55 protein-coding genes (1 of these 55 running past the window's edge) are annotated in these 57671 nt (G+C 48.9%); 13 read left to right on the top strand and 42 right to left on the bottom strand.

The window, feature by feature from the left end:
• The 3 genes from WC980_09940 to WC980_09930 all read right to left on the bottom strand — a co-directional run.
• Positions 1–607, bottom strand: the beginning of a protein-coding gene (locus WC980_09940) for a hypothetical protein (protein MFA5795367.1). The gene continues 809 nt to the left of window position 1, outside the view; the window shows 607 of its 1416 coding nt (coding positions 1–607); its start codon is at positions 605–607; the stop codon falls past the left edge of the window.
• Positions 604–3240: a fibronectin type III domain-containing protein gene (locus WC980_09935; protein ID MFA5795366.1), complete on the bottom strand. Its 2637-nt coding sequence runs from the start codon at positions 3238–3240 to the stop codon at positions 604–606. Before WC980_09935 ends, WC980_09940 begins: the two co-directional genes overlap by 4 nt.
• 411 nt (positions 3241–3651) lie before the next feature.
• Entirely contained in the window at positions 3652–4257 is a 606-nt protein-coding gene (locus WC980_09930; protein MFA5795365.1) for a phospholipase D-like domain-containing protein, read from the bottom strand.
• 161 nt (positions 4258–4418) lie between these two features.
• On the opposite strand from WC980_09930, the gene WC980_09925 reads away from it, so the two are divergent.
• Together WC980_09925 and WC980_09920 are read left to right on the top strand one after the other, a co-directional pair.
• Positions 4419–5408 (top strand): HD domain-containing phosphohydrolase, encoded by a 990-nt coding sequence (locus tag WC980_09925; protein ID MFA5795364.1) that lies wholly within the window; start codon positions 4419–4421, stop codon positions 5406–5408.
• A 149-nt stretch (positions 5409–5557) separates the two neighbouring features.
• Positions 5558–8455, top strand: a complete 2898-nt coding sequence (locus WC980_09920; protein ID MFA5795363.1) for a GspE/PulE family protein — start codon at positions 5558–5560, stop codon at positions 8453–8455.
• Positions 8456–8512: 57 nt separating this feature from the next.
• On the opposite strand, the gene WC980_09915 is transcribed toward WC980_09920, so the two are convergent.
• Positions 8513–9037 carry a hypothetical protein gene (locus WC980_09915; protein MFA5795362.1) on the bottom strand — a complete coding sequence of 175 codons (525 nt, stop codon included), beginning with the start codon at positions 9035–9037 and terminating at the stop codon, positions 8513–8515.
• A 27-nt stretch (positions 9038–9064) separates the two neighbouring features.
• On the bottom strand, positions 9065–9985 hold the full coding sequence (gene argF / locus WC980_09910) for an ornithine carbamoyltransferase (GenBank protein MFA5795361.1): 921 nt from the start codon (positions 9983–9985) through the stop codon (positions 9065–9067).
• A 168-nt stretch (positions 9986–10153) separates the two neighbouring features.
• Between argF and serS the strand changes: the two genes are divergently transcribed.
• Complete coding sequence (gene serS, locus WC980_09905; protein ID MFA5795360.1) at positions 10154–11404, top strand: serine--tRNA ligase; 1251 nt, start codon at positions 10154–10156, stop codon at positions 11402–11404.
• A 2-nt stretch (positions 11405–11406) separates the two neighbouring features.
• Positions 11407–11745, top strand: coding sequence for a DMT family protein (locus WC980_09900; protein ID MFA5795359.1), 339 nt, complete (start codon positions 11407–11409; stop codon positions 11743–11745).
• 36 nt (positions 11746–11781) lie between these two features.
• On the opposite strand, the gene WC980_09895 is transcribed toward WC980_09900, so the two are convergent.
• Genes WC980_09895 through WC980_09870 form a run of 6 tightly spaced genes read right to left on the bottom strand, consistent with a single transcriptional unit; the run spans position 11782 to position 16789 of the window.
• Positions 11782–12768: a WD40 repeat domain-containing protein gene (locus WC980_09895; GenBank protein MFA5795358.1), complete on the bottom strand. Its 987-nt coding sequence runs from the start codon at positions 12766–12768 to the stop codon at positions 11782–11784.
• Between the two features lie 11 nt (positions 12769–12779).
• Entirely contained in the window at positions 12780–13958 is a 1179-nt protein-coding gene (locus tag WC980_09890; protein ID MFA5795357.1) for an FprA family A-type flavoprotein, read from the bottom strand.
• Position 13959: 1 nt separating this feature from the next.
• Positions 13960–14649, bottom strand: coding sequence for a flavin reductase (locus tag WC980_09885; protein MFA5795356.1), 690 nt, complete (start codon positions 14647–14649; stop codon positions 13960–13962).
• Between the two features lie 8 nt (positions 14650–14657).
• Positions 14658–15299: a tetratricopeptide repeat protein gene (locus WC980_09880; protein ID MFA5795355.1), complete on the bottom strand. Its 642-nt coding sequence runs from the start codon at positions 15297–15299 to the stop codon at positions 14658–14660.
• Entirely contained in the window at positions 15296–15898 is a 603-nt protein-coding gene (gene ruvA, locus WC980_09875) for a Holliday junction branch migration protein RuvA (protein MFA5795354.1), read from the bottom strand. Before ruvA ends, WC980_09880 begins: the two co-directional genes overlap by 4 nt.
• Positions 15899–15922: 24 nt before the next feature.
• A complete protein-coding gene (locus WC980_09870) occupies positions 15923–16789 on the bottom strand; it encodes a sensor domain-containing diguanylate cyclase (GenBank protein MFA5795353.1) in 867 nt (288 codons plus the stop codon).
• A 139-nt stretch (positions 16790–16928) separates the two neighbouring features.
• Here WC980_09870 and WC980_09865 point away from each other — a divergent pair, with 139 nt between their 5' ends.
• Positions 16929–18434 (top strand): glutamine synthetase family protein, encoded by a 1506-nt coding sequence (locus WC980_09865; GenBank protein MFA5795352.1) that lies wholly within the window; start codon positions 16929–16931, stop codon positions 18432–18434.
• 67 nt (positions 18435–18501) lie between these two features.
• Positions 18502–20433: a Glu-tRNA(Gln) amidotransferase subunit GatE gene (gene gatE, locus WC980_09860; protein MFA5795351.1), complete on the top strand. Its 1932-nt coding sequence runs from the start codon at positions 18502–18504 to the stop codon at positions 20431–20433.
• Between the two features lie 1121 nt (positions 20434–21554).
• Here the strand turns inward: gatE and WC980_09855 are convergent.
• Positions 21555–22757 carry a hypothetical protein gene (locus WC980_09855; GenBank protein ID MFA5795350.1) on the bottom strand — a complete coding sequence of 401 codons (1203 nt, stop codon included), beginning with the start codon at positions 22755–22757 and terminating at the stop codon, positions 21555–21557.
• Positions 22758–22953: 196 nt separating this feature from the next.
• Entirely contained in the window at positions 22954–24339 is a 1386-nt protein-coding gene (gatD, locus tag WC980_09850) for a Glu-tRNA(Gln) amidotransferase subunit GatD (GenBank protein MFA5795349.1), read from the bottom strand.
• A 129-nt stretch (positions 24340–24468) separates the two neighbouring features.
• Here gatD and WC980_09845 point away from each other — a divergent pair, with 129 nt between their 5' ends.
• Genes WC980_09845 through WC980_09825 form a run of 5 tightly spaced genes read left to right on the top strand, consistent with a single transcriptional unit; the run spans position 24469 to position 29590 of the window.
• Positions 24469–24966 (top strand): MGMT family protein, encoded by a 498-nt coding sequence (locus WC980_09845; protein MFA5795348.1) that lies wholly within the window; start codon positions 24469–24471, stop codon positions 24964–24966.
• A complete protein-coding gene (locus WC980_09840) occupies positions 24963–25229 on the top strand; it encodes a Trm112 family protein (GenBank protein MFA5795347.1) in 267 nt (88 codons plus the stop codon). Before WC980_09845 ends, WC980_09840 begins: the two co-directional genes overlap by 4 nt.
• Positions 25229–26968: a membrane protein insertase YidC gene (gene yidC, locus WC980_09835; GenBank protein MFA5795346.1), complete on the top strand. Its 1740-nt coding sequence runs from the start codon at positions 25229–25231 to the stop codon at positions 26966–26968. The genes WC980_09840 and yidC overlap by 1 nt, the downstream gene beginning before the upstream one ends.
• Positions 26968–28329 carry a tRNA uridine-5-carboxymethylaminomethyl(34) synthesis GTPase MnmE gene (mnmE, locus tag WC980_09830; GenBank protein MFA5795345.1) on the top strand — a complete coding sequence of 454 codons (1362 nt, stop codon included), beginning with the start codon at positions 26968–26970 and terminating at the stop codon, positions 28327–28329. Before yidC ends, mnmE begins: the two co-directional genes overlap by 1 nt.
• 1 nt (position 28330) lies before the next feature.
• Positions 28331–29590, top strand: a complete 1260-nt coding sequence (locus WC980_09825) for a folylpolyglutamate synthase/dihydrofolate synthase family protein (protein ID MFA5795344.1) — start codon at positions 28331–28333, stop codon at positions 29588–29590.
• Here WC980_09825 and WC980_09820 read toward each other — a convergent pair.
• From WC980_09820 to WC980_09790, 7 genes are all read right to left on the bottom strand, one after another.
• Entirely contained in the window at positions 29583–30194 is a 612-nt protein-coding gene (locus tag WC980_09820) for a hypothetical protein (protein ID MFA5795343.1), read from the bottom strand. The two genes, WC980_09825 and WC980_09820, sit on opposite strands and share 8 nt — an antisense overlap.
• 61 nt (positions 30195–30255) lie before the next feature.
• A complete protein-coding gene (queA, locus tag WC980_09815; protein MFA5795342.1) occupies positions 30256–31338 on the bottom strand; it encodes a tRNA preQ1(34) S-adenosylmethionine ribosyltransferase-isomerase QueA in 1083 nt (360 codons plus the stop codon).
• 3 nt (positions 31339–31341) lie between these two features.
• The gene (locus WC980_09810; GenBank protein ID MFA5795341.1) at positions 31342–32958 is read right to left on the bottom strand and encodes a HEAT repeat domain-containing protein; all 1617 of its coding nucleotides are present in this window, start codon (positions 32956–32958) and stop codon (positions 31342–31344) included.
• 69 nt (positions 32959–33027) lie between these two features.
• On the bottom strand, positions 33028–33324 hold the full coding sequence (locus tag WC980_09805; GenBank protein ID MFA5795340.1) for a hypothetical protein: 297 nt from the start codon (positions 33322–33324) through the stop codon (positions 33028–33030).
• Positions 33325–33367: 43 nt separating this feature from the next.
• Complete coding sequence (locus tag WC980_09800; GenBank protein MFA5795339.1) at positions 33368–35287, bottom strand: HEAT repeat domain-containing protein; 1920 nt, start codon at positions 35285–35287, stop codon at positions 33368–33370.
• 85 nt (positions 35288–35372) lie between these two features.
• Positions 35373–35957, bottom strand: coding sequence for a hypothetical protein (locus tag WC980_09795; GenBank protein ID MFA5795338.1), 585 nt, complete (start codon positions 35955–35957; stop codon positions 35373–35375).
• A complete protein-coding gene (locus WC980_09790) occupies positions 35957–37702 on the bottom strand; it encodes a proline--tRNA ligase (GenBank protein ID MFA5795337.1) in 1746 nt (581 codons plus the stop codon). Before WC980_09790 ends, WC980_09795 begins: the two co-directional genes overlap by 1 nt.
• A gap of 148 nt (positions 37703–37850) precedes the next feature.
• Between WC980_09790 and WC980_09785 the strand changes: the two genes are divergently transcribed.
• On the top strand, positions 37851–38048 hold the full coding sequence (locus WC980_09785) for a DUF6485 family protein (GenBank protein ID MFA5795336.1): 198 nt from the start codon (positions 37851–37853) through the stop codon (positions 38046–38048).
• A gap of 1020 nt (positions 38049–39068) precedes the next feature.
• Here the strand turns inward: WC980_09785 and WC980_09780 are convergent.
• Positions 39069–39893, bottom strand: a complete 825-nt coding sequence (locus tag WC980_09780) for an AbiV family abortive infection protein (protein ID MFA5795335.1) — start codon at positions 39891–39893, stop codon at positions 39069–39071.
• A 239-nt stretch (positions 39894–40132) separates the two neighbouring features.
• On the bottom strand, positions 40133–41119 hold the full coding sequence (arcC, locus tag WC980_09775; protein MFA5795334.1) for a carbamate kinase: 987 nt from the start codon (positions 41117–41119) through the stop codon (positions 40133–40135).
• 253 nt (positions 41120–41372) lie between these two features.
• Between arcC and purD the strand changes: the two genes are divergently transcribed.
• Positions 41373–42638, top strand: coding sequence for a phosphoribosylamine--glycine ligase (gene purD, locus WC980_09770; protein MFA5795333.1), 1266 nt, complete (start codon positions 41373–41375; stop codon positions 42636–42638).
• A 47-nt stretch (positions 42639–42685) separates the two neighbouring features.
• On the opposite strand, the gene WC980_09765 is transcribed toward purD, so the two are convergent.
• The 20 genes from WC980_09765 to rpsJ form a co-directional block, all read right to left on the bottom strand.
• Positions 42686–44038: a PQQ-binding-like beta-propeller repeat protein gene (locus WC980_09765; protein ID MFA5795332.1), complete on the bottom strand. Its 1353-nt coding sequence runs from the start codon at positions 44036–44038 to the stop codon at positions 42686–42688.
• A gap of 3 nt (positions 44039–44041) precedes the next feature.
• A complete protein-coding gene (locus WC980_09760) occupies positions 44042–44284 on the bottom strand; it encodes a hypothetical protein (GenBank protein ID MFA5795331.1) in 243 nt (80 codons plus the stop codon).
• Between the two features lie 253 nt (positions 44285–44537).
• The gene (locus WC980_09755; protein ID MFA5795330.1) at positions 44538–45845 is read right to left on the bottom strand and encodes a hypothetical protein; all 1308 of its coding nucleotides are present in this window, start codon (positions 45843–45845) and stop codon (positions 44538–44540) included.
• Positions 45846–45996: 151 nt separating this feature from the next.
• Positions 45997–46176 (bottom strand): hypothetical protein, encoded by a 180-nt coding sequence (locus WC980_09750; GenBank protein ID MFA5795329.1) that lies wholly within the window; start codon positions 46174–46176, stop codon positions 45997–45999.
• Positions 46177–46247: 71 nt separating this feature from the next.
• Complete coding sequence (locus WC980_09745) at positions 46248–46670, bottom strand: hypothetical protein (protein MFA5795328.1); 423 nt, start codon at positions 46668–46670, stop codon at positions 46248–46250.
• A gap of 6 nt (positions 46671–46676) precedes the next feature.
• Complete coding sequence (locus WC980_09740; protein MFA5795327.1) at positions 46677–48443, bottom strand: ABC transporter ATP-binding protein; 1767 nt, start codon at positions 48441–48443, stop codon at positions 46677–46679.
• A 1-nt stretch (position 48444) separates the two neighbouring features.
• The gene (locus WC980_09735) at positions 48445–50238 is read right to left on the bottom strand and encodes an ABC transporter ATP-binding protein (GenBank protein MFA5795326.1); all 1794 of its coding nucleotides are present in this window, start codon (positions 50236–50238) and stop codon (positions 48445–48447) included.
• Positions 50239–50342: 104 nt separating this feature from the next.
• Positions 50343–51263, bottom strand: a complete 921-nt coding sequence (locus WC980_09730) for a dihydroorotate dehydrogenase (protein ID MFA5795325.1) — start codon at positions 51261–51263, stop codon at positions 50343–50345.
• A complete protein-coding gene (gene lspA, locus WC980_09725; protein MFA5795324.1) occupies positions 51256–51834 on the bottom strand; it encodes a signal peptidase II in 579 nt (192 codons plus the stop codon). The genes WC980_09730 and lspA overlap by 8 nt, the downstream gene beginning before the upstream one ends.
• Positions 51818–52300: a TraR/DksA family transcriptional regulator gene (locus WC980_09720; GenBank protein ID MFA5795323.1), complete on the bottom strand. Its 483-nt coding sequence runs from the start codon at positions 52298–52300 to the stop codon at positions 51818–51820. The genes lspA and WC980_09720 overlap by 17 nt, the downstream gene beginning before the upstream one ends.
• A complete protein-coding gene (gene rpmC / locus WC980_09715) occupies positions 52287–52517 on the bottom strand; it encodes a 50S ribosomal protein L29 (GenBank protein MFA5795322.1) in 231 nt (76 codons plus the stop codon). Before rpmC ends, WC980_09720 begins: the two co-directional genes overlap by 14 nt.
• 3 nt (positions 52518–52520) lie before the next feature.
• A complete protein-coding gene (gene rplP, locus WC980_09710; GenBank protein ID MFA5795321.1) occupies positions 52521–52928 on the bottom strand; it encodes a 50S ribosomal protein L16 in 408 nt (135 codons plus the stop codon).
• The gene (gene rpsC / locus WC980_09705; GenBank protein MFA5795320.1) at positions 52876–53583 is read right to left on the bottom strand and encodes a 30S ribosomal protein S3; all 708 of its coding nucleotides are present in this window, start codon (positions 53581–53583) and stop codon (positions 52876–52878) included. The genes rplP and rpsC overlap by 53 nt, the downstream gene beginning before the upstream one ends.
• Before the next feature lie 3 nt (positions 53584–53586).
• Positions 53587–53958: a 50S ribosomal protein L22 gene (rplV, locus tag WC980_09700; protein MFA5795319.1), complete on the bottom strand. Its 372-nt coding sequence runs from the start codon at positions 53956–53958 to the stop codon at positions 53587–53589.
• A 3-nt stretch (positions 53959–53961) separates the two neighbouring features.
• Entirely contained in the window at positions 53962–54255 is a 294-nt protein-coding gene (rpsS, locus tag WC980_09695; GenBank protein ID MFA5795318.1) for a 30S ribosomal protein S19, read from the bottom strand.
• 9 nt (positions 54256–54264) lie between these two features.
• Positions 54265–55089 carry a 50S ribosomal protein L2 gene (gene rplB, locus WC980_09690; GenBank protein MFA5795317.1) on the bottom strand — a complete coding sequence of 275 codons (825 nt, stop codon included), beginning with the start codon at positions 55087–55089 and terminating at the stop codon, positions 54265–54267.
• 10 nt (positions 55090–55099) lie between these two features.
• Complete coding sequence (gene rplW / locus WC980_09685; protein MFA5795316.1) at positions 55100–55402, bottom strand: 50S ribosomal protein L23; 303 nt, start codon at positions 55400–55402, stop codon at positions 55100–55102.
• 2 nt (positions 55403–55404) lie between these two features.
• A complete protein-coding gene (gene rplD / locus WC980_09680) occupies positions 55405–56034 on the bottom strand; it encodes a 50S ribosomal protein L4 (GenBank protein MFA5795315.1) in 630 nt (209 codons plus the stop codon).
• A 9-nt stretch (positions 56035–56043) separates the two neighbouring features.
• Positions 56044–56751 carry a 50S ribosomal protein L3 gene (gene rplC, locus WC980_09675; protein MFA5795314.1) on the bottom strand — a complete coding sequence of 236 codons (708 nt, stop codon included), beginning with the start codon at positions 56749–56751 and terminating at the stop codon, positions 56044–56046.
• A gap of 6 nt (positions 56752–56757) precedes the next feature.
• Entirely contained in the window at positions 56758–57072 is a 315-nt protein-coding gene (gene rpsJ / locus WC980_09670; GenBank protein ID MFA5795313.1) for a 30S ribosomal protein S10, read from the bottom strand.
• Positions 57073–57671 lie beyond the last annotated feature (599 nt).

The raw sequence follows: 57671 nt of genomic DNA, 5'->3' as shown, positions 1-57671 counted from the left end.
TGCCAAGAATAATTGAAGTCGGCTCGCTGTAAAGGAAGTGGGCAAGTCCGGGATAGTCGTAACGAGATCGGACAAATGACCACGGACTATGATGAAGATCAATATCCATATCATTATACAAATATGAGAAGGATATTTCTTTTGTTTCCGGGTTTCCGTAGATAACAGATTGGATTATTAATTTGCCTTCTCTTTTGAAAAGACTACGGGGATAAACCTCCAGCATGGGACATTCAGCGAGTTCCTGCATATATTTTTTGAGTATTTCTTCTGATTTTTCCTTGGGGGTGTCATTAGGAATATTCGGTTTCGTTATCTTTTTTAACGGGACAAGAACTGGGCTCCCATTCCATGATAGACAGGGCTCATCTTTGGTTATTATTACCTTAGCAATGGCGCAGAATTCTGATTCTTCTATGCAGTCGTCTATGTCCTGCCAGAGACATCTGAGCAAAAGGAAATCGTCCTCGCCCTTGTTGGCAAATGTAGTGAAGTTACGCTGGGATTTATTTTCAAGTTTAGCATAACTTTCCTGGCATCCGATTATAGTAATAATCAAAAAGGCAATGACAACAACCGAGATTATGTTAAAGTTTTTATTTTTCATTTACTTCCCCCTTTTATTATATCTTCTGCGATGTCATTTGCTAGAGGCGGGCCTAGCACAGGTATTTTGGTATTAGGCCAAGTGCCTTTCCCTTCGCCTCGCCTTGGCGGCCGTGTTGTATCATCTCTCGTGACTGTCCCTTTACCGTTTTGGTCATATTCAACATCATAATCAATTATAAATTCCTTCCACCACAGATATCTAATTTCACCAGTAGAAGTATTTCGTGCAATCTCCCACTTAATAATATCAATATAGTATTTTATTTTCGTTAGCCGGGTATTGTCTTTTTGTAAGGGGTATTCCCTGGTGTGTGGGTTATCAGAGAGTACTGCCATTTGTGTTTTACCCGTCGGAGTAAATGCTTCACTTGAGAGATACTCAGGAACACAGGAAGTGAGATGATCCAGTAAAGGTAATTTATCTTGTGGAATACTAAATATGTCTGGTGTAGTGCCGTAATAGGCTATAATTGTCCATGATATCACATTTTCAAGGAGACCAAGTTCCCAACTACTCGTGGTCTCATCATGGTTGGTATTAATAGTCGCGCTTCCTCCCACATCGAGCTTAACAGAAGTTGCAACTGAATTATTAGTAGGGGTAGCTGGTATGGGTTGTCCAATTAAATCAACACTCACTTCGGGTATGACTTGTGTACGGACTACCTGAGCGGAGTGAGTGGTTAAAACAGCCGTACCATCGGTTGGCGTAAAGACAAAGATTATATCTATGTTATCCGTGTTTGTTATGGCGTGCACTTGAATAGCGGGCGGTGGTGGTGTACCCGAAGTAGTTTGACCTGTTAATGTGCCAGTAACCTTTACTTTGCTGGAGTCAGTTGGGCTGACTGTCCAAGAATAAGTCCCGCTTACGCCGGTTGGTGAAATAGTTGCTACATAGGTCATTGTAAAACATTCTGGATGATAAGGAGAGGGAGTGCTAAGAGAGGGCATATCCGCTCTTATACCACCGCCCCACCGTTTTATTTCTACCCCAACTTGTTGGGACGCTTGAATCAAAGGAACTAATGCCAGTCCGGCATTAGTTTCGATGTGTGTTCCTGTTTGAGCTATGATGTGATTGCCCAGTGCGCTAAGTTGATTGGCATACGCCGTCAGATTGCCTCTTGCGGCTGAGTCTTGAGCCGCTGAAAGTTGCGAGATGATAGAATTGTAAGTCCCCGAAATTCCCTCATTAGTTATCAATCCTTGCTGATAGTATTGAGTGACCAAATCTGTCAAATATTCTGCGCTGATTGCATGAGTTTCGATTCCAACTGGTTCGGAAGGGAAACTATAATTGCTTTGCCGATAGGCTTTTACGCGGTATCCATACCATGTTTGTGGCTCGAGATTTGCATCGGAGAAAGCAACTATGTTCGGGCCAACTGTCGCAATCTGGATAAAACCTGAGCCGTTCCATCGCTCTATTATAAATCCTTCTTCAGTTTGAGAGTTATCCATCCAAGATAGATTTATTTGAGAGATAGAAACAGCCGTGGCCGTTAAATCAGAGGGGGATAATAGAAAAGTAGTAGCATTTACTTCATTAGAATATCCACTACGACCATTCTCGTTATAAGTCTTCGCGCGGTAATAATAGGTTGTATCAGGCGAAAGGTTAAAATTTGGGATACGAATCATTGATGGCGCAGAGGGACTGACAACGGGATTAACAAATATCACTTCTGCATAAGTTCCATATAAACCGATTTTGCGTTCTATGATAAATCCTTGTTCATCATCTGAATTATCTTGCCAATCTAGGTGAATCTCCGATGTAGATTTCGGCGTTGCGACTAAATTAGATGGGGCATTGGGTGTGGCTTGGGGCCGGGTCATGGTTACGCTTGACCTTAAATAATCAGTCAGATGCGACGCATGCCAGTTATATGCGGTGTTAGTGTCCCAAATTAGGTCGAATACGGCGTTGGATGTAGAAATCACTTGGAACCCCAGCCTTAACGGAACCGACCCATACATGCCGCCGGCATAGGTCGAGGTGTATAAGCGGATAGCGCCGAGATTGGTAATATTGCTTATTCCCTTAGCAATCAGAGACTGGTAATCGGCTCCGTTTGGGTCAAGCGATGCGCCGTAGCCCGGCTCTATGGATCCGACCGGTCCGCCGCCGTTGTAGGGTGGTTGGGTCCAGGCATCAGCCCATGCCGAACCCGTATTACTGATAGCAGTATTCTCTATATAATCATAATAATAATTATTGCCGCCTCCGCCGTATGCGGGATTTGTGGTGGCGGTTGTCCACCAGGTCCAGAATCCCCAGGTGGCTGGATTTTCCTCGATGCTGACAGCTCTGAGTTTAGTTGTATCGTATAAACCCAGGATATTGCCATAGACATAATCCGGCGCGGTGGCGTCGAGTTCGAAGTAGACCACGTCGCCTAGGTTTTGCACCACTACGCTGGCAGAGCCGTTTGGGCCGGTGACTTCATAAGTCCAGCCGGATAATATAGCGCTTAATGCGGTCAGGGATTTGTCGGCCGAAGAGCCGGTTTTGACCTTGGGCGGAGGTATGTAGTGATTGCCTTTTGGTTTTTCGGAAGCGCTGTAACTAACTCCTATAATTCCAATCAACAATATGGCTACTAAAATACCTTTCAGCTTGCTCATACATCCTCCTTTTATTAGGATAACTGATTCTTGATTTGACTACTGCATTTTTCATAAGGTCTAATAGACGGGACTATACATTATAAGAAAACATTGTCAATAAAATATCGGGAATAATGTCAATTTATTTGGCTACACATAAGATAAGTAACAGGAGAGAGTTAAGCCTCCTGTATAAACTATGGACTATAGGGTCGGGAGCGCTGGGAAATTAAGTGGCCCTGAAGTGGATGGCATGATGGGAAGCACGCCGATCCGAAGTTGCAGCAGCATTTAAGAAATGGGAGCTTCAGGGCCGGTGATAAGTGTAAAAAGCCAGAACGGGTTAGTCAAGAAAAATCCCGCCTGAAAAAGTCGCCCGCCTGCCTCGGGCAGGGGTAGGCCCGCCCAAATCAGCGGTTGGCATTAAAGTTAGTGCGCGGCACCCGGCAGGACGTGTTTACTGTCCGCTTTATATTCCTTGGCACGATGGAAATGGTCGGTGTAGTTGGCGATATATTTTTGGGTTATATCTGGGTCGTTTTTTATTATCATCAGTTCTTCGGTACCGGTGGTGAATTGTAAATTTCCCGTTATCACGGTCAGTTCGTCTATAATCATTATTTTTTTATGGGCGAGGGTGTATTCGGAATCAACCAGCGCCGGAATATTACTGCCGCGGAACAGTTTGGCGCCGGAATAGCGCCCGGGATCCTGGATTTTGCTGCTGAAGATAATCTCAACGGCTACGCCCCTGTTGGCGGCATCTATCAGGGCGTCGGTAACCGGCTCGGAAGCCAGCGAACGCACCTGGACCTTTATTGATTTCCCGGCCGATTTTATCTCTTTTATTACGGCTTCGATGGCGCCGCCCTTAGGCGAAAAATAAACGCTGATATGGGGCGTTAATGAAGAGTTTTCCAGCGCGATGGTGAGCTGTTGGTGCTGCCTGATGTCGTGCCAATACAAAACGACAAAGCATGCGACCAGAAGAAAGATCCCGATATATCCTAAAAAGAACAATTTACGTGGAGACATTATAAATATAGTATCGGACAGATAGCGGGTTTGCTTTACCGTTATTTCTTATTAGGGACGTTTTCTTTTATCACCCGCTTATGCCAATAAAACCAGGGTTTTATACGCTTTATGTTGACTTTTTACCCAGTCTATACATATTATGATGCTGCTATATTTTTATGGCACAGAAACAGAAAATACTCGTCATAGACAATGTACCGGATGCCAGGAGCTTGCTGGTTGCCTTCCTGGGCAAGCTTGATTATGAGGTGCATCAGGCGGAAATCGGTATTGAGGGAGTCGAGATGCTGGCCCGGGAGCGTTTTGACCTGGTGTTCTGCGATTTAGTGATGCCGGCGATGGACGGGCTGAGCACGCTGGCCTTGATAAAGAAAAGGAATCCCCATCAGCCGATCGTGATGATGGGCGCTTCCGCCACGCACGATAAAATCATCGGGGCGCTGGACAAGGGCGCCGTTGATGTGCTGGCCAAGCCGTTCAACCTTACCCAGATCCGGCAGGTGGTGACCAAGGTGCTTAATCCCAGGCTCAGGGCCAGGCCGGAATACAATTCGGACACCTCGCATATGTTGCGGGAAAGTTACGTGGGCATATTGCGGATAATCATCCAGCTGACCGAGGCCAGGAATAAATATCTGAAAAACCATTGTTCGCGCGTGGCTGAGTATTCCAGCCTGATAGCCAAGGCGATGTTTATGCCCGATGACGTGGTCGAGGTGATAAACTGCGCCGGACTGATGCACGATATCGGCAAAATCAGCCTGAGCGACGCGATACTGATGAAAGACGACAAACTGACGCCCCAGGAATGGGCCGACGTCAAGATGCACCCGGTGCTGGGCAGCATGATGATGGAGCAGCTCAAGCTGTTCCGGGCCGAGGAGCCGCTGATACGGCATCACCACGAATGGTTTGACGGCCATGGTTATCCGAGCGGGCTGGCCGGAGACAAAATCCCCATCGGCGCCCGGATTATCGCCGTGGCCGACGCCTACGACGCCATAGCATCGACCCGGCCTTACCGCGAGGCCCTCACTCCGCATATAGCCCTGAACACCATCAGGCAGAATTCAGGCAGCCAGTTCGACCCCAAAGTCGTCGATGCATTTTTTGAAGTGGTGAAACAACAAGAACCGGCGCCCGGTTAGAATACCTTTTAGATTATTTAGACTGCTACTCTTATTTATCCGTTTTTGTTGTTAAAAGATACTTGCCTTTATAAACCGTTTTTGATACGCTTTATCCGAAAATACAGGCGACAAAAATGCCCGCAAGCTTTTAATTAAAGGAGGTTGTTATGGGTTTATTCGCGAGAAAAGAGGCAGACAGCCCGACTCCAAAACAGACCGCAAAATCAACAGCCACCACTCCACCGGCCGCCTCGACCGCCGCGACCACTTCGGCCCAGCAGATGAAGGACGTATCCCAGACCATACGCATGGCCGATAACCTGAACGACCTTTTAATCCAGACTTCAGCCCGGGTCAAGGAAGCCATCAACGCCGACCGGATAACGATTTACGTGACCGATTCCATCCGCAATATCATCAGTTCCCGGATAATGGACGGCGCCGAGGTCAAGGAGATTTTCGTCCCCATCAGCAATGAAAGCATCGCCGGCTATGTGGCCAAGAATACCAAGGTGGTCAATATCAAGGACGCCTATGACCTGAACGAACTTCAGCAGAAATACGCGGACCTGTTTTTCGACCGCTCCTGGGACCAGAAAACCGGCTACCACACCAAGCAGGTCATCGCCCTGCCGGTAATGTTCAAGGGCAAAATCCAGGGCGTTATCCAGTCCATCAACAAGAAAGGGCCGGACGCCAAGGAGGGGTTCTCGGACAAGGACGCCCAGATGCTCCAGGACGTAGCCGAGGCGCTGGCGCCGGACCTGTACAAGATAAAGTCCTTCGAAGACAGCATGCACGAAATCAACTACCACAAGAAACTCAAGAAGGTCACCGATAAAATCCATTCGGCGGTCCATATTGAGGAAGTTCTGCCGGCCATCACCCAGGAGTTGCAGGCGCTTTTCGAGGTGGACGGCATTTCCATATACATACTCGATAAAACGACCAACGAGTTGACGTCCAAATGGCGGCTCCAGGATAATATGGAGGAAATCAAGATTCCCATGGACAACAACAGCATCGCCGGTTTCGCCGCCAAGAACAACAAGATGGTTTCGGTCATCAACGCCTATAACGAGGCCGAGCTGGTAAAGATAAGCACGGAGTTAAGGTTCGACAAGCGCTGGGACGAGAAATACAAGAAAAAAACCAAAGGCATCATCGCCATGCCGTTGATATTCGGCGGAGCGGTTAACGGCGTGCTGGAATTGATCAGCCGGAAAGACGGGCTGCCTTTTTCGGACAAGGACATAGAAATCGCCCGTGAAATAGCCACGACGCTGGGCATCGCCATGAGCCGTCAGGTGAAAGTGGTCGGTAAGCGCAGCAAGTACGATTCGCTGGTCTCGGCCAACCTTATTTCCCCGGAGAAACTCGAGGCCGTCCTGAAAAAAGCCCGGGAGACCAACGATTCGCCCGAATCCGTTTTAACCCACGACTACGGCATATCCAGCCAGTCCATCGGCCGGTGCTATGAACAGTATTTCCGGACGGAGTTCATCGGCTTTAACAAGGAGATGCCCATCCCGGTGGATTTAATCCAGAACCTGACCCTGGAAACGCTCAAGAACGAAATCTGGGTGCCGGTGGAGAAGAAGGACGATGACGTCCTGATTGCCATGGAAGACCCCAAGGATATCGTCAAGCGCGACAACATCCAGATTCGGTTCAAATCGGCCCATTTAAAGTTCTGCGTCAGCACCAAAGACGACATCATAAACATCATCGACCTTTTCTACGGCGTTGCCAGCAGTTCAGTCGTCGGCACCGAGGATGTCAGCGATATCCTGGGCGAGCTGAAACAGGAGGTCGACAAGGAAGCCAAAGAAGCCGAAGGCAAGGAAGAGCTAAAGGAAGACGATTCGGCCATCGTCCGGCTGGTCAACCAGATAATAGAGCAGGCATTCGCCCGCAAGGCGTCGGATATCCACATCGAACCCTACACCGATACCGACACGATTATCAGGTTCCGGGTGGACGGTTCGCTCCAGGAAATAATGAAGGTGCCGCGCCATTACAAGAACGCCCTGTCGTCGCGCATAAAAATTATGTGCAACCTGGACATCTCCGAACGACGGATGCCCCAGGACGGCAAGATAAAATTCAAGAACTACGGCAAGCTGGACATCGAACTGCGTGTCGCCGTTCTGCCCACGGTGGGCGGCAACGAAGACATCGTCATGAGGATTTTAGCCGCCGGCAAGCCGCTGCCCCTGGATAAGATGGGCCTGAGCGAGAATAATTACAAGAACTTCAGGGCCATAATGGACAAACCGTACGGCCTGTGCCTGGTGGTCGGCCCAACCGGTTCGGGAAAGACAACCACCCTGCATTCGGCGCTGGGCTCGGTCAACACGCCGGATATGAAGATATGGACGGCCGAAGACCCGGTGGAAATAACCCAGTACCAGCTCCGGCAGGTGCAGACACTTCCCAAAATCGGGCTGACCTTCGAGCGAGCCATGAAGGCCTTCCTCAGGTGCGACCCGGACATTATCATGGTCGGTGAAATGCGCGACTTGGAAACCACTGCCACCGGCGTCGAGGCATCGCTCACCGGGCATCTGGTCTTAAGCACGCTCCATACCAACAACGCCCCGGAAACGGTTACCCGCCTGCTGGATATGGGCATCGACCCGTTCTCCTTCGCCGACGCGCTCCTGGGCATCCTGGCCCAGCGCCTGGTGTTGACCCTTTGCCCGGACTGCAAAGAAGAATACCATCCGACCAAAAAGGAATTCGACGTCTTAAGAGACGAATACGGGAATACCGCTTTATTCGACAGCAAGTTCAAATATACCAATGACCTGATGTTCTTCCGGGCCAAAGAAGGCGGCTGTAAAAAGTGCACCAACCGCGGCTATCGCGGCCGGATGGGCATCCACGAACTGCTGGTCCAGACCGACGCGACCAAGGCGATGATTCATAAAAAACCCAAGGCATCGGACCTTATGGAACTGGCTACCAAGGAAGGCATGGTCACTTTGAAACAGGACGGCATAGAAAAAGTCATCAAGGGCTTTACCACCCTGCACGAAGTCATGGCCGTGTGCATCAAGTAAGTGGTCCGGCCACGGGTAAGGGAAATGGGAAAAGGGTTAGAGCAAGGCCACTACGCTCTACGTAGCGCCGTCATCGTCATCATCTTCTATCTGATTGATGGATAGCGGGTATTCGATGGCGATATTCTTGATTTCAATCGGGCAGGGATAACCTTTGCGGTCTTCGTGCCGTCCGATTGCCGGCAGGCCGACGGCCTGGAGATGACGGTCAAGGTCGCGTATAGCCTGGTCGGCCCGCTTCTCCATAGATTTGTCCATACGGCTGGGGTAGATGCTTTTACGCCAACCGCACATCTTGGCTACCTGATACCGGTTTATGTAAATATGGTCCTTTGTCCCGCGGTAGTCGTTAGCCTCTTCGTTTATGCCCCGTAATAACCAGCAGATGTGCCGGGACAGGTTGTTAGTCTCTTTGCCGTTATAATGCAGGCACCCGCTGTCCGGGCTGGTCATAGCCAGGTACGGCACATCGGGGTCAAAGGAAATGTCGTGGCGGCAGGTCGGGTCTTTGACCGAAGGCTCCACCGCTTTAGACCGCGGCTTCCAGGTCTTGGGACGTTTATGATACTTGCGTTTTTTCATCTGCCCGTTCTTATCCGGTTTAATAAACTACTTCATCAACAGCCACATCACGGCCTTTTGGGTATGAAGCCTGTTTTCCGCCTCGTCCCAAACCACGGAATGCTTGCCTTCCAGGACGTCTTCGGTGATTTCCTCGCCGCGATGGGCCGGCAAGCAGTGCATTACCAGGACGTCTTTCCGGGCGTGGCTCAATAACGCGCGATTAATCTGATAGGGCTTGAATATCTGGACGCGTTTTTCGTGTTCGGACTCCTGCCCCATGCTGGCCCAGACATCGGTGTAAATGACATCGGCGTCTTTAGCGGCTTCGACCGGGTCGTTGGTGACAGTAACATTAACCTTGGTCTTCTTCGCTTCATCGATGGTCAGGCGGACTATTTCCCGGTGCGGTTCGTAGCCTTTGGGCGTGGCCACCGCCACGTGCGAACCGACCTTGACCGCGCCAAGCATCAGCGAATGGGCCACGTTGTTGCCGTCGCCGACGTAGGTTATTTTTAGGTTTTTAAGCGTCTTGCGTTTTTCGTATATGGTCAGTAAATCGGCCAGCGTCTGGCAGGGATGCTCGTAATCGCTCAGGGCGTTAATGACCGGCACCGAGCCGTAGCGGGCCAGGTCGACCACGTCCTGGTGCGCGAACACCCGGGCAATGATTCCGTCCACGTAGCGGGACAGGGTCCGGGCCGTGTCCGGGATGGTCTCGCCGCGCTTGAGCTGGATGTCGTTGGATGAAAGATACAAGGCGTGGCCGCCCAGCTGGAACATGCCCACCTCGAATGACACCCGGGTCCGGGTCGAGGGCTTCTGGAATATCATACCCAGGGCCATGCCTTTGAGCGGTTGGGGATGCTTCTTGGCCTTCTTTATCGACTGGCTCATCTTCATTATGCCCATAATCTCCGAACCGGAAAGATCGTTAATCGACAACAGGTGTTTGGTTTTTAACTTCATACAATCTTCCTTTCTGAATTATAAATCACTCAAATAAACGCCCTTTATTTATCCTGAAAATATACTTATGTAAAATAGTATGTCAAAATATTCAGGTTATAGTTTAGCCGCCAAACAATGGGCTAATATTTCAGGAGCTCCCGGCTAAAGCCGATAATAGTATATCATATGTTAGATATAGAATTCATCCGCAAGAATCCAGATATCGTCAAGGCCGCGGCCAAGAATAAGGACAGCAAGGTGGCCATTGACACTGTCCTGGAGCTTGACGCCAAACGCCGTGAGCGGATTACCCGGCTGGATACGCTCCGTTCCGAACGCAATAAGGCGTCGGAAGAGGTGGCCAAACTGAAGAAATCAGGCCAGCCAGCTGACAACATCATCAGCCAGATGAAGTCCGTGGGCAACGACATCAAACAGCTGGAAACCGAGCTGGCATCGCTGGAAACCGAGCTTGAGAGCCTGCTTGCCTGGATACCCAACGTCCCGGCCACGGACGTGCCGATCGGCTTCGGACCGGAGTCAAACCTTGAGGTGCGCCATTGGGGCAAGCGCAAGGAGTTCGCGTTCACCCCCAAGCCACACTGGGAAATCGGTGAAAAGCTGGGCATCCTGGCCCAGGATAGGGCCACCAAGATGAGCGGCTCCGGCTTCATACTGTTCATGGGCATGGGTGCACGGCTGGAGCGGGCCCTCATTAATTTTATGATAGATTTGCATACCGGCAAACACGGCTACCAGGAGGTATCGCCTCCGTTCCTGGTCAACCGCCAGTCGATGTACGCCACCGGCCAGTTGCCCAAACTGGAGCAGGATATGTATGCCACCAAGGACGATGACCTGTTTTTGATTCCCACGGCCGAGGTGCCGCTGACCAATATCTGGCGCAATAATATCATCGAGGCAGATAAACTGCCGTTGTATTACGTGGCATATACGCCCTGCTTCCGGCGCGAAGCCGGCTCTTACGGCAAGGAAACCCGCGGCATCACCCGGGTCCATCAGTTTGACAAGGTCGAGATGGTCAAATACGTCCATCCGGAAACATCGTTCGATGAACTGGAAAAACTGGTGGTTAATGCCGAGGAAGTCCTGCAACTGCTGGGTCTGGAATACCGTGTCATCAAGCTCAGCACCGGCGAGATGAGTTTCTCGGCCGCCAAGACGTATGACATCGAAGCCTGGGCTCCCGGAATGGGACAATACCTGGAGGTGTCATCCTGCGGCAACTTCACCGATTTCCAGGCGCGCCGGGCTAACATCAAGTTCCGGAATAAGGACGGAAAATTACAGTTTGTCCACACGCTCAACGGCTCCGGCGTGGCACTGCCCCGCACCGTCATCTGCCTGCTGGAAACCTATCAGAAACCTGACGGCACGTTTGAGATACCGGAAGTACTCAAACCGTATATGAAATAACTATGTTCTACCCGATAGTACTTTTGACCATTGCCAACATATTCATGACTTTTGCCTGGTACGGTCATCTCAAATACAAAAGCGCCCCATTGATACTGGTAATCATCATCAGTTGGCTGATAGCTTTTATCGAGTATTGCTTTCAGGTGCCGGCCAACCGAATCGGTTCGGCCACTATGTCAACCGCCCAGCTGAAAACGATACAGGAAGTGATTACGCTAATAGTATTCTGCGTGTTTTCAGTATTCTATCTTAACGAACCCCTGAAGTGGAATTATATCGTGGGCTTTATGTTGATGATTGCGGCGGTATTCTTTATCTTCAAGTTCAAAGCTTGCTGAATCCCATCGCCCCCAACCGCCCTGCCCATATCCTTATTAATATTTAACTTTCCAGATTTTGATAGTCTTGTCAAGACTACCCGAGGCCAGGTGCGTACCATCCGGGCTGAATGACAGGGCGTGAACCCAGTGATTATGAGCAACAATCTTTTCCAACTCCACGCCGGTAGCCGCGTCCCAGAGCCGGATGGTGTTATCCTGGGCGCCGGAGGCGATTATCTTGCCGTTGGGACTGTAAACAACCGAACGTATCCATTGGGTATGCCCTTTGAGCGTATTCAGTCGTATGCCGGTTGTTGCATCCCAGAGCCTGATGGTATTATCAAAACTGCCCGAGGCCAGGGTCTTGCCGTTCGGGCTGAAGGTCAGGGTAAACAGCAGGTGCGTGTGCCCTTCCAGGACACGGATAACTTTATATGTAGCTAAATCCCAGAGCACAATCTTATTATCATGCGCGCCAGAGGCGAGCATCTTGCCGTCCGGGCTGAATGCCACAACGAACACCTGGGCCCGGTGTTCATGGAGCGATTGGATTTCCTGGCCATTGGCCACGTTCCACAAGCTGGCCCGGGCGTTATCATTACCCGAAGCAAGCCTCTTGCCGTCCGGGCTGAAAACAACGTCCCAGATAGCGGATGGAGCGTCAATAGTCCTGACTTCCTCACCGGTTATCGGATCCCAGAGTTTTATTAAACCATCGTCTGAACCGGATGCAACCAAACTACCATCCGGGCTATAAGCCACTGACCAAACTAACCCGCTGTGCCCTTCAAGGCTATGTATTTCATAACCACTAGTCATATCCCATATTTTTACGGTTTTATCTTGGCCGGCTGAAGCCAGAGTCTGACCTTCCGGACTGTAAGCCACCGTGAAAACACCCTCGGTATGTCCGGTTAATACCCGCTCCAGCTCCAGCATGGATTTCTTTTCTACCGACTTGGTTTCGGTCAATGCCACGGGTATGGCTATAACCAGAGCCAATCCGATTATCAACAGTACCGGATAAAGTTTATTTCTCATAATACACCTCTCTATTTTATAGTCTGATGTTTCACTGCGATATCATCGATTAACCTGTCAAGAGCCTTGTAATCTTCTGCTTTAGGATAGCCTTTGGCAAATACCGGCGGAATAACCTCGACTTTAAGGTTAGGCAGCATCGAGGTAATCACCTCGGGCACCTTGCCGGCCCAACCGTAAGAACCGATGATAGAGGCAAACCGGGCCTTGGGCCGCAGGGCGTTGGCCAGATAAGTGGCGTAAACAGCCGCCGGGTGCGGACCGACCAGCACGGTCGGAGTTCCAATAATGATGGTCGCCGCGTCCACCAGAGCCATGGCCAGCTGGCCGATATCGGTCTTGGGCAGATTGAATGGTTTTACGGCGATATCTTTCTTCATCAACCCGCTGATAAAATAATCTATCATCCGCTTGGTGCTGCCGTGCATAGAAACATAAGCGATAACCACTTCGTTCTTGACCTTGTCCGATGTCCAATCGGCATAGGCGTTGATGATGAATTCCGGCTTGTTGTACACCGGACCGTGGCTGGGAGCTATCAGCTTTACGCCCAGCGCTTTGGCCTTCTCGATATGCTTTTGTATCAGGCTCCGGAACGGCATCATTATCTCGGCATAATAGCGCTTGGCCGCCTCGTATACCCGCGGTTCGTCGGTGACATAAAGGTCGCTGGTAGCCAGATGCGAGCCGAAGAAATCGCACGAAAATAGAGTCTGATCTTCCTTGAGAAATGTCACCATAGTTTCCGGCCAATGCACCCAGGGCGTGTAGATGAATTCCAGCGTCCGGTTGCCTAGCGATATCGTCTCGCGGTCCTTGACCTCGATAAACCTATTATCCGGTATCAGGAGCAAATCCTTAAGCATCTCCTTGCACTTTGGCGTGCAGACGCACTTGGCCATCGGGTAAGCAGCCAGGACATCCGGTATGGAGCCGGAATGGTCCTGCTCGGCGTGATGGGCGATGACGTAATCGATGCTGGTTACGCCCAGCTCTTTGAGGTTATCCATCAGCACTTCGCGCTTGGCCGGGTCAACTGAATCTATCAGCGCGGTCTTATTCGAGCCCTTTATCAGGTAACTGTTATAGCTGGTACCGTCCGGCAAAGGAATAAGCTCGTCAAATAGACGGCGGTCCCAGTCAATGGCGCCGACCGTAAAAACATCCTTCTTCAGCTCTCTTATTTTCATATTAATCTATCCTTTCGAATTTATCCTTACCCACGCCGCAGAGCGGACAGACCCAGTCGTCAGGAATATCCTCGAAGGCGGTGCCAGGTTTTATGCCTGATTCCGGGTCGCCCTTTTCGGGTTCATAGATATAACCGCATACGGAGCATTTATACTTCTTCATTTTACTGTCTCCTTCCGGTTTATCCTCTTTAATATAAGTAGGCGCACTGGCCGGAGCCGTTCCGCGCTTGACTTTATGGTAATAATCGTAGGTCATGGCTTCGGCATTGCCGGTGATTTCGGCGTCTATCACCCGGCCGATGAATATGGTATGCGTTTCCACGTCAAAACTGCTGACAACCTCGCATTCCAGGTAACCGATAGAATACTGCTCCACTACCGGCGCGCCGGTCTGGCCGGCCCGGTACCGGACGCCTTCAAATTTATTAATATCCCGCCCGCTCTTAAACCCGAACGTGCCGATAAGATTCATGGGCATATCCTGCGCCAGTATCGAAACGGTGAATACTTTGCCGACCGTGATGAATTCGTGTGTCAGGTTCTTTTTGTTGATGCTTACGGCTATGGTAGCCGGCTCAGAGGTCACCTGAAATACGGTATTGGCAATCTGTCCATTGATTTTATCCCCTTTTTTGGAGCATATCAAGTACAAACCGTAGCTTATTTTGTAGAATGTTTTAGGGTTCATCGTCTTATTCAATTCTTACCCGGCGAATGATCCTTGGATAGTTGCTCTTCCAGGTATTTTATGGCCATCTTGGCGTCTTCCTGCTCCTCGCCCAGCGGCGCGACGTCAAGATAAGTTTTATATTCCTTAAGCGCTTCGGCCAGCTTACCCAGCTCTACATAACTCCGGCCCAGTTCGTAACATATAGTCGCTTCCATATCGATATCATCCACCGGATTATTCCCCCGGGCAATAAGCAGATATTTAACCGCGTTCTCATATCGGCCGCCGGCCAATTCCAGCCGGGCCAGTCCGGTATAACATTCAGGATCATCAGGTTTATATTTTGCCCCTTCCTTAAAACAGTTGTAGGACAGGTTATAATACTTGGGGGCATCATCCTTGTATTCAGTCGATGCCAGGAATTGCTCATACATAAAATAATAGGCGTAGCCCAGCTTAATGTAGGCATCGGCGTAGCCAGGCTTAAGAGCGATGGCCTTGCGAAATACCATCTCGGCGCGCTGGGCCTGTTTGTTATTCAACCAGCTTAGACCCAGCTCGTAAAAATCTTCGGCCTTCAGTCCGGACAGGTCGGCATCCGGAGTACCGCCGCAGCCGCAATACGTCAGGATAATTAAAACGGCTGCCAGTAAAATTACTTTCTTCATATCTGTGACAACGCCTTTCTGACTATTTCCTCAGTGGATGACTTGGGCCCGAGAAGTTTAACCGCGTCCTTAACATTTTTCTCCGCGGTGATGCGCTGGTAACCCAGCGAAACCATGGCCAATATCGCATCGGCCGCCGCGGACCGGTCGGTGGACGTAGTAAAATCACTCTGACCCATAGGTAATCTGGTGCTGACAGTCTCTTTCAGTTCCATAATGATTCGTTGAGCTGTTTTCTCACCGACGCCTTTTATCTTGGCCAGGAACTTGACGTCATCAGATATAATCGCCCGGCAAGTCTGCTGGACCGAAGCGCCCGAAACGATGCGTAACGCCATTGACGGCCCGACCCGTGTAACCATCATTAAAAGCTGGAATAACTGGCGCTCATCGCCGGTAGCAAATCCGTAAAGCCCTATCTCAGTCGCGCCCATGCCGCCTGATATGGCCAGATGTGCGAATAATTTCACCTGTCCTTCCGCCGGCAAGGCATCGTAAGTTGATGCCGGTATCAGAAACTTAAAAGCAATGCCGTTGACTTCCAATACCGCGGCGGCCGGGTTCTTGCTCTTTATTTGTCCGATAAAATAATCAAACATAAACCTCTGATTTCACTGATTATGTTATCCGATAGAAACCCTGTTACCGCCGTATTTCTTGGAACGATACATCGCCTCATCTGCTGATTTTATCAGTGAATAACTGCTCTGGAAAGGACGCAGGCGGCTGACGCCGATACTGCCGGTAATTTGCTTCTTGAATGTTTGTTCTATCTGCTTGCGTATCTTGTCGGCCGAACGCATGGCCATATCTTCATACTGGCCGGGAAGAAGGATGACGAATTCGTCACCGCCGTACCTGAAAGCTGTATCAATCTTAGGCCTGATGACCCTATGGACAATCCGGCCGACCTCGTGCAAAACCTTATCGCCTTCGAGATGACCTTTGGTATCATTGTATTCCTTGAAACCGTCCAAATCAATCATTATCAGGCTGAGCGGGTTCTTGGTGTTATTGGCTTTATCCACGGCTTTGTTTATCATAACGTTAAAATGTCCGCGGTCAAAAAGCCCGGTCAGGCCGTCCGTGATGGCCATCTTAAGGACTTTCTGCTCCAGCTCCTTGCGCCGGCGGATATCCTTGGCAATCCCCAATGTCCCGATTATCCGTCCGCTGGCGTCGCGGAAATAGGTCATGCTGGTGCTGATCGGCATCATCCGACCGGACTTATTCTTCAGCCGGGTCTCGTAATCTATAACCTTGCCGTATTTCTTAAGGGTATCAAGAAGCTTGTACCGGTCTACCGGGTTGAAATAAAGGTCGGAGATAGCCTTGCCAATCAGCTCTTTCTTGGCATAACCCAGAAAATACTCCACGGAATTGCTGCATTCGACGACCTTGCCATGGTTATCGCTGATGACAATCATATCCGGCGAGGCCTCCAGAAATATCTGGAAATAATCTACAGCCTTAGGTGAAATCTTATTCATAATCCTGATTAGGATATACTTTATAGCCGTGCAGTCAAGTTTATTAGTGCGTCACATTCCAATTTCCTTGACATTCCGGGATTCCTTTATAAATTAAATTACGTAGTGTCGTTATAAACTGTCTATTGTTATATAGTATATGAGAAATTATGACCTATCCCTGACACCGCACTTGGTTGCCCGCTACCTGGGCAAACCGCCGGCCGATTTCACCCGGGCCGACCTGGTTAAGTTCATCAAAGCCAATAACATCCAAATGCTCAATTTCCGCTATGTGGGCGGCGACGGCCAGCTCAAGACCCTCAACTTCGTGATTACCGGCCTGAAACAACTGGAAAGCATCCTGGCGGCCGGCGAACGGGTAGACGGCTCATCCCTGTTTTCCTACATCGATGCCGGCTCCAGCGACCTCTATGTCATCCCACGCTACCGGACCGCGTTCGTCAACCCATTCTCGGCCATACCGGCCGTGGATGTGCTCTGCTCTTATTATACCAGCAAAGGCGACCCGCTGCCCAGCGCGCCTGAACGCATCATCGCCCTGGCCCATCAATCGCTCAAGTCCGCTACCGGGCTGGGCATGGAAGCTATGGGCGAACTGGAATATTATGTCTTGTCCGGCAAGAATCCGCTTTACCCCAGCAACGCCCAGCGCGGTTACCACGCCTCCGCCCCGTTCGCCAAGTGGGAATACCTCCGCCTTGAGGCCGTCCAGGCTTTGGCCTCAATGGGATGCTCCATTAAATACAACCATTCCGAGGTCGGCCATATCCCCGATGCCGAGATGGAAATGGAACAGCACGAAATAGAGATGCTCCATATTCCCATAGAAGAGGCGGCTGACCAGGTAGTCCTGGCCAAGTGGGTACTTCGGATGCTCGGCCATAAATACGGCGTGACCGTGTCCTTCGCCCCTAAACTGCTGGTCGGACATGCCGGTAGCGGCATGCATATCCATACCCGGCTGGTCAAGAATAACCGGAACATGATGCTCGACCATAACAAGCTGAGCGATGTCACCCATAAGGTCATCGCCGGCTACCTCAAGTTGGCCGCATCGCTGACTGCCTTCGGCAACACCGTGCCGGTATCTTATCTGAGGCTGGTACCCAAACACGAAGCGCCGACCAACATCTGCTGGGGCGACCGCAACCGCTCGGTGCTGGTGCGCGTACCGCTGGGCTGGCGCAACGAACGCGATATGGCCCGCAACGCCAACCCGCAGGAAAAGTCCAAATCGCCCGGCAATAGCGACAGCCAGACCGTGGAATTCCGCTGCCCGGACGGTTCGGGCAACATCCATTTATTGATGGCCGGCCTGGCCGTGGCCGCCCGGCACGGGCTGCAGATGGCCGGCGCGCTCGACCTGGCCCGCAAGCTATACGTCGATGTCAATATTTTCCACGATGAGTTCAAGAAAATACAAAAAACACTGCCACAGCTGCCGCTTTCCTGCTGGCAATCAGCCGACTGCCTGTTATATGACCGGGCCGTTTACGAGAAGGATAACGTCTTCTCTTCCAAGGTCATTGACGGCATCGCCAAGAAACTCAAAAGCTACGATGACAAGAACCTAAGCCATAGACTATACGGTAAAACCCAGAAAATAAAGGAGCTGATTAACCAATATCTACACTGCAGCTAAAATAGGACGCAAATTTTCACAGGCCTTCGGAGTTCTGATTATCCTGTAAATCTGCGTACCATAAAATATGCCTAAACAAGATTACAACGATCTGAAATTCTACCAGGGCTTGGGCTTCAAGTCCGGCGTAGAGATACACCAGCAGTTATTCACCGCCAAAAAGACCTTCTGCAATTGCCCGGCCGGGCAGTACACTCCGAAATACGACGCCGAAATCCTGCGCCATATGCGCCCGACCCTATCCGAACTGGGCGAATACGACGGCTGCGCCCTGATGGAATTCAAGACTAAAAAGCAGGTCATCTACCGGCTCAAACGCGAAACCACCTGCACCTACGAGATGGACGACACCCCGCCCTTCCTGGTCAACCAGGACGGACTGGATATCGTCATCGAAATCGCGCTGCTCCTCAACTGCTCGCTGGTGGACGAAATGCACATCTCGCGCAAGCAATACCTGGACGGCAGCATCCCGACCGGATTCCAGCGCACCTCCGTGGTCGGCATCAACGGCTGGATACCCTATAAAGACCGGAAAATCGGCATCAGCCACATCTGCTACGAAGAAGACGCCTGCCGGGAGATATCCGACGTCGGGCACAAAATAGTATTCAAGACCGACCGGCTGGGCATGCCCCTGATAGAGGTCATCACCTATCCGGATATGCGGACGCCCGAAGAGATCAAGGAAGTGGTTACCGAGCTGGGACGGCTGATACGCTCCACCGGTAAGGTCCGCCGGGGCATCGGCTCGGTCCGCCAGGACGTCAATGTCTCGGTCACCGGCGGCTCGCGGGTGGAAATCAAGGGCGTGCCCAAGGTCGGCTGGATTCCGACCCTGACCCATCACGAAGCACTGCGCCAGCGCGACCTGCTGGCCATATCCAAACTGCTGGCCCAGCGTAAAATCACCGAGGCCGGACTCAATACCCCAAAAAAAGATATCACCAAAGAATTGGCTAATGCCAAATCGGAAATAATCCAATCCGCCTTGTCTGCCGAAAGCGTGCTGGGCGGCATAAAACTCACCGGACTGGCCGGCATCCTCAACCAACCGGCACAGCCGACCAAAACATTCGCCGACGAGATTGCCGGACGGCTCAGGGTAATTGCCTGCCTGGACAAGATGCCTAATTTCTTCCATACGGACAAGTACCCGGAATATCCCGGCTCGGCCGAAGACCTGGCGCAGATAAAAAAAGCGCTGGATATCGGCAAGGACGATGCCGGCGTGGTAGTCTGGGGCTCGGCCGGCGACGTGGCTACGGCACTGGAAGAGACCCGCCTGCGCGTCATAGACGCCGTCAGGGGCGTGCCCAACGAAACCCGCCAGCCGTTCCGGAGTGGCATCAACGACTTTGAACGCATCCTGCCCGGCGCCAACCGGATGTATCCGGATACCGACTCGCCGCCCACCCGGATAACCAACGAGCGCATCGAAGCCATCCGGGCACAGATGAAAGAACCTCCGATGGTCAGGGAAAAACGCTACCTCGGGCTGAGCATCCCGCCCCGAATATCTTGGGAACTGGCCGACTCTATCCGGGCAACAGCTGCTGATAGGATATTCAGCGACACCAAGGCCAACCCCACACTGGTAGCCGTGACGCTCACCCAGCAGATGAAAGCGCTCCGGCGCAAGGGCGTGGACGTAGCTAAGATAACCGACAGCGCCCTGACCGAAATGTTCACATTGTATGCCAAAGGCGCGTTCTATAAAGAAGCCATCCCGGCCATCCTGTCCGAATTGCCGGCAAACGGCAAAGACGGCGTTAAAGGCGTGATTGACCGCCTGAAGCTCAGCCCCATACCCGAAAGCAAGTATGACAGTTCAATCAAAGAAGTGATAAAGGCAAACGCATTCAAACCCTACCATACCAAGGATACCGGGATAGCCGACAAAAAGGTCCGCTACTACGCCGGGAAAATAATGAAAAAATATCTGGGTCGAATAAATGGCCAGCTCCTGAATAAATATATCCAACACCAACTTGCATAAAATTATCCTACTGCTCATTTCACTTGAACCATAATCAACAATTCCCTTTGTGCTCTTAGTGCCTTTGTGGTGAGATTATAAACGGCACGGTCCTGGAAAAACTCATACAAAAAGTAATCTAAACCCAACATCTACGACCATTTCTTTTTTATCTTCAAAGCCGCGAAGGGAGATATGGATTTCGGTTCAATACGTAGGTAATGCCAGTAGTTATTGTAGGTAGAGCCGATAGTGATTGCAGGTGGGGCTGATAGAAGTTGTAGGTAAGGCCGATAGAAGTTGTAGGCAAAGCCGGTAGAAGTTGTAGGTAGAGCCGGTAGAAGTTGTAGGCGAGGCCGATAGAAGTTGTAGGTCAGGCTGGTAGAAGTTGTAGGTTAGGCCGGTAGTAACTGCAGGTTAGGCCGGTAGTGATTGCAGGTAAGTCCGGTAGTTATTGTAGGCGAGTCAGGTTAGGATAGAGGGTGAGGGGGTATCTACCCCTAGTCTGGGGGAATACCCCTATTTTGGGGTATTTTGAGCACAAAATCCTCAGTGAAGGTGCTAATTTAAATATTTCAGAAAGCTGAATCTACCAGCTTAAAATATGAAATTTAGCACCTTCAGGTTAATCCGGCTATTAATAATTTTATGGTAAAATAAACGGTTTTAGCCCATCTTTCCTGTACATATAAATGGTTTGCCTCACCCAGGCATAAGAACGGTCAAGGATTTCAGCAATCGATTTGAAAGTGAATCCATTATTTGAAAATTGAAGGACCTTAAGCCGTAAGAAATTACTCTTATTATTACGCTGACGGGATTTAAGCATTTCAAACTTGATTATCTTCTTTTCCTCCTCGGTAAGTTTTATAAAAGGATGCGGGTACGGCATAAATTATAAATGCGGGACAGACCACACACCTGCCCGACGGTCAGGCGGGTTTTCTTTTTCGCTATCTATGCGGCCTCCAAGACAAAGTTTTTACAAAATCACTAAATAATCCGATGATAATGGCTCTGGCAACTCTTGGCATACCCGTGAATTTAATAAACTTCACCCTGGACATCAAGTAAAACCTGCATTACAAAATGCGTCCTTACAGGAGGCAGTAGCTCTGGTCTGTCCCACTTTGTCCACAAAATTAGTGGTCCGTCCTGCTTTTCCCCGGATTAAATTTAGGCTGAGAATACTCTTTATTTATATATCCTTCTATTTCTACTTCAAGCTCCCTCATCCGATATAAATCTATTTTATCCATAATTTCTTTGGTCAACCAATTAATTGGAGTTTTCTTTTCTTTAGCAATTATTTCAACCCTAAATATACTTTGATCAAAATATAAATAATCTTTATTTTCCATATACCATTGTTTTATTTTACCCACAGAATTTCGAATACTATTTGTATCAGCTTCGGCTCGGTAAATAGTAATTAAGTCAGAGGTATCTATTAGTTTTTTTAAAACCTCAAAACCATATAAACGTACTGATAATTTATTGTTTTTTAGAGATTCTATCAATATTGGAATTATTAATCGATTAGATAGTTCCAAATTAATTAACACTCTCATAGCTACAAGTTGTAATGTTTCGTTCTCTTCATATAATAACATTTCTAAAAGCGATAAAATCAGAGACCTCCCTTTAAGTTGCTGTAAAATTTCCATTATAGCACCTTGAATTGCCTCATCACCATCTGTATCCAAAATCTCAAGAAAATCTCGTAATAGTGTATACTCCATCCCAGATATAAATGAATCTTGCCGCTTTCTTTCTCTTGACATATCTAATAATTCCATATGCAAACTTCTTAATGCATATAACCGAGTTTTACCATTACAGCTTTTTAGAACTTTAGGCAAATCTGCTAATAATTTATTATTCACCGTCCATCTAATCATTTCCGCCATATCTTTGTGAAGAAGATTAGATGGAGGAACAGTTAAATATGGCCCATCCGGATCATCCCTATAAAATAAAAACCATACCCCTTCCTTGTCAACTTCGTACGGTTCTTCATTGCAACCATAACGTGGTTTTTTATTTAACCCAGGAACAATTATACTGATTTTTTTTATACTCGAAGGACCTTTTATCACCTCGTAAATCTCAATCTCACCAATATCTGTTGCTTTCGGTGATGCTTCTCCTCGAGTAATATGAATTAATTTCCCTGTGACTATTATATCACTCCGGTTAATAAACTCTGTTGTTGCCCACGGCTGTAGAAGCCCCCCTACATACATCACATGCATAGAAGAATCATATTGAGAATTAAAATTCCCACAAGACACCAACAAACCTAAACTAATAGCAATACCGGAAATAAAATATTTTTTTATCATATTTTGCTCCTATTTACTCGAGGGACACACACCTGATTTTCTTTCTCACTTGGGGTGGGGACACATCCCACGCCGCCAAACCATCTATTCTCCTACTTCAGCAGGCACAATTTTTCTTAAATCGTGTTCACTCCCTACCGGGACTGTTAGATATGATATGCTTTTAGCCGGATTAGTCAATTTATTCGGTCTGAGCTTACTTCAGATATGTAGATGTGAATGCCTCGACCTCGGGTATGCCGCCCTGCAATATCAGATACCCATCGTGCGGTTCGCGTTCGGTTATTTCGCCGGCCACGGGCGTGAGCATCATCTCTTTTACCTTTTGCGGTTCGGTAGTGTGCCCGAGCACCCAACACAGCTTCATATAGGCCACTTCCGGTAACATATTGGCGCAGGGTATGATACCCAAATCCATCAGGTCGCGGCCGGTGTCGTAGACATACATCTGGACGTAGCCCCAAAGGGTCTGAACGGTCATGACCACAGTAATGCCCTTCTGGACGGCCTTCTTGAGGGATGGATATAACGGCTTGTTGACGTGGCCTAGTCCGGTGCCGGCGATAACGATGCCCTGGTAGCCGTTGTCTATTAAGGAGTCTATCATATCCGGCTTCATATTGGGGTAGTAATATACGATGGCTACCTTTTCATTGAAGGCGGTGTCTATCTTAACGTTGCGGTCCTTGCGCCGGCGTTTGTAATCCTGGGTGAAGAACTTGAACTCGGTGGGCGAGACCAGCCCGAGCGGGATGTTGCCGATGGTCCGGAAGGTGCTCCGGTAGCTGGAGTGCATCTTGCGGACCCTGGTGCCGCGATGGAGCAGGCAATACTGGTCGCTGGTCGGGCCGAACATACATATCATTACCTCGGCGGCGTCGCTCTCGGCGGCGGTCCGGACGGAGTTTATCAGGTTGAGCGCGGCGTCGCTGGAAGGCCGATCGCTGGAGCGCTGGGAGCCGACCATGACGATGGGCACGGGCGAGTCCTGGACCATAAAGGACAGGATGGCCGCGGTATGGTGCATGGTGTCGGTGCCGTGGCCGATGACGATGCCTTCGGCGCCTTCCTTGATTTCCTTGCCGATGGCCTGGGCCGTGGCGATGTATTGCTCCGGCCCCATGTTCTCGCTGAAGACTCCAAAAAGCTTGATGGTCTTGAGGTTGCAGATGTCGGCCAGTTCGGGCACGGCGCCGTAGAGCTCGCCCGGGGTAAAGGCCGGGATAACCGCGCCGGTGCGGTAGTCCAGCCGCGAGGCGATGGTGCCGCCTGTGCCCAGCAGGGTGACATTGTGCTTCTTGGGGTCGTAGGGAAACGCCTTTTCGGGTATCTTGTAGATGGCCTCTTTATAGCCGACCTCTTTGATTTCGGTGATGACGTTGATGTTGATGCCGGTATTGTAACCGGAATGGAGCTTGAGCACGATATGGAACGGGTCGCCGGTCTCGGAACGGGGCAGGATGATACCCTTGAACTCACCTTTAGAGGTATTGATGACCACATCGCTCCAGACCTTGACGTTATGTTTTATCAGGGTCTCCTTGGCCTGTCCTTTGTAGCCTTTGTATAAATCAGCGGTCATATGAATTTGTCCCTACGTTAAAAGCCTTTAATTTAGCTCTTGGAGCGGCTGAGTCAAGTAAATCCGTATGGCGTGATTTCCCTGATTATATTGACATTAGGCGCTTAGAAGATATTATCTCCCTTTCCAATGCTGAAACACTGTCTGGTTAAGACTGACTTCGGATGGTGCGGCTTGACAGCCGATGCCGGAGGAACCATTAAGAAAATCGTTCTGCCCGGCAGGAATAAGCAATCGGTACTGAAGCGATTAGGCATCAAGACCGCGGATTACGCAGATTATTCCGGCAATAAACTTGCCGAAGAATTAAGGAATTATTTCCGGGGCCGGAAGGTCAGGTTTAAGACCAAACCGGACCTGAGCGAATGCACCAGATTTGAAAGGAAGGTCTACCGGACATTACAAAGGATACCTTACGGACGGGTGATAACCTATTCGGAACTGGCCCGCCGGGCCGGAGTTCCGGGCGGCGCCCGGGCTGTGGGTAACGCCATGGCTAGGAACCCATTGCCGATACTGATACCCTGCCACCGGGTGGTCCGGAAGAACGGACAAATCGGTAATTTTTCGGCCATCGGCGGCGCGGGATTAAAATATAAACTTTTGAAACTGGAGAAAGCACGATGATAAACAAAGAGATGCTCGATATAATGGCCTGCCCGCTATGCAAAGCCGATGTCAGGCTGGAAGGCGCCAAGATTATCTGCACCCGGCCGGAATGCGCCTGCCGCTTCCGGATTGAAGACGATATCCCGGTGATGCTGATGGAAGAAGCCGAACGTCCCTGCCCCAAGTGCGGCCAGCAACGGGAATGGCTGGATGGCCAGGACCTGTTAAAATGCGCTAAATGCGGCAATCAGTTCAGACCCCTGTCGAAAGGCCAAGGTTAATGGATAAACGAACAATCCTTTTCGTATTACTGACCCTGCTGATATGGATGGGCTATATCTTTTATGTGGCGCCTTATTTTAATCCTCCGCCCAAAGAGCAGCCTAAACTGCCGATAACCCAGGCTGATAATAAACCCGCTGTGACGCCAACGCCAGCCACCACTGTAAATGCGCAGCCGGTCTCAAACACTTTGACAGCATACAAGCATCCCGACGTGCCGTTGACAAACAAAATCATCGGCAACGATTATATCCAGGCATCATTTACCAATAAAGGAGCGGCTTTAGAATCGGTAACGCTTTCCAAATACTGCAAGTCAAAGAGCAAAGACGCGCTCAAACTGGTATGCCCTATCGAAGTCATCAACCAAAATAATTTCATCCTTTCCTTGACTGGATACGAAGCCGAAATGCGCAATGCCAACTGGGTTATCGCCGAAGAAACGCCGGGCCAGTCAGTCACTTTCCGCTACACGGCCGATAACGGAGTAATTATTTTAAAACAATTCTCCGTCCAGGGCAACTACTCTCTTGATTATAAAATCTCGCTGGAAAATACTTCGGACAAGCCTATTACCCCAACCCTAACAATCGGCGGCATTAACGGCATCATCGCCGAGCAGAAAGACCAGATTGATTTATTCGGCGTGCGGGCTTATAACGATAAGATCAAAAATAAATGGTATGTCAAGGACGAAGTAACGCCGACCTCGCTGATAAAAGACAAAGATAACAACGACCGCAAGACCAAGGTTGGATTGCTCATCACCGATCTTGAACGCGCCCGCAAGGCCGGACGCGAACAGGCCGATAAGGTTGAATGGGCCGGACTGGTGAATAAATATTTCGCCAGCATCCTCATTCCGGCTAACCCGGCCGATATCGCTGAATACAGCTTCAGCCTGATGGATAACAATAAAATCAGCTTCGCCCTTACGGCTAAGGAATTCACGCTCAACCCGGCCGGCAAGCAGTCATACGATTTCACCTTCTACAGCGGACCAAAACTCGCTTCGGAATTGGCCGCCATGTCTAAATCAGGGCTTGACAACCTGCTTAATTACGGGATGTTCGGGTTCATCAGCAAAATAATCCTGTTCCTACTGGCCTCTATTTACGGACTTTTCAAGAATTACGGCGTGGCCATTATCATATTAACCATCATCATCAAGGTAGCGCTTTTCCCGCTGACCAAGAAAAGCCAGGTCTCGATGTATAACCTCCAGAAACTGACCCCGCGCATCAAGGCACTGCAGGAACAATTCAAGAACGACAAGCAGCGGCTGGCCTCAGAACAGATGAAACTGTGGAAGGAATACGGCGTTAATCCGCTGAGCGGATGCCTGCCGATGTTCTTCCAGATACCGGTATTCATCGGCCTTTGGCAGGCGCTGTCGCTTTCTATCGAGCTGAGGCAATCGACGTTCATGCTCTGGATTTCCGATTTATCACAACCTGACGTGCTGTTTAATCTGCCGTTCACGATGCCGTTAGTTGGATGGACCGAATTACATCTTTTGCCGTTATTGATGACAGCATCATGGCTGATACAATCATTAACCCAGCCTAAATCGCCCGACCCGCAGACCCGCCAACAGCAGAAGATGATGATGTTTATGCCCTTGATATTCATGTTTATGTTCTACAACTTCCCGTCAGGCCTGACACTCTACTGGTTCACCTCAACGTTATTAGGCATTGTCGAGCAATTACTTATCAAGAAATTCTACTTAAGGTAATGGTTAGACCAGAGGATACGATTATCGCCATAGCCACACCGGCGGGCAACTCATTAAAAGGCATCATCAGGCTTTCCGGACCAAAGACTTTCAGAATAATCAAAGGGCTCTTTTCGCCGCGGCTGACAGATAGTTATTGTAAATCGCATGGAAAAACAATAGAGGGAACCCTCCAGCTAAAAGGTATGAATACGCCGGCGGCCTTATATCTTATGAAATCACCTCATTCGTATACGCGTGAAGATGCGGTTGAAATCCACACCATAGGCGCTGAGGTATTACTGCAGGAAATCGTCCGACAGTTCCTGGCCAAGGGGGCCAGGCTGGCCCAACCCGGTGAATTCACCAGACGGGCTTACCTCAACGGGCGCATCAACCTGGCGCAAGCCGAAGCCGTTCTGGATATTATCAAGAGCCAGAATGAACGGGAACTCGCCCTGGCCAATAAACAATTACAGAACCACTTTGCCAAACGCGTAACCTTTATCAATAGCCGGCTGTTAGACCTAATCAGCAGGATTGAGCTATCCCTGGATTTCTCGGACCAGGACTTCAAGATTATCCAACCGGAAGAAATAAAGACCGCCCTTAAATACCTGACCGGACAGCTTGGTTCAATGCTTAAATCTCAAGAACAGTCACAGACGCACAAAGAAGGCGTTGTATGCGTTCTATTCGGACGGACTAACGCCGGCAAATCCAATATTTTTAATCGGCTAGTTCCGGATAAGAAAAATATCGTCAGTCCGGTTGCCGGCACAACCCGTGATTACATCGAAGGCGTCTATACGCACGGCGGTAAGCGATTCATAATCTTCGATACGGCCGGTATGACCGGCGTTCCTGATAACCGGACAAAGCAATCACGCCGATTAGCCAATCAGACGCTGGGTTCGGCTGATATCCGCATAATGGTCATTGACGGGCATCGGGGCATTACAAAGAATGACCGCGCCCTATCGGCAAAACTGGACGCCGGTAAATCTATTATTGCCCTAAATAAATGCGACCTGAGTATAAAATCAAATGCCGCCTTCGGTAAAACATGCGTTGTCCGGACATCGGCCCGGACCGGACAGGGGATTACCGCACTGAAAGAAGCCCTGGTTAAACTGGTTTCCAATAATCAGATAGACCGCTCCAGCAGCGACATTACCGTCAACAACCGGCATCGAAACTGCCTGGATAAAACACTGTCCAGCCTAAAACACGCCCTATCTGTCGTTGATAAAGAACAAACCTATGAGCTGGTCGCGCTGGACCTGCGCGAGGCGTTAGATAGCCTGGGGCAAATTACCGGCCAGTCCGTAACCGATGATATCCTGAATAATATTTTCAGCCGGTTCTGTATCGGGAAGTAATATGATTAAGACATTCAAGCAAGCATATGACTATCTCAAGACGCACACCGACTACGAACGGATGGCTAAATACCATTACAGCCAAAAGACCTTTAATCTGAAGCGGATGGAATCACTGCTGGATAAACTAGGCCGTCCGCAGCAAGGGCTTAGGTTCATCCATATTGCCGGCACCAAGGGCAAGGGCTCGACGGCAATTATCACTGCAAGAATACTTTCGGCTTCGGGATACAAAACCGGGCTTTTCACTTCGCCCCACCTGATTAATATCACCGAAAGAATCCAGATAGACGGAGCATCAATTCCAAACAGTATTTTCGCCCGATTGATGAATGATATCAGAATCGCTTCGCGGAATATCAAAGGGTTAACCTTCTTCGAACTTATTACAGCTATGGCTTTTCTTTATTTCCGGGATAACCGGGTGGACTTCGCGGTAATAGAGGTCGGACTGGGCGGCCGACTGGACTCAACCAACGTCATTACGCCTCTGGCCAGCATAATAACCCGACTGGATTTCGACCATATGGACAAACTCGGTAATACCATATCCCGAATTGCCCGGGAAAAAGCAGGGATTATCAAGCCCGGCGTTCCGGTCATAACCATAAAGCAACAATATCAGGATGCAATGCGGGTCATTCGCGATTCAGCTATCAAGAATAAATCACCGCTTTATGTAGTCCAGAATAAAACTAACCGACCCTACCCTGCGCCTCTGATTCTGGGCCAGCACCAAAACGAGAATATCGGCCTGGCTCTGGAAGTCATTAAACTACTCAACCTCCAAGGATATATCAACGTGGAATCGCCGAAGATAAAAAGCGCTCTAAAAGGATTGCGCCTGCCCGGCAGAATAGAAATCATCAGCCACCGCCCCGGCATAATTATTGACAGCGCTCACAATCCAGTGGCTATGGAAGCGGTCAGGGACACGGTCGTTAAATTGGACCATCGAAAACTGATTCTGGTCATCGGCATTTCCATGGACAAGGATATACCGAAGATGCTGGATATCATCATGCCCATTTCCGACACAGTCATTTTTACGAGCACAAAACATCCCCGCCTTTTGGCGCCGATAGATTTCACGCCTTATCTAAAAGAAAGCTATCTGGAACGCCCAATATTCCTCGACCCAGATTACCGCCGGGCCATGCGGCTGGCAAAGCACCTAGCCAACAAGAATGATTTGATACTGGTTACAGGTTCATTTTATCTGGCAGGCGAGGTGCTCAAATCAATGGGCTGTTCTATTTAGGCGCAGGAGATGTTTCTGACTTAGGTTGCTCAGGCGTAACCGGAGCAACAGGCGCCGGAGGAGTCGGCGGCGGCACTACCGGAGCTACGGGCGGAGTAGGCGTTACAGGGTTAACTGCGGCCGGGGCAATTGGCTTCGGCGTTTCCGGAACAACTGTTGCCGCTGCCGCAGGAGCAGACGGAACCAGCGTATTAGGTGCCGCCGGGCTATAAGCCGCCATAGGCATCGGCGCGCGTATCACCATTTGCTGCGACCTGATAATCGTATAAATAAGCGTAAGCACCGCGAAGATACCGACAATCCCGGCTACAGCCAGAAGGATATCCTGCCTGTCTTTGGTTGGCGGATAATAGTCGTCACCCTGAGCGCCCACCCGGCGACGAACCACGACTTCCTCATATTCGCCGTTCTCATCGGAATACATCGCCGGCCGGCCCTGTTTAACCGGCGCTTTTTTTACCGATTCCAATATCGGCATCAGGGAGCCTCCGGCTAATTTACCCACGACCTTCTTGCATTTACTGCATTTTATCTTAGAGCCGTCGGGCAATGCAGAGACGTCAAACCGGGAATCGCAGATAGGACATTCAATAATATTCGCCATAATTGATTTTAATGATTACCAATATGAATAAAATTGTCAAGAAAATTAACGCCCGATTAACCTAAATCACCAGCATCGCATCGCCATAGCTGAAAAACCGGTATTTTCTGCTTATCGCTTTCTTATAAGCGTTAAGCACCTTCGGACGACCGGCAAATGCAAAAACCAGCGCCAGTGGTGTGCCGTGCGGCTGATGGAAATTAGTTATCAATCCATCCACCAGCTTGAATTTATAAGGCGGACGGATAAAAAGGTCCGTGTTGCCGCCCACTACCGACGCCCGGGGAACGTTGTGCTGTTGCAGCCAGGGATGAACCAGCATTGACGAGATATATCCTGACACCGTCTCCAAAACCCTGGTCACGGTGGTACCCACGGCGATGATGCGCCGGTGGTCGCGCTTGGCCTGCATTATCTCGCGCACCGCATCGGGCATAACCTCAAACTGCTCTGCCTCCATTTTATGCCCGGACAAATCTTCTGATTTAATCGGCTTGAAAGTGCCCGGGCCGACCTGCAAAGTCACGTAAACGAACCTGACTCCCTGTTTAATCAACCGGTTAATCAGCGGCCTGGTAAAATGAAGCCCGGCCGTCGGCGCGGCGATGGCGCCTGGCGCATGAGCGTAGACCGTCTGATAATCCCTGATATCGCTGGCCCGAAGCCTGCCGGAAGTGTTGTCCCGTTTAATATACGGCGGTAACGGCGCTACACCCAACCGCGCCAGCATATCCTCATCAAAATCGGACGGGAGTTTCACCTGCCAGCGATCAGCGGTCCGGCCGGCAAGCACCGCCCGGACACGATTATCCACCATACTGACTAACTCCTCACCTTTATTCAATCGGCGATTGCTGGCCAGCATTGCCTCCCAGATGTTATCTCCGGTATTCTTGACCAAAAGCATCTCCACCCGGCCTCCGGTCAGCCGCTGCATAATCATCCTGTAAGGCAACACCCTGGTATTGTTCAGAATAATCAAGTCGCCCGGCACCAAGTATTTCTCTATATCGAAAAACCGGCAGTGCTCTATTCCATCCGCCTTCCTGCGCATAACCAACAACCGGGAGCTATCTCTGGGCCGGGCCGGATGCTGGGCAATCAGTTCTGGCGGCAAGCTGTAATTTAAAGCATTAGTCTTCATAATTTATTTGCGGATAAATACGCCTCCGGTGACATCGGCTATTTTCCGCATTAATTCCGGGTTATTACCCTTCTCCCCAATCATCACCGTATTCATGGTTATCTTGCGGAAACGATTTTGCTTTTCCAGATTAGCAATGATATTTTCATCAACAATATAAGTGCCGTAGGTTGGTTTGCCGTCCGAAAGTATGAATATCGTATCCACATCGGGCTCTTTCATGGCTTCAGTAACCGCGTCATAAAGGTCGCCCCTGCCCCGTCGAATATCCTCCAGTCTATCCCAGATTGACCGGGCAAAATCAATTCCCAATTTCTTATTTGCATCCGTCGCGGCCAGCATGACCGACCCGGTCCGGCGCTTATTCATCCGGGTTGCTTCGGTACTCATAATTATAATATTAAAACAGGCCGTTGAGTTTAGTTTTGACAAAGCCGCTTCCAGCTCTTTAAGGGCGATATCGGCTTTAGTCGAGCTGTCTTTTCCGCCGGACTCGTTTTTCATACTGCCCGAGAAATCAATGACAAATATGATATTCCGGCCCATCACCGGGATGGTAAAAAAAGTCGGGATGGTCTCATCAGGATTAACCTCAAACAACGGCGCCCCGGCCAATGACTCTATCCTGTCCTTATTGGCCTCATACCAACTCATCCAGCCGGTAATGCTGTATTTGTCCGACGCTCCGGTGATATCCGAAAGGGCCGCAATGATGTCATATCTGAGCTGCCACTGCGCATCTTTCAGCCGGTCTATCAGGTAAGGAATATACTTGCAGTCATGCGATTTACGGCTGACCCGGATAGCCGTAGCCCGGACCGCCGGAACCTTATCGGAAAATAACTCAGCGACCGTTTTGAGAATAGTTCCTTTATCTACCGGTATTTGCGCCAGTGATTCCAGCGCCGCTATTCGTATCTGTGGCTGGGTGCTCTTGAGTCCGGACAAAAGATATGGAAACGCTTCTTCGGGGCTGATTTGGGTCAAGGCCTCCAACACGGCCGCCTTTACCGTCCAGTGCGGGTCGTTAACCTTCTTCAACAGCACCGGTAACCCTGATTGCGCCTTCATCCGACCCAGGCATAATGCCGCGGCGGCCCTGACTTCCGGAACAGGGACGCTAAGTTTCTTTATCAAATAATCGGCCGCGTCGGAGTTATCCGGCAAACATCCGATAGCCTCGATTACCTTGACCTGGACTGCATCATCGGGATCATTAATTGAATTAATCAGGTTAACCAGCGTGGACGGATCTTTGATGAGCGATAAAGCCCAAGCCGCGTGCAGACGCATACGCGGACTCTTGGGATTAGCCAGCGGGACCGCGGCCAACCACTCGATTGACGCTTTGTCGGTCATCGCGCCCAAAGCCATGACCGCGCCTTCGCGTATGGGCGCTTCGCCATCGTCAAGCAACCCGCCCAAAATTACGGCCGCATCCTTATTATTAAACTTTCCCAGATTCTTAATCGCACCGATCCGGTCCCAGTAATTACCATAGGAACCATCATTAACCGTCTTATGCAACTCCTCAATAGACTTCTGGTCTTTAGCCGATAAAGACAGTCCGGCCAGCGCGCTGACAATAATTATAGTCAAGAAATGACGCAATTTTACCATTTTAATATAGCTGGCAAAATATCCGGCTTGCTGTTTTTACCGCCTAAAGATTCGGCTGCTGTCCACCGGCTATTTATTCTTCAGAAGGAACAATTCCCGCTGCTGAATCAACGAAAGCTTCGCATTACCCAGCGCCCTGGCGCAGGCCTCCTGAATACCAAGATCTTCTTCCATCAATCCGTTCTTAAGAGCTTCGTACATCTCTTTATTGATGGTCTCAGCCGGGTTGACCCTGAGTATTTCGCCGATGGCTTGGGCCAGCTTGACTCTTACCTCTTTGGCATTTTCCTTATTGACGAAAGAATTTTTAAGCGGCTGGAGCGCCGTAGCATCTCCGAATTTGCCCAATGCCATAGCGGCCGGAATACGAATGCTGTCCGGCCTGTTTTCCAGGGTGGAGCAAAGGGCATCAATGCTTTCCCCGGTAAGGATATATGGTATTCTGGTGTTCCAACTTAGCCAGGGACTCGATAGCGTCGCGGACCATCTTCTCAGCGCGCCGCTTGCTGTCCTCGGCCAGCTTTTCAGACTGAAAAGCCTTTTCGGTCACGGTCTTAACCATTTCATTGGTCACCGGGGTGGCAATATATCCGATAACAGTTTCCTGAAAAATCTGCTGAGCCGTTTCGATATCCCGGGCGTTACCCACCAGTGCGATAGGCACAATCTTGGTCCTGGTATCTTCCTTAAGGCTATCATAAACCGTTTCGCTCTGTTTCTTACCCAATATCTCAACACTGAACACAACCTGGTTGGCTATCTTGCTGTTAATGATAATCAGGTCCTTGGACGGGAATCTCTTAGCGCTGGCCAGCCCGTCCTCGGCGTTAACCGTTTCCACCACATAGCAATTGAGCCGGGTGAGTTCCTTTTTAAGCATATTCCTGATTTCGCTGTCCGGTTCGATAACCAGGACAACACGCTCAACCATTTCAGCGATAGTTTCATTTATGGTGGGAATAACCTTTTCGGATTCGGCATAAGGCTTGCCGGGATTAATCACCAGCATCGCTTCGGCCACCGCGTATTTAACCCGCTTATCCGAGGACGACAGCGCCTCTATCAGCGGCACGCCCATTTTATTCTTGGCCTTTTCAGCGGAATCGGACTTGAGCGGCAGGTCATTGGGCTCGGCCAGCTGTTTCAGAAGTTCGATGCAGGACACAGACACTAACGCGCTGTTATCCTTAAGCGCCCGGCGAAGGGATTCGTAGACGTAAGGCTTGCTGATCAGCGAAGCCATAAATTCCCCCTGCTTAGAATCTATCAGGTCAGCCGAAAGTTTGTTAAAATTCTCTTCGGTCATCTCGCCGCTCTTGACTTTTTCCCGGGCCACTTCCAAAACCGAGTCGGCTTCGTTGAACCGGGCCAGATAAACGCAGACCAGCAACGGCCAAATCGGCTCATAATTCGGGTCCAGGGACAAAGCCGCATAGCAGGCGTTCTCAGCCAGCTCTTCATTAAAAATGAAGTCCGGTATCTCGCGCATGGTAACCTTATTGTTATCCCGGTCCCAACCCCAAACGAAATACTCGCCGTAAAAATTAACCATCACCGAAGGATGGGTGTAATAATACTTCTCGGCCAAGTCATAATAATACTCCTTGGCCGGTTTCATTCTCATTAGTTCCAAACCGGTAATCTTCTTGAGCGACTCAGCCACATAGGTTTTAACCTGCGGTATCTCCTTGGGATTCTCGAATACTTCCTTAAGCCCGGCCAAAGCCCGCTCATCCCTTAAAACGCCCAGAATAATAGCCGCATTCTGGCGAATCAGCGAAGAATCGCTTTTCAAAGCCTCTATCAACGGCAAAACCGCTTCCTTATTTATCTTTTCAAGCGCCTGTATCGCGTATGTCCGGACATTCTCATCCTGGTCAGCCAGCTTATCTACCAGATAAGGGCAGCTGCGCTGGCCGATGGTAGCCAGCATATTGACTGCCTCCCAGCGCTTGTCAAATCCGCCGGTAACCAGCTGTTCCACCCACCGGGAAATTTCCTCAGGGGTAGCCACCATCCGCTGGCGCGCGCCCTTAGCCAGGTCTATCAGCCGGATGGCCGTATCCTTCAATTCCGGCTTGGCCATCATCTCGGAAATCAAAAGGTCTCCGGTCTGGTTAAGCAGGAATCTGACCAGTTCCGAAGAAGGCGACTGCCTGAGCGCCTTTTCGAAATAAACATAGGCGTCAGTATAGCGCCCTTTTTTAACCAAATCGATGCCTTCGCCATAGAGCTTCTTAAACTCGGCGTCATCGGCCCGAGCCATCAGCGGAACCATAATCATCACAGACAATATCAGGAATGCGAAAATCTTCAGCGTGCGCTTCATAATTTATGCTCCTTTATATAAAAATTATTCTGTAAGTATTGCTTAAATACCCGTTATGTCAAGCAAAATTTATAGTATTTACCCTTTATTTGGGGCGGGTTCTGAGATATTCATCAAGCAGTTCTCTCCAGTCCTGCTCCTGTATCACCGGCTTGACATCGGTGGTTTCCATGGCCAGGAATACCGCGTGTGAGAGTTCGGAGAAAACCGGCCTCAGCCGGGCCGGCAACGCCTCGTAGCTGACCGCGTGCGCCACGCCGTTGAACTCGATGATTATTATCTTATCCCTGAAATCAACCCGTTTGAAGTCTTCAAGGTTAATCTGTTCCGGCCGGATTCCCGGCAGTCCGAAGAAATCATCCTGATGTATCAGCTGGGCCATGCCGTCGGCAGTCTCGTCGTCCATAACGCTGACCGAGGGCTGTGATATCTGCTCAAAAACCTCGTCCAGCTTGATACCGCACCGCTTGTAACGGCCGTTTGATATCAGCGCCACGTAACTACCGACAACCTCTTTGGCCATCTTGCCTTCGACCAACTGGAAAAGAGAAACTTTTAATTCGCCTACGTCGGGAATTTCCTTGGGGCCGGAAGCGCACCCGGCAGTAATGATGATTAAACAGGCGGTGACAATGAGAATGCCGGATACCGGGAATGACTTATATTTCATTATACTAATTTGCCAATCTCCGCAGCCGCCTGCTCGAAAGGAACAGCCTTTTTGACGTTGTCTTTGCGGAGTTTAATATCAACGGTGTTATCCTTGACCGTAGACTTGCCGATGGTAACGATAACCGGAATGCCCAGCAGGTCGGCGTCCTTGAACTTGATGCCCGGCGAGATATCCCGGTCGTCCCAGAGCACCTCATCGCCCATGGTGGACGACAGCTCTTTGTATAATTGCTCGGACTTGGCGCGTATGACCGGGTCGTCCAGTTTGATGGAAATAATCAGCACCCGGTAAGGCGCCAGTTCCTTGGACCAGATGATGCCGTTGGCGTCGGACGAACCCTCAATCAGCGCGGCAACGATACGGTTAATGCCGATGCCGTAACAACCCATTATCATCGGCTGGCGAACGCCCTTCTCGTCCAGATACATCGCGCCCAATATATTGGAATACTTGGTTCCCAGCTTGAAGATATGGCCGATTTCCAATCCGTTTTTAATCTGGATACCGCCCCGGCATTTGGGGCAGAAATCTTTATCCGTAACCAGGCGGACATCGGCAACCTTATCCGGCTTAAAATCACGGTCTATATTAGTATTAACCAGGTGCATATCCTTCTTATTGGCGCCAGTGACGAAGTTGGACATCTCCATCACCGCGTAATCGGCGATGATGTCAATACTCTTGAGCCCGACCGGCCCGGAGAATCCTATCGGCCCGCCGGTGACCTTTTCTATGGTCTTTTCATCAGCCAGGTTCGTGTTCGGCTCTTTTAACAGCCGTGATAATTTGGACAGGTTCAGCTCGTGGTCGCCCCTTAACAAAACGGCGATTGTCTTGTCGCCGGCCGTGCATATCATCGTCTTGACCATCTGGTCCGGGCCGACCTTGAGCAGTTGGCCGACGGCTTCAATGGTGGTAGTGCCGGGAGTAACCACCTCTTTGATTTCATTTGCCACAGAGCCCCTGAGAGCACAGAGCCCGCCTAAATCTGATTTCTCTGTGACCTCTGCGCCTCTGTGGCTAACGCCGCATGGCACCAACGTCAGGGTCGCGGCATAACCGCATTTGGCGCATTGGACAAAGATATCCTCGCCCACCGGCGAAGGCGTCATAAACTCCTGAGAGAAATTACCGCCCATAGCACCGCTGTCGCCTTCGATACAGACATAGTTAAGCCCGGCCCGGTCGAATATCCGACGGTATGCCTGATACATCGCCTGGTAATTCTTGTCCAACCCCTGCTCGTCAGCATCAAAGCTGTAGGCGTCCTTCATCAGGAATTCCTTGCTCCGAATGACGCCGGAACGGGGCCGGAGTTCGTCGCGAAACTTGGTCTGTATCTGGTATAGGTTTATGGGCAGTTGCCGGTAAGAATTAATCTCGTTGGCCGCCAGAAAGGTAACGATTTCCTCGTGAGTCGGCCCGAGCATGCAAGGCTTGCCGCTCTTATCATTGAATTGGAATATGATATCGGCCATAGTCTTAAGCCGGCCGGTCCGCTCCCATAGCTCCGGCGGCTGTAAAGCAGGCATCAGGATTTCCACCGCCCCGGCCCTGTTCATCTCCTCGCGAACGATGTTAGCCGCCTTATTGAGCGCCTTGATGCCCAGCGGCAGGTAGATATAAGTTCCGGCTGAAAGCTTGCGGATAAGCCCGGCCCGCACCATCAGCTTGTGGCTGACGGCTTCGGCATCGGCTGGGTCCTCCTTGAGAGTCGGTATTAAAGTTTGTGTCCAACGCATAGGCTGTAGTATTTATCATTTCCCTTGACCCTGACAAGAAAAAGGTTATTTTTACGTAAGCAGATTGAGCTGATATAGCGGATAATGGATATTGATTTATTAAATCAGTTAAATCTGTTCAATCCGCTTACCCAAGAAAGGTACTAATATGGAATGTTCAAACTACAAAGCCAACCTATCGAAATGCAACTGTTCCTATCCGGGCTGTGACCGAAAGGGACATTGCTGCGAGTGCCTGGCGTATCACCGAGCCAATGATGAGCTGCCGGCCTGCTTTTTCCCCAACAGCGTCGAAAAAACTTATGACCGCTCGGCCCGCAAATTCGCGGAGATTACCAGGAAATAACCACTAAGCACCGGATTAAGTGCATTATTCATTAAAATACATCTAGACTTATTCTCACTTCCAAAAAGCATTTTTGCCTTCTGATAAAGGGTGTTTAGTCCAATGTATTAGACTTTTGGAAAATGTAATTTTTGATATAACCACAAATATTATAATGGTTTAGGTAAAATTTACTAGATGGCCAAAATTGCGGTTATTAGACTCTAATATGGGGGTAGGGGTAGAGTATGCCAGGGAGGAGGGGTATGGAATAAAGGGATGGGAATATCCTACCACAGGAATGGGAGTAATCCGGGCCAGGGATATAGCCTGGCAATCACGGAGAAGGGGATAGCCTGCCTCACTTATGGGGGGTATCCAACCACAAGGATGGAGGTAGTCCAGGCTAAGGATGGGAAGTATCAGGCAAAGGAATAGGGGCTATCAGCCACAGAGATAGGGGTTCCCAAATATAGGGATGTGGGCTGGCAGGTAAAGGGATAGGCGCATTCCGGCACACTCATAGGAACGGTCGGAACGAAGGATGGGGGGGGTACCCTACCCCTCCATACCTAGGGGGTATAGGTACCCTACCCCTACCCCCGGGGTAGGGTAGGTAGGGGGTACTCCTGTACTAGTTAGGGGTACAGGGTAGCTGTGCTGGGGGTACCGGGTAGTATAGCTGGATATACTAGGTGGTACAGCTCGGGATACCTACTAACGGCGCTGGGGGTACTACCTACCGTTACTAGGTACCATAGGTAGCACAGTTAGATATACTACCTGGGTATGCTGGATACCCTGGGTGGTATAGCTGGGATACCTGGTACGTATAGCTGAGCCCCCTACCCAGTACAGCTGGATACCCCAGCCGCCCTAGGGCAATGTCAGGCAAGAAATAAATGAATTGCGGAATTAAGGAAAAAAGAGGTCTATTTTTAGAAAATGATGCCTTGGAATAGGCCTGATTAGCTCATTCTAGCCCAATGGTGTGTGTCACCGGATGAGTCACCGGATGTCAATGCCGTTCACGACATCTGACTATTTTTTCTTAGAAACTTGAACGGTTGGTTGTCTTATCTCGTAAAATTCAACTCCCGGTATAACATTTGTAGCCACTTTCCCAGTTTTAACTGCTGGCGTAAATATATATTTTAGTGCTTGTTTTAACCAGTTTAGATATATATCATTGCCTTTATTTTTAGTTTTTTTGATAATATCGGTAACAAACCTATGAAATCTGTTAGCGGTTTTGATTGCCCGTAAAACATCTTCTTGTTTTATTGCACTTGGAGTGGAAACAACTTCTCCATGCTTGCCGATTTTAACATATAGAGCATCTTGTTTCCTTTTATCCCACTTGCCGTTAACTATTTGCTTAACATTTTCATTGTAAGGTGACTCATCCCAATCGCAGTGCCCCTGCTCCCATGTATTGATTTTGGCGTATCGATACCAGTTTAGCATGTCACCTACTTTAGCTATAAAAGCGTCTATACCAAAAGAATCTGACTCTTTCAGTTTTGCCAAAAACTCATCAATGTCGGGATCTAGCGCATCTAATACAATAAACCATAACTGTTTACATGTATGGTCTTTTAATGACCTTCGAATATATTGATTCCATGGTAATGCGTCAGAGTAAATCAAGTAAAGTAAAAAAGCTTTTGCAGTTTCTTCTTGTGCCAAAAAGACCAAAGCATAAGAAGTTGGGAAGGTATCAATATCATGCTTAAGTAATTCAGCATTCAATATCAACCTATTTGCATTTGAAAGGCATATGACAGAACTTTTATAAAAGTTGTCATTTTTTATTTTTATGCTTTTTGATTGTTTGCAATTAGTTTTATTTGTTTTGCTTAGCATAGATTTATTTTAGTCCCCGCTCACGACTACTAAGTTCGGGGAACACCTTATTTGGTTTGTCCGGTAACACACACCATATTTTCTTTTTCTTTATTTATGCGACCTTCCGAGTGACGTTTTTGTCAAATAGACACTTGCCACAACTTCCCTTTCGCCTGGTTTATGCGCGCAGAATAGCACAGATTGAAAAGATGTCAATTATTTAGACCCACTAAAGCGAGGTGCTAACAACCAAATCATCAGATATCCAGCAACAGGTTGTTTTGCTCCTGTTTGCGTTTGAGGTCGGAATAGATGTATGTGCCGTCTTTCTTGGCCAGCGCCGCGGACAAGCATTCGGCCGAGGTGATGATAACCGTGCCGTCCATAGCGGACAGATACTTCATAGCCGCTTCTATCTTGGGCTTCATACTGCCCACCCCGAACTGGCCGTCTTTGAGGTAGCCTTTGAGCTGGGTGAGCGATACCTTATCCAGCGCCTGCTGGTCGGGCTTGCCGTAGTTTATATAGACCTTGGGCACGGTGGTCAGGATGATGAATAATGGGGCTTTGATTTCGCTGGCCAGCAGTGCCGAGGCCAGGTCTTTGTCTATGACCGATTCGATGCCTTCATAATCGTTGTCCTTGTTCTTCCAGATGGGTATGCCGCCGCCGCCTACGGCCACGACGATATGCCCTTCCTTGACCAGCTCTTTTATCATCTGTTGCTGGATTATCCGGGTGGGCTGGGGCGAAGGCACCATCCGGCGCCAACCCCGGCCGGAATCCTCAGACATGACCCATTTTTTGTCAGCCTTAAGCCGTTCGGCTTCTTCCTTTTTGTAGAACGGGCCAATGGGCTTGGTTGGGTTACTAAATGCCGGATCTTTGCTGTCCACCACCACCTGGGTTATCATAGTCACCACATAGCGCTTGATGTCGTGCTTGCGGAGCTGGTTTAGGAGCGCCTGCTGGAGGATATAGCCGATACTGCCTTCGGAATCGGCCACGCACACGTCCAGGGGCATCTGGGGCACCAGGTCCTTGGCGGTCTCGTTCTGGATAAGGATATTGCCGACCTGCGGGCCGTTGCCGTGGGTGATGACTATCTGGTAGTCACCCTTGAGAAGAGGCAGGAAGTGGGCGCAGGTCTCGGCCGCGTTGCGTTCGTGCTCCTGGATGGTGCCCTTTTCCTTGTCCTTAAGCAGGGCGTTGCCGCCTAAAGCAATGACTGTCAGCTTCTTCATAATACCTTTGCCACAGAGGCACAGAGTTCACAGAGAACCCTATTTATTAGTTACCGTATATACCTTATTCTGTAATAGGAAAAGAAAAGGTCTATCTATAGCACTTACCCGGAATCTAATCAAGATTATGTTGATTTCTACAGTATACCCATTAAAATGAAACTTTAGCCACTGAGACACTGAGTTCACAGAGAATTAAGAATTATTTATAACTAGCTCCGTGTCCTCTGTGCCTCTGTGGCAAAGTAATTTTATGAAAATTTTAGTCATCGGAGGCGGCGGGCGCGAACACGCGCTGGCCTGGAAAATAAGCCGGTCTAAGCTGGTTAAGAAGCTTTATGCCGCGCCGGGCAACGCCGGCATTGCCCAGATTGCCGAATGCGTCAATATCAAGGCGGACGACGTGGACAAGCTCTTTGATTTCGCCAAGAAAGAAAGTATCGACTTGACCGTGGTCGGACCGGAGGCGCCGCTGATGAACGGCATCGTGGACCGGTTCCAGGAGGCCGGCCTGAAGATATTCGGGCCTTCAAAACTAGCCGCGGAACTGGAAGGCAGTAAGGTGTTCTGCAAGCGCCTGCTCCGGAAACACGCCATCCCGTCCGCGGCATACAAGGTATTTGATAACCCCAAAGACGCCCGGGAATACATCGCCCAGGTAGGCATGCCGCTGGTCATCAAGGCGGACGGGCTGGCCGCCGGCAAGGGCGTGGTGGTCTGCCTGCATCCGGAGATAGCCGAAAAGACCATCCACAACATAATGGAGGAAAAGTCCTTCGGCCAGGCCGGCGACAGCGTCATCATCGAGGAATGCCTGACCGGGCGGGAGCTGTCGGTGCTGGCCGTCAGCGACGGCGAAACCATCGCCGTGCTGGAACCGGCCCAGGATTACAAGCGGGTGTTTGACGGCGATAAAGGACCGAACACCGGCGGGATGGGCGCGTATTCGCCGGTGCCATTCGTTACCGATAAAATAATGGATACAATCATAGCCGAGGTATTAGTGCCGACCATCCACGCTATGAGAAAAGAAGGCCGGACCTACCAGGGCGTGCTATATGCCGGACTGATGCTTACGCCCAAAGGCATCAAGGTGCTGGAATTCAACGTCCGGTTCGGCGACCCGGAAACCCAGCCGCTGATGATGCGCCTGAAGAGCGATATCGTCGAGCTGATGCTGACCGTGGCCGAAAAGCGGCTGGACAAGCTGGAGCCGCTGGAATGGCATAATGATACGGCGGCCTGCGTGATTATGGCCTCAAAAGGATACCCGGGCAGTTATGACACCGGACTGCCCATAACCGGGCTGGATAAGGTCAAAACAGACGATACGCTCCAAATATTCCACGCCGGAACAGCGCTCAAGGATAATCAGGTAATAACCGGCGGCGGACGGGTGCTGGCCGTAACAGCCCGTGGCAAGGACGCAACCGCGGCCCGGAAAAAGGCCTATGATAACATCGGCCTGATTAACTTTGACGGGGCATTCTACAGGAAAGACATCGCCATCCCCCATTAATAACGGCACTCCGGCGAGCTAAATTATTATATAAGAATCCCAAGCGACTATTGCGGTTCTTTGACGGCGTAGACATAACCGTCTTTTGAGCCCAGATAGATGATGTGCTTTTCCAAGTCGCCAATCCTGATGGGGAACAAGTCGAGAGAATATTTAAGCATGACTTCGCCTTTTTCGGCGCTGAGAGCATATAAGGTCCGGTCATCGTTGCCTATGACATAACAGTATTCATGCCCGCGGATAAGGAATTCTTTGCCCTGCGGGAATTTCCATTTAATCTTGTAGCTGGGAAGCATGATATCGTTGCCGTAGGAGTCTTTAGCCGGGACTTTAATCAACGATACGGCGTAGAGACCGTTGTTCTCGCTGCGGAAATACAGGGTTTGTTCGTTGTTTTCCTGCTTGTCGATAACCGGGCGTGATATAATCGGCGAACCGGTTTCTATTTTCCACTCGAGCGCGCCGGAATAGCGGTTTATGGCGTAGAGGGCGTAATCTGTGCTGCCCACGTAAATCGTGTCGGTATCCAAAAGCATTTCGGCCTTGATGCTTTTTTCAGTGCGATAAGACCAGCTCTGAACCTGGGATTCAACGTCATAGGCGTAGACAATACCGTCATCGGTAACAAAATAAAGCATCGGATGCATATAAGCAGGCCGGCCGGTGATGGCGGCCTTGGCCTTGAACCAGTTGCGTTCGTAGAAGTCGCCAGCATCAAGCTGATAGACCCAATGATGTTCCATAGCGCCCAGAAACACAAACGAGGTTGTAGCCGCCGGCGCGGTAGCCGGCACAAAACTGAGCGTTTTCTGCTTGAGCAGCTCGCCGTTGGAGCGGTTCAGGCAGTAAAGCGTACCGGCGCTGGTAAAATAGACCGTATCCTGGTCCTTAAGAACCTGATATGCGTCCTTAGCCGCGTCAAGACTCTTGCGAAGCGTCTGGACCTTGGTTTCATCGCGGTTCTTGTTCTTGATTTCCATATCCAGCTCGCCGGCAAGCCTGACAATATTATTGCGGATGGCGACTTCCTGTTCGGGCAGGTTCATAACCAGCCCAACCGCGAAATCAAGCGGGGATTTTAGCGGGAATTGCCATTGCCGAAGACCGGCATCGGCGCTCAGGGCGTAAAGACGTGGCCGGGTCGTTTCGATATAGAGCACCTGGCCGCGCATATGCATACCCTTTATCGGCTCGTCGATAACCGCATCCCAGAGAATGGATTTAAGAGGCAGCGTTTCCTGTATTTTACTCTTGTAGAAATCAAGCCTCCTGAGGTGCTCGATAGGAATCTCCACCAGGGCAGGGTTTTTGTATGATTGCGACTGCGCCGAACCGCAAGCCGGAGCCAGGAGAACTATTATCCCGGATATGACGATAAATAATACTTTACAATTAATCACGCGTTAGAGATAGTCAGCCAGATTTATATTGTTCTTCTTTTCGTATTCCTGGAGCTTTTCAATCCTTTTGATATCGCTTTTGATACGATTAATCAGTTTAAATATATAAGGGCGCCCTTTGAGCCGATCATTCAAGTCTTTAAGCATCCGTTCCCATTGCCCGCCGTAGAGTTCGTTTCTCAGGGTAATGAGCATCTTTTCCTCAGAAGCCAACCCCTCTACGTACTTCTGATGCTTATCATTCATAGATCGTTACCTTATAAAATAGGCATTATTATGTCAACTAAAATATTATTTCGTAATTTACGGTCAATGACTTGAATATATTGGCAAAAAAGGGCTGAGAATAAGCCCCGGACCGGGGATTTTAACCAATTTTGATGCATTAGGTCTGTCAAAAATGACCACGACTACTCCGCCGCTGATGCAAGAATAGGTCTATAAAAAAATAAGGGGCGTTACGGATTGAACCATAACGCCCCTTTTAGATGCATCAAGCTTACCTGGTTGCGCTAAAAGTCCTGAATCCACTGGGCACTCCGGTGGCCAGAGTGGTTGCAGTCCCGCCACCAATCGGTATTATCTTGAGCGTGCCTGTTTGTGCATTATTATCGTAATTATCCAGGAAAAGAACCCTGGTCGAATCTGGTGTAATTCCCCACGACATGGTTCCTATTCCGGCAATCAAGGTGGTTGAAGTTCCACCGCCAATCGGCACCACCTTAAGGTCAGCTAAGTTAGTAACGGTGCTAAAGTTATTCTGATAAACTACTTTACTGCCGTCCCGGGTAATCTTGGCTGAATGGAAAGGAATGCCGCTGGCCAGAGTTACCGTAATCGGTGTGGTGCCTAAAGATGCGCTGGTCAGCGTGCTGGTGTAACCGTTGAAATCGTGAGGATATATCGCCCGGCCGGAATCAGCCGAGACCTCGAAATACATCTGATCTATATTTGAATCTATGTAGGTAGCGGTGCCTCCGCCGATCGGTATAATTTTAAGGTCATAATTGGTATCTACAAAAATAACTTTAGCGGAATTCGGGGTAATATACGGCAGAATAGTTGTCGCACTCAGCGTTGTCGCACTACCACCGGCAATGGGGATAACTTTTACCGCGCCGGAGCTTTCCGAATAAAGAACTTTTGTCGAATCGGGCGTAACATCAAAAGAGCCATTGGTGTCATTGGATAATGTGGTGGGCGTTCCGCCGCCGACGGGTATGACCTGAAGTCGCCCTACGCCTGAAACATAGTTATCAACATAAACCACCTTCGTTGAATCCGAAGTTATTTCCCAGTCGTAATAAATATTAGACGCCAATAACGTCGCCGTGATTGCGCCGCTCACCGGCACCATATTAAGCGAAGAATCAGAGTTATAATAAATTAATTTGCTGGAATCATCCGTAATATCCCAACTATAGCCATAGCTTGACTCGACCGTTAAGGTTATGGGATTGGTACCGTCGATATTTACGGCGTTATATCCAGTCAAACCTGAACCCGCCGAATGTACGTAAACCACTTTATTGCCATCTTGTGTGATGCGCCACTCGCCGCAGAATATATTAGTAGCCAGGGTAGTCGGCGCGCTGCTGCCGTCTGCGGGCCGGGCGAAAAGAGAAGCTGTCATGGTGGAAGTAATATAGTCAGCTTCATAAAGTACTATACTGTTGACCGATGAACTAGTCACGCTACTGCCACTGTCATTACTAGAACTGGAATTACATAGTCCGCCATACCCCAAAGCCAGAACACCCATCAGCAAAACCATCAAACTCAGGGTTGCCATTATTCCTTTAACCATATAAATCCTCCTTTATTATTATATTGCTATATTAAATTAAACACGAGGGCCAGAAATGTCAATGTATAATCGTAAAATTCCGATTTCAGGGCGTAATGGTAGCACCAGCCTTTGTAAGGGAGTTTATCAGTTTGTCAAAACAAGCGGTATTTTACAGAATATCGCTAGCCTGAATGGTCTTCTTGCCGGCTTCCTTTGCCTTCAGGACGGCCGCTTTGGCTTTTTCTTCGACTATCTTGCTCAGGGCTTCGATGGCATCTGCGCCGGTGCGCATACCCTGTTCTTTTATCATTTTCTTAATCTTACTTGTCACCACGAATACCTCTGCCATATATGCTCCTTTCGTTTATAAAATTATCTACTCCCTATAATTACATATTTCTCCGGTTCCAGTCAAGAAAATCACTTAAACACACCGGAGATGGCTGAGTCAACCATATAAACCAGGGCCAGAATAACCACCACGCCACCCGCCCCTATAAAAAACATCAATCCGATATCGGGCCGGACATCCACAAAATTAAACACGAAACTAATGCTTTTCGCCTGGATTTTCTGCCACAGGTAAATACCGGCCAGTATCGTCCAAGAACCAACCATCAGGCAAAGAACTCCAAAAATGAACTTTTTCCGGGACAATAATATCAGGGTGATAAAAACCAGCAACGCCGAAGCAACATAAGCCCCAAGCAGGACTTTTTCCTGGGAAGCGTAAACAGTCTGCCCGATAATAATGGCCTTGCCTTTTGCCCATGGCGTCAAAAATGAGAAGGTAAACAGCGCAATAATAATTAATATCAACGCCGTATAAATAATAAAACGCATAATAAATTAGAGATACTGCATCTGGTAAAGTTTGTAATAAATTCCTTTTTGGGCAATAAGCTCCTGGTGATTACCAATCTCCCTGATTTCACCTTTGTGCATAACTAAAATCCGGTTCACATTCTGAATGGTGGAGAGCCGGTGCGCAATGATAATAGAGGTCATGCTCTTAATGAGTTTACTGGTTGCTTCCTGGATATAATACTCCGTCTCTACATCCACAGCCGAAGTGGCTTCATCCAATATAAGTATCTTCGGATCAAATACCATGGCCCGGGCAAAAGAGAGAAGCTGCCGCTGCCCGGACGAGAGCGTTGTTCCTCTTTCCTCCACCTTAGTTAAATAGTCATCCGGCAACTTCTCTATAAACTTATCCGCATTAACATACTGCGCAATATCTTTTACCCGATCTAAGCTGATGGATTGCTCGTTCAAACGGATATTTTCCAGTATGTTTCCGGAAAATAAGAACACATCCTGCAAAACAACGCCAAGTTGACGTCGAAGCTCCGATTGAGGTATATCCCTGATATCAACACCATCAATTAGAATACGACCTTTTTTAACGTCGTAAAACCGGCTTAGCAGGCTGATGATAGTAGTCTTGCCACCCCCAGACATTCCGACCAACGCCACGCTTTCGCCTGGTTTAATGGTAAACGATATACCCTTAAGGACATCCACCTCGTTGTTATAAGAAAACCAGACATTATCAAAGGTAATCTCCCCTTTACATATCGTCAGATGTTTGGGCGCGACCGAGTCTTTAATTTCCTCCTCGGTATCAAGTATTCGGAATATCCGTTCAGCCGATGCCATCGCACCCTGAAAAATGCTGTATTTATCCGTCAGGTCCTGGATCGGGCTGAAGAAATGCCTGGCGTAATCAAGGAAAGCAATCAAGATTCCAAGCTTAATAACCCCTCGTATTACTTCTCCGACTCCGTAATAAAAAAGGAAACCAATGGATATTCCGCTAAGCGCGGCTATTAAAGGCATAAAGACTGAAAAATAGATTATCGCCTTATAATTAGCATCATAGTGCTCCTGGTTAAAGGCCTTGAATTTATTCATCATCCGCTCTTCCTGGTTGAATACCTGGGTAACCCTGATACCGGCAACACTTTCCTGGATACAGGCATTAAGACGAGCCAACCGCTGGCGTATCAAACGATAGCTATTTCTCAGCCGCGGCTTGAATATAAACAAGACTATAAGGGCTAAAGGAATACTTGATATCGGGATCAATGCCAGACGTGGATTAATCCATAACATAGCTATCGTCAATCCGCAGATAAGAAAAATATCATTGATAACCGCTACAATAACCATTGAGAGCAGATCGCTCAAGGCCACGATATCGCTGGTCACCCTGGTCACCAGCCGCCCCACCGGATTATGGTCAAAGAAATTAAGCGACATCTTCTGAAGATGGGTAAACACTTCCATTCGCAGATCCAACATTATCCTCTGTCCAAGAGAAATGAGCAAATAGCTGTTTATATAGTTAATGGCCATCTGAAGTATCAGGCTGTCCAGATACATCAGCATTACCATTATCACAAACAACGTATCGGAACGGCTGATTCCCCTATCAATAGCAGTGGCAATCAACAAAGGTCCGGCAATAAAAATGCCGGTCAAAATCAGGGAAAGGAATATACCCATCATCAATCGCCATTTATACGGAAAGGCATAACGTAAAAGACGTTTCATCAGCCGCCCATCATAGGCCTTACCCAGTATTTCATCTTCGTGCTGATAATCTACCACGTTACTCCCCCTCTAATGATTCTTTCAGTTTCTGATACTCATAGAACCGGGCATAATGACCTTTCTTGGTCATAAGTTCCTGGTGCGTACCCTTTTCCACAACCCGGCCATCTTCCATAAAAACAATAAATTGCGCCAATTTTACAGCCGCCAAGCGATGAGAAATAATCAATGTGGTCCGGTTCTTCAAAACAGCTTTCAAACTGTTCAATATCGCCTGCTCGGTCTCAAAATCTACGCTGGAAAAACAGTCATCAAGAATAAGTATGCTGGGTTTTTTGGCAATCGCCCGGGACAGAGTCAGGCGCTGTTTTTGACCTCCTGACAAGTTCACGCCCCGCTCACCTAAAAGCGAATTATATTTCTCAGGCAGTTTCTCTATAACCTCGTTCATTTGAACCAAACCGGTATAAACCTGAACATCCGATGATTGTTCATTAGCCGCTCCAATATTAACCCCGAAAAGAACATTTTCCTTTATCGTATCCGCAAACAAGAAAATATCCTGCGGCACAAAACCGATGGAGCCGCGAAGCCGACCCAGGGAATAATTCCTGATATTAACACCGTCAATAAATATATCACCACCGGACGGGTCAAAGAACCTGACCAGTAGATTTGCCAGGGTGGATTTGCCCGAACCAATCGGACCCATCACCAAGACGGTTGAACCGGCCGGTATCTTAAGATTAATATCTGTTAAGGCCGGCGTTCGAGTCCGGGCCGATTCCTTTCCGGAATACCTGTCCAGGGAATGCGGGTAAGAAAACTGGATGTTCTTGAACTCTATCTCGCCACGTTCTATAAAAGCGGTTACCGGCTGGGCCGCTTCCACTATTTCCGGCTTGGTCTGGAATATTTCCTGAAGCCGGTCCATCGAGGCGGTCGCCCGCTGGAAATTGGACATAACCATACCCATACCCATCATCGGCCAGGCAATCTGGCGCAAATACATATAAAATGCCACCAGAGTACCTGTTTTAATATCTCCGCTGATGACCAGCAACCCGCCGAATAATATGACCACAAAAACATCTACCCCAACCGAGAACCCCAAGAAAGGCCCAAAAAAAGAATCGAGCTTAGCCAACCACAGGTTTTTATTATAAGACTTGACATTAACGTTGCGAAATCCGCTTATCTCATTTTCTTCCTGAGTAAATGATTTAACCACCCTGATACCAGAGAAATTCTCGCTGGCCTTGGCCGATATCTCGGAAAGCACCTCTTGGATATCCTTGAATCTCCTATGTATCAAGTTACCCATCCGGTTAGCAAAGAATGGCAGGTACAAAAGTGGCAAAACCGCATATAAAGTCAAGCGCGGGGAAAGGTAAAGCAATATAATCGGCACATAAGTAAAATAAAGAATATTATCAATGAGAATAAAAATCCCATGCTGAAAAAATCCTCGGACAGCTTCAATATCATTAGTGGCCCGGGACATAATATCCCCGGTCTTAGTGGTATTGAAAAAGCTGACTGACAGTTTCTGGATGTGTGCAAACAACTTGTTCCGAAGGTCAAGCCCGACCAAAAGCGACATTCCGTAAAAGCCTATCCGCATCCAATAGCGAAAAAACGCCTGGATCAGTACCACCAGGATATACGCCGCCACCGCATATAACAGCTTCTTATCCCTGTCATTATCGCCCAGATGATCAATGCCATATTTAATAATTAAAGGCGGAGTGACATCCAACAAGTCAACTATAAATAAGGCAATAGTCCCTATCCAGAACTGCTTCCTGTATTTCCGGAGGTACTCTATAAATATCTTAAGATTGCGAAACATAAACCGGTTAATTTAGTATTTATTAATCCCTTTGTCAACTTAGTGATAAATTATTAGCTGATACTATTAGCGTAGGCTAGGCCGTATTGAAAAGCATCCTTCTTCTAATAAGTCATCCGAAGTGTACCAACCACAGAACTGATTGATTTGATATTCTGATTTTTCAGAATTACAGGCAGGTCGTCAATAATGCCAAACACATCCGTCGGGGTCACCAGATTAAGAGTTCCCACCTGAACTGCCGAGGCGCCGGTTACCAAGAATTCCATAACATCATCAGCGGTCATAATCCCGCCTATACCGATAACCGGAATTCGAACCGCCCGGCTAACATCCCAAACCATTTTCAAAGCTATAGGCTTTATGGCCGGACCGGAAAGACCTCCCGTTCCATTGCCCAACTCGGGACAGCGTTTTTTCCAGTTTACCACCATAGCCGTCACGGTATTAATCAAAGACAGAATATCAGCTCCGCCGTCCCGGGCAGCCAGGGCTATGTCAGTAATACTGGTAACATTGGGGCTGAGCTTGACAATAACCGGATAACGGCTGTTTTGCTTGATAACTCGGGTTATTTTTCGGGTAATTTCCGGGTCCTGGGCAATGCATCGCCCGCCTTTTTTAACGTTCGGGCAGGAAATATTCACCTCCAGAGCATCAATTCCCTTCTGGCGATTCAACGATTTTATAATTTGTGTAAATTCGTATTCATCGGTTCCGCCGATACTTACTATTTTAATGGTTTTAATAGACCTGATTTTAGGAAAATAATTACGGCAAAAAGTCTCTAACCCGGGATTTTCCAGCCCAATAGAATTAACTATCCCTCCGGTCACTTCGGCTATACGGGGCGGGGGGTTACCCAATCTGGGATTAAGAGTAATGGTTTTGGTAATGAAAGCGCCGAGTTTATTAATCGGCATTTTCCTTAGAATTTTTTCACCGCCGTAACCGAAAGTACCGGCCGCAACCATTACGGGGTTCTTAAGAACAAGAGGTCCAAGCTTTGTTTTCGTATCAGGCATTGTTGTCTTGTTTGCAACAATCACAAGCGGATTCCGGGCATTTTGGCTTATTCTTCTGCTCCGATTCCGATTGCGACCGTTTAAACATAAGTATAATAATCAATATGGCGCCGGCTGTAATATAAATATCGGCAATATTGAATATGGGCCATTTTATCAGGTAAAAATCAATGAAGTCGCGGACCGCCCGGAGCATCACTCGGTCATAAAGATTGCCGATTGCGCCGCTCAGTATCAATCCAAAAGCTACAGCCATCAGCCAACTTTTACCCAGCCACGGCTTATCTTCCTGGCGACCAATTTCACGAAAAAGCAGCAGAATCAAAGGAATAGTCAGAAATGTCAATACCAGGAAAATAGTATTTTCGCCCGAAAACAAACCCCAAATAATCCCGGAATTCAGGGTTTTGGTCAACCCCAATGCGCCCGGAATAATATCAACGGTTTTATTACTCAGGCATCTAAATATCAGATATTTAGAAAAAAGATCTGCGGCGGTTCCGAGAACGGCAACTAATAAAACAACAATCCAGTAAGATTTCCTACCCGACACCTCATCGGCGATTTTCATTTTTACTCTGACACTTTATGCAAAATTTGGCAAATGGCACGACCCTCAATCTGGCTTCGGGCACAGGCTTGTTGCAGCTTTCGCACATACCATATGTCTTTTCTTCAATCCGGTTTAGGGCTTCTTCTATCTGCTTAATTTCTTCGCCTTCATTTTCCATAAGCCCAATGGTAAAATCTTGCTCAAAAGTATCGGTGCCCTGGTCAGCCGCATGAAGAGGAAGATTGGAAAGATCTCCCGATGCGTCAATTCGTGATTTACCCAGAGTTTCCTTACCCATTTGTCCCAAATCGCCTTCAATTATCGCCTTACGGGCCAGTAATATATTCTTCAACTGCTTCAATAACGAAGCCGACAGGTTAGTTTTAACCAGTTTAGGTTCATTTTCTTTTTTTACGGGCAATGCTGGTTTCTTTGGGGAGATCTTTTTGGACTTAACTGAGGCTGATTTTTTACTTTTTCCCATCAGTTTTCTCCTGAACATTCTTCTCCGCAGTTTTCTTTTCGTTTATAATAGTTTTAAGCTGGGCTATATTACGCCGTATCTTTCTGAATATCGATGAGTTCTCGACGTCATCGGTTACTTTCCTGAATCTCAACCGCATCATTTCATCATGCAGGTTTTTGATTTCATTGTTCAACTCAACGGTTGTTTTTACCCGGATTTCTTTTAAGGTCAGCATATCTTACACCCTCTTAACCATTTTGGTTGTAACCGGCATCTTGTGAGCTATCTTGTTAAATATCTGGCGAGCTATATTCTCGCTAATCCCGCCCAACTCAAACAGTATCGTCCCTGGTCTGATAACGGCGGCATAAAATTCGGGTTCGCCTTTTCCACCGCCCATTCTAACTTCGGCCGGCTTGGAAGTTATCGGTTTGTGCGGAAATACTCTTATCCAGAAGCGACCTTCCGTACCCACGGCATGAGTAGCAGCAACGCGGCCGGCCTCTATTTGCTGTGCTGAAAGCCAGCAGTCCTGGAGCGCCATCAGCCCGTAATCGCCGAATGCGACATAGTTACCGCGCGTAGCGTTCCCGTTACGCTTGCCCCGGTGCCACTTGCGGTACTTTATCCGTTTGGGCATTAACAACATTGGTTATATCCTTCTTTGCTTTCGCTCTTATTATTTCACCTTTATAAATCCAAACTTTTATGCCTATGGTACCTTTAGTTATAATTGCGGTAGCCCGCCCGAAATCAATATCAGCGCGAAGCGTATGAAGCGGCACCTTGCCGATATTAATCTTTTCCGCCCGGGCAATTTCCACGCCGCCGATACGTCCGGATAATCTTATTTTAACCCCCAGCGCTCCGGCAGCCATTACGGTTTCAGCCGACTTCCTGACCACCCTTCTGTAAGCAGCCCTTTTTTCCAGTTGTTGCCCTATTGATTCGGACACTATCTGGGCGCTCAGTTCGGGTTTGGCTATTTCAACAACTTTAAGATCAATCGGGCTTTTAGCTAAACCCATAAGCTCTTTACCAAGCTCATCTACTCTTGATCCGCGACGGCCGATAATCAGTCCCGGCTTGGCCGAATAAATCGTAACGATAACTTTTTCCTTGGTTCGGTCTATTTCCACTTTATCGATGCCGGAAAATCCGTACTGTTTCTTGACGAATTTTCTAATTCTCGCGTCTTCGATAATCAGATTCCCGTAATCCTTTTTAGTAGCGTACCAGCGTGAAACCCAGTCCTTGGTAATACCTATTCTAAATCCAACGGGTGATACTTTTTGTCCCATAATTTACTTCTTCTCTTGTTTTTCCGGTTTCGGTTTTACCGCAACCTTTTTTGCACCTAACACTAAAGTAGTATGGCTGGTTCTTTTCTTAATCTGAACGCTCCGGCCCTGGGGCGCGGCCCTGAACCTTTTCATGATTACGCCGTCACAAACCATAATGCTTTTAACATAAAGACTATCCGCATTTGTTTCCGGATTCTGCGTAGCGTTGGCCACCGCCGAATTAAGCAGCTTCATCAGTATCGAAGCTCCACGCTTGGCCGAGAATTTCAGAACTTTCCTGGCCTCGGAAACGGGCTTACTCCTTATCAGGTCAGCCACCAGCCTGAGCTTGCGCGGCGTGATTCTGACATATCTAATTGTTGCCTGATACATATATTACGTCTTCTCTGCTGCGACGGCCGCCTTAGATTTAACACCCGGATGCCCGCGGAAAAACCGGGTCGGCGCAAATTCGCCGAGCTTATGGCCGACCATATCTTCGGTCACGAATACTTTTATGAATTTATTTCCGTTATGAACCATAAAAGTGTGGGTAACGAATTCCGGGATAACCGTGCACACCCTGGCCCATGTCTTTATAGGTTCATGGCCTTTGTTTTCTTTCTGCTTGTGCACTTTCTCAAGCAGTTTTTGATCTATGTAAGGACCTTTTTTAAGTGAACGGCTCATATTATATTTTTATTTTCTCCTTCGGATGATAAATACATTTGTCGGATTACGGCGCCGACGGGTTTTCCCGCCTTTGGCCAGCAGTCCGGTTGGAGAACACGGATGACGTCCACCGCCGGATCGACCTTCGCCGCCGCCCATCGGATGGGAAACAGGGTTCTGGGCCGTACCGCGCACAGTGGGTTTTATACCGCGGTAGCGATTGCGTGAAGCCTTACCCAGCCACACGTTACCCCAGTTAATATTGCTCATCCGTCCGATAGTAGCCCGGCATTCTCCGCTTATCCTACGCGTCTCGCCGCTGGGCATCAGAACATGGGCGTCATCGCCTTCCACAGCCAGCAACTGGCCGAAACTACCGGCGCTTCTTATCATTTGACCGCCCCGTCCGCGCTGGAGCTCAACATTATGTATCAAAAGCCCCAGCGGTATATTCTTAAGCGGCATACAGTTGCCCGCCTTGGGTTCAACCTTTTCGCCGGACATTAATATCTCCCCGGCCTTGACACCTTCCGGAGCTATAATATAGCGGCGTTCGCCGTCTGTGTAGCACAACAACGCTATAAACGCCGAGCGGTTAGGATCGTATTCTATTGATTCAACCCTGGCCGGGATATTATCCTTATTACGCTTGAAATCTATCAAGCGGTACATATGCTTATTGCCGCCGCCGATATGCCGGCAGGTTATCTCGCCCTGATTATTACGGCCGCCAGTCTTCTTGATGGGCTCCATCAGGCTCTTTTCCGGGAGCTTCTTGGTCAGCACGGAATAATCTATTACCGTGGCGTTTCTACGTCCGGCGCTGGTTGGTTTATATTCTTTTATCGCCATAATCTTATCCTTATATAATATCTAGGCGCTGGCCTTCTTTTAAGACCACTAACGCTTTTTTCCAATCGCTCCGCTGTCCCCTGTTACGCTGGGTCGTCTTGGGCTTGCCCTTAACGCGGACAGTCCTGACGGAATCAACCTTGACTTTAAATATCTCTTCGACCGCCGCCTTTATTGCGTACTTGTTAGCTTCGCGGTCGACTTTAAACGTATAAATCAATGCTTTATTGGAACCGGCCTTTTCGGGCATGGCCATAGCCATACTCTTTTCGGTCTGGATCGGTTTTATGATAATATTATAAGCCGTTTTCATATCTATTTAACCTTGGCTTTTTCAATCAGGCCTGACAGACTTTCCCTGGTCAGAACCAGCCGCTGGTGCTTTATCACCTCATAGGCGTTAAAATCCTTTATCGGCATCATGGTGACCTTGTCGATATTGCGCGTCGAAAGATGCAGATTCTTATTGATATCTTTTATGCCTATCAAACAACTCTTGCTCACACCCATGTTTTTCAACATTAAGGCCATAGGCTTGGTCTTGGGATTTTCGGCCTGGAGTTTGTCTATAACCAGAGTTTCGTTATCTTTAAGCTTTGAAAGTATCGCATGGTTAAGGGCTATCTGGCGCATTTTCTGGGGCACCGGAAAAGAATAATTGCGCGGTTTCGGGCCAAAGGTAATACCGCCATGCCGCCAAATCGGAGAACGGGCTGTTCCGGAGCGCGCCCGGCCCGTATGCTTCTGCTTCCATGGTTTACGGGTGCTGCCTTCAACCTCACCCCGCGTCTTGGTGCTGGCCGTGCCGCGGCGCATAGTAACTTCATACATCCGGACTACCTGGTTGAGCAACGGACGGTTAATACGCTCACCGAACACCGTTTCGTCTATCTTCAGGCGCTCGATTTCTTTGCCTTCTTGATTATAAAGAGGAACTTCTATCATAAAAGATTTTTATCTTTTCTTTCTCTGTTCGGCTGCCTTCTTGGACTTGGTTACGACCGGCACCTTCTTGATAATATCGGTCTTATAAACCTCGATTAAGCCGTTATTGGCCCCGGGCACCGCGCCCCTGACGTACATCAGGTTGCGATCCTTGTCTATCTTGACTACTTCCAGATTCTCCACTGTTATCGTATCCACTCCATAATGACCCGGCATATGCTTGCCCGGGCGGATGTGGGTCAAACGCGTATCGGAACCGATCGAGCCGGGCGCCCGCATCTGCATCGAACCGTGCGATTCCGGACCGCGGTGCTTGTTCCATTTAACAATCATACCCATAAAACCGCGGCCTTTGCTTATCCCGGTTACAGTAACTTTATAAGCCCCTTCAAAAATATCGACTTTGACCTGGTCGCCTATCTTATATGCTTCAACTTCCTTCTGGCCGACCTGGCCGTTCGGGAACCTGAATTCACGGATATATCTGGACGGGTCAGCCAACCCGGCTTTCTTGAAATGGCCCATCAAAGCCTTGTTGGAATTCTTCTTGCGCTTGGCATCAAATCCGATTTGCAAGGCATTATAACCGTCATTCTTGGCGGTCTTGACCTGCAGAATCGGACAGGGACCGGCTTCCAGCACGGTTACCGGCACGATGTTACCGTCTTCCCTGAACACCTGGGTCATTCCGATTTTCTTGGCAAGAATTCCGTTTATCATGATTTATAACTTGATCCTTATTTCCACGCCGGCCGGCAGATTAAGATTCCTCAATGCATCTATCGTCTTGGGCGACGGCTCGATAATATCAATCAGGCGCTTATGCGTCCGGATTTCAAACTGCTCGCGCGATTTCTTATCAACGTGGGGCGACCTTAATACGGTATAACGTTCTATCTTGGTCGGCAGCGGAATCGGACCTTTGAGCTTGGCCCCGGACCGCTTGGCCGTATCCACGATATTAACCACGGCCTGGTCCACCGTCCGGTGGTCGTAGCCCTCTATTTTAACCCTCATCTTCAATTTCAATGATGTCATATAACTCACTTCTGTAAGATACAGAGAACGACTCATTAAACTAATAAAGAAAAGTTTGTCAAATAAATCATACTAAATTCTATCGCGAATTATTTACCCTAATTTCTTCATAGGCAACTAATGTCCGTTAGCATCGCACATTTCGTTCGCTAATCAACGTCCCATCGGAATAAGCAGGAGTGCGTAGCCTCCAGCCTTGGGCGGGACTCGAAGTGTCCTAACCCTAAGTATCGCCCTTGGCGATACCAGGATAAAAGCCAGTCCCTAAAGGGAGGCGGGAGCTCTACGTCATGGAATTCCTACTGGCTCCTAACCCCGATATCGCTTACACTCATCGGGATAAGGGACACTAACTCGCTTGGCTCGAAGTGTCCTAACCCTAAGTATCGCCTTCGGCGATACCAGAATAAGTGCCAGTACGTCATTGCATTCCTACTGGCTCCCTACCCCGATATCGCTTACGCTCATCGGGATAAGGGACACTAACTCGCTTTTCTCGAAGTGTCTAATCCTAAGTATCGCCTTTGGCGATACCAGAATAAGGGACACTAACTCGCTTTTCTCGAAGTGTCTAATCCTAAGTATCGCCTTTGGCGATA

Source organism: Candidatus Brocadiia bacterium (genome assembly GCA_041658285.1).
GTDB lineage: Bacteria > Planctomycetota > MHYJ01 > JACQXL01 > JACQXL01 > JBBAAP01.
Note: the sequence above shows the minus strand (reverse complement) of the source record. Positions and strands in the feature narration are given on the sequence as shown.

What these genes read in the sequence shown, in the direction of transcription:
- WC980_09935 (MFA5795366.1), bottom strand. Translation starts at nt 3,240, where the DNA reads ATGAGCAAGCTGAAAGGTATTTTAGTAGCCATATTGTTGATTGGAATT.
- WC980_09930 (MFA5795365.1), bottom strand. Translation starts at nt 4,257, where the DNA reads ATGTCTCCACGTAAATTGTTCTTTTTAGGATATATCGGGATCTTTCTT.
- WC980_09925 (MFA5795364.1), top strand. Translation starts at nt 4,419, where the DNA reads ATGGCACAGAAACAGAAAATACTCGTCATAGACAATGTACCGGATGCC.
- WC980_09920 (MFA5795363.1), top strand. Translation starts at nt 5,558, where the DNA reads ATGGGTTTATTCGCGAGAAAAGAGGCAGACAGCCCGACTCCAAAACAG.
- WC980_09915 (MFA5795362.1), bottom strand. Translation starts at nt 9,037, where the DNA reads ATGAAAAAACGCAAGTATCATAAACGTCCCAAGACCTGGAAGCCGCGG.
- argF (MFA5795361.1), bottom strand. Translation starts at nt 9,985, where the DNA reads ATGAAGTTAAAAACCAAACACCTGTTGTCGATTAACGATCTTTCCGGT.
- serS (MFA5795360.1), top strand. Translation starts at nt 10,154, where the DNA reads ATGTTAGATATAGAATTCATCCGCAAGAATCCAGATATCGTCAAGGCC.
- WC980_09900 (MFA5795359.1), top strand. Translation starts at nt 11,407, where the DNA reads ATGTTCTACCCGATAGTACTTTTGACCATTGCCAACATATTCATGACT.
- WC980_09895 (MFA5795358.1), bottom strand. Translation starts at nt 12,768, where the DNA reads ATGAGAAATAAACTTTATCCGGTACTGTTGATAATCGGATTGGCTCTG.
- WC980_09890 (MFA5795357.1), bottom strand. Translation starts at nt 13,958, where the DNA reads ATGAAAATAAGAGAGCTGAAGAAGGATGTTTTTACGGTCGGCGCCATT.
- WC980_09885 (MFA5795356.1), bottom strand. Translation starts at nt 14,649, where the DNA reads ATGAACCCTAAAACATTCTACAAAATAAGCTACGGTTTGTACTTGATA.
- WC980_09880 (MFA5795355.1), bottom strand. Translation starts at nt 15,299, where the DNA reads ATGAAGAAAGTAATTTTACTGGCAGCCGTTTTAATTATCCTGACGTAT.
- ruvA (MFA5795354.1), bottom strand. Translation starts at nt 15,898, where the DNA reads ATGTTTGATTATTTTATCGGACAAATAAAGAGCAAGAACCCGGCCGCC.
- WC980_09870 (MFA5795353.1), bottom strand. Translation starts at nt 16,789, where the DNA reads ATGAATAAGATTTCACCTAAGGCTGTAGATTATTTCCAGATATTTCTG.
- WC980_09865 (MFA5795352.1), top strand. Translation starts at nt 16,929, where the DNA reads ATGAGAAATTATGACCTATCCCTGACACCGCACTTGGTTGCCCGCTAC.
- gatE (MFA5795351.1), top strand. Translation starts at nt 18,502, where the DNA reads ATGCCTAAACAAGATTACAACGATCTGAAATTCTACCAGGGCTTGGGC.
- WC980_09855 (MFA5795350.1), bottom strand. Translation starts at nt 22,757, where the DNA reads ATGATAAAAAAATATTTTATTTCCGGTATTGCTATTAGTTTAGGTTTG.
- gatD (MFA5795349.1), bottom strand. Translation starts at nt 24,339, where the DNA reads ATGACCGCTGATTTATACAAAGGCTACAAAGGACAGGCCAAGGAGACC.
- WC980_09845 (MFA5795348.1), top strand. Translation starts at nt 24,469, where the DNA reads ATGCTGAAACACTGTCTGGTTAAGACTGACTTCGGATGGTGCGGCTTG.
- WC980_09840 (MFA5795347.1), top strand. Translation starts at nt 24,963, where the DNA reads ATGATAAACAAAGAGATGCTCGATATAATGGCCTGCCCGCTATGCAAA.
- yidC (MFA5795346.1), top strand. Translation starts at nt 25,229, where the DNA reads ATGGATAAACGAACAATCCTTTTCGTATTACTGACCCTGCTGATATGG.
- mnmE (MFA5795345.1), top strand. Translation starts at nt 26,968, where the DNA reads ATGGTTAGACCAGAGGATACGATTATCGCCATAGCCACACCGGCGGGC.
- WC980_09825 (MFA5795344.1), top strand. Translation starts at nt 28,331, where the DNA reads ATGATTAAGACATTCAAGCAAGCATATGACTATCTCAAGACGCACACC.
- WC980_09820 (MFA5795343.1), bottom strand. Translation starts at nt 30,194, where the DNA reads ATGGCGAATATTATTGAATGTCCTATCTGCGATTCCCGGTTTGACGTC.
- queA (MFA5795342.1), bottom strand. Translation starts at nt 31,338, where the DNA reads ATGAAGACTAATGCTTTAAATTACAGCTTGCCGCCAGAACTGATTGCC.
- WC980_09810 (MFA5795341.1), bottom strand. Translation starts at nt 32,958, where the DNA reads ATGGTAAAATTGCGTCATTTCTTGACTATAATTATTGTCAGCGCGCTG.
- WC980_09800 (MFA5795339.1), bottom strand. Translation starts at nt 35,287, where the DNA reads ATGAAGCGCACGCTGAAGATTTTCGCATTCCTGATATTGTCTGTGATG.
- WC980_09795 (MFA5795338.1), bottom strand. Translation starts at nt 35,957, where the DNA reads ATGAAATATAAGTCATTCCCGGTATCCGGCATTCTCATTGTCACCGCC.
- WC980_09790 (MFA5795337.1), bottom strand. Translation starts at nt 37,702, where the DNA reads ATGCGTTGGACACAAACTTTAATACCGACTCTCAAGGAGGACCCAGCC.
- WC980_09785 (MFA5795336.1), top strand. Translation starts at nt 37,851, where the DNA reads ATGGAATGTTCAAACTACAAAGCCAACCTATCGAAATGCAACTGTTCC.
- WC980_09780 (MFA5795335.1), bottom strand. Translation starts at nt 39,893, where the DNA reads ATGCTAAGCAAAACAAATAAAACTAATTGCAAACAATCAAAAAGCATA.
- arcC (MFA5795334.1), bottom strand. Translation starts at nt 41,119, where the DNA reads ATGAAGAAGCTGACAGTCATTGCTTTAGGCGGCAACGCCCTGCTTAAG.
- purD (MFA5795333.1), top strand. Translation starts at nt 41,373, where the DNA reads ATGAAAATTTTAGTCATCGGAGGCGGCGGGCGCGAACACGCGCTGGCC.
- WC980_09760 (MFA5795331.1), bottom strand. Translation starts at nt 44,284, where the DNA reads ATGAATGATAAGCATCAGAAGTACGTAGAGGGGTTGGCTTCTGAGGAA.
- WC980_09755 (MFA5795330.1), bottom strand. Translation starts at nt 45,845, where the DNA reads ATGGTTAAAGGAATAATGGCAACCCTGAGTTTGATGGTTTTGCTGATG.
- WC980_09750 (MFA5795329.1), bottom strand. Translation starts at nt 46,176, where the DNA reads ATGGCAGAGGTATTCGTGGTGACAAGTAAGATTAAGAAAATGATAAAA.
- WC980_09745 (MFA5795328.1), bottom strand. Translation starts at nt 46,670, where the DNA reads ATGCGTTTTATTATTTATACGGCGTTGATATTAATTATTATTGCGCTG.
- WC980_09735 (MFA5795326.1), bottom strand. Translation starts at nt 50,238, where the DNA reads ATGTTTCGCAATCTTAAGATATTTATAGAGTACCTCCGGAAATACAGG.
- WC980_09730 (MFA5795325.1), bottom strand. Translation starts at nt 51,263, where the DNA reads ATGCCTGATACGAAAACAAAGCTTGGACCTCTTGTTCTTAAGAACCCC.
- lspA (MFA5795324.1), bottom strand. Translation starts at nt 51,834, where the DNA reads ATGAAAATCGCCGATGAGGTGTCGGGTAGGAAATCTTACTGGATTGTT.
- WC980_09720 (MFA5795323.1), bottom strand. Translation starts at nt 52,300, where the DNA reads ATGGGAAAAAGTAAAAAATCAGCCTCAGTTAAGTCCAAAAAGATCTCC.
- rpmC (MFA5795322.1), bottom strand. Translation starts at nt 52,517, where the DNA reads ATGCTGACCTTAAAAGAAATCCGGGTAAAAACAACCGTTGAGTTGAAC.
- rpsC (MFA5795320.1), bottom strand. Translation starts at nt 53,583, where the DNA reads ATGGGACAAAAAGTATCACCCGTTGGATTTAGAATAGGTATTACCAAG.
- rplV (MFA5795319.1), bottom strand. Translation starts at nt 53,958, where the DNA reads ATGTATCAGGCAACAATTAGATATGTCAGAATCACGCCGCGCAAGCTC.
- rpsS (MFA5795318.1), bottom strand. Translation starts at nt 54,255, where the DNA reads ATGAGCCGTTCACTTAAAAAAGGTCCTTACATAGATCAAAAACTGCTT.
- rplB (MFA5795317.1), bottom strand. Translation starts at nt 55,089, where the DNA reads ATGGCGATAAAAGAATATAAACCAACCAGCGCCGGACGTAGAAACGCC.
- rplW (MFA5795316.1), bottom strand. Translation starts at nt 55,402, where the DNA reads ATGAAAACGGCTTATAATATTATCATAAAACCGATCCAGACCGAAAAG.
- rplD (MFA5795315.1), bottom strand. Translation starts at nt 56,034, where the DNA reads ATGATAGAAGTTCCTCTTTATAATCAAGAAGGCAAAGAAATCGAGCGC.
- rpsJ (MFA5795313.1), bottom strand. Translation starts at nt 57,072, where the DNA reads ATGACATCATTGAAATTGAAGATGAGGGTTAAAATAGAGGGCTACGAC.